This window comes from Paractinoplanes rhizophilus, assembly GCF_042664765.1.
Classification (GTDB): domain Bacteria; phylum Actinomycetota; class Actinomycetes; order Mycobacteriales; family Micromonosporaceae; genus Actinoplanes; species Actinoplanes rhizophilus.
Genome location: NZ_JBHTBJ010000001.1, coordinates 510,867 through 567,347, shown reverse-complemented (window position 1 = coordinate 567,347; position 56,481 = coordinate 510,867). Strand labels below are relative to the sequence as shown.

General features: G+C 71.7%; 48 protein-coding genes and 1 pseudogene (1 of these 49 cut by a window edge). 22 read left to right on the top strand and 27 right to left on the bottom strand.

Annotation, left to right across the window (positions count from 1 at the left end):
• On the top strand, positions 1–2,183 hold the 3' portion of the coding sequence (locus ACFQS1_RS02515; protein ID WP_378964265.1) for an ATP-binding protein. The gene continues 208 nt to the left of window position 1, outside the view; 2,183 of the gene's 2,391 nt are visible here — the last part of the coding sequence; its start codon lies off the left edge, out of view; it ends in the stop codon at positions 2,181–2,183.
• Here the strand turns inward: ACFQS1_RS02515 and ACFQS1_RS02510 are convergent.
• Genes ACFQS1_RS02510 through ACFQS1_RS02495 form a run of 4 tightly spaced genes read right to left on the bottom strand, consistent with a single transcriptional unit; the run spans position 2,180 to position 5,422 of the window.
• Positions 2,180–3,103 carry an ABC transporter substrate-binding protein gene (locus tag ACFQS1_RS02510; protein ID WP_378964264.1) on the bottom strand — a complete coding sequence of 308 codons (924 nt, stop codon included), beginning with the start codon at positions 3,101–3,103 and terminating at the stop codon, positions 2,180–2,182. The two genes, ACFQS1_RS02515 and ACFQS1_RS02510, sit on opposite strands and share 4 nt — an antisense overlap.
• Positions 3,100–3,765 carry an ABC transporter permease gene (locus tag ACFQS1_RS02505; protein ID WP_378964263.1) on the bottom strand — a complete coding sequence of 222 codons (666 nt, stop codon included), beginning with the start codon at positions 3,763–3,765 and terminating at the stop codon, positions 3,100–3,102. Before ACFQS1_RS02505 ends, ACFQS1_RS02510 begins: the two co-directional genes overlap by 4 nt.
• On the bottom strand, positions 3,762–4,412 hold the full coding sequence (locus tag ACFQS1_RS02500) for an ABC transporter permease (RefSeq protein WP_378964262.1): 651 nt from the start codon (positions 4,410–4,412) through the stop codon (positions 3,762–3,764). Before ACFQS1_RS02500 ends, ACFQS1_RS02505 begins: the two co-directional genes overlap by 4 nt.
• Positions 4,409–5,422 (bottom strand): ABC transporter ATP-binding protein, encoded by a 1,014-nt coding sequence (locus tag ACFQS1_RS02495; RefSeq protein ID WP_378964261.1) that lies wholly within the window; start codon positions 5,420–5,422, stop codon positions 4,409–4,411. The genes ACFQS1_RS02500 and ACFQS1_RS02495 overlap by 4 nt, the downstream gene beginning before the upstream one ends.
• 105 nt (positions 5,423–5,527) lie before the next feature.
• On the opposite strand from ACFQS1_RS02495, the gene ACFQS1_RS02490 reads away from it, so the two are divergent.
• The gene (locus tag ACFQS1_RS02490) at positions 5,528–6,970 is read left to right on the top strand and encodes an aromatic amino acid lyase (RefSeq protein ID WP_378964259.1); all 1,443 of its coding nucleotides are present in this window, start codon (positions 5,528–5,530) and stop codon (positions 6,968–6,970) included.
• Between the two features lie 52 nt (positions 6,971–7,022).
• Here ACFQS1_RS02490 and ACFQS1_RS02485 read toward each other — a convergent pair whose 3' ends face one another.
• The 4 genes from ACFQS1_RS02485 to ACFQS1_RS02470 all read right to left on the bottom strand — a co-directional run bounded on the left by ACFQS1_RS02485 (position 7,023) and on the right by ACFQS1_RS02470 (position 12,105).
• Complete coding sequence (locus ACFQS1_RS02485) at positions 7,023–9,758, bottom strand: cation-translocating P-type ATPase (RefSeq protein ID WP_378964258.1); 2,736 nt, start codon at positions 9,756–9,758, stop codon at positions 7,023–7,025.
• A gap of 29 nt (positions 9,759–9,787) precedes the next feature.
• Complete coding sequence (ppk2, locus tag ACFQS1_RS02480) at positions 9,788–10,603, bottom strand: polyphosphate kinase 2 (protein WP_378964257.1); 816 nt, start codon at positions 10,601–10,603, stop codon at positions 9,788–9,790.
• 120 nt (positions 10,604–10,723) lie between these two features.
• Entirely contained in the window at positions 10,724–11,224 is a 501-nt protein-coding gene (locus ACFQS1_RS02475; protein WP_378964256.1) for a cysteine dioxygenase, read from the bottom strand.
• Positions 11,221–12,105: an amidohydrolase family protein gene (locus tag ACFQS1_RS02470; RefSeq protein WP_378964255.1), complete on the bottom strand. Its 885-nt coding sequence runs from the start codon at positions 12,103–12,105 to the stop codon at positions 11,221–11,223. The genes ACFQS1_RS02475 and ACFQS1_RS02470 overlap by 4 nt, the downstream gene beginning before the upstream one ends.
• A 270-nt stretch (positions 12,106–12,375) precedes the next feature.
• On the opposite strand from ACFQS1_RS02470, the gene ACFQS1_RS02465 reads away from it, so the two are divergent.
• Positions 12,376–13,359, top strand: a complete 984-nt coding sequence (locus ACFQS1_RS02465; RefSeq protein ID WP_378964254.1) for a LacI family DNA-binding transcriptional regulator — start codon at positions 12,376–12,378, stop codon at positions 13,357–13,359.
• A 55-nt stretch (positions 13,360–13,414) separates the two neighbouring features.
• On the opposite strand, the gene ACFQS1_RS02460 is transcribed toward ACFQS1_RS02465, so the two are convergent.
• Both ACFQS1_RS02460 and ACFQS1_RS02455 read right to left on the bottom strand, forming a co-directional pair.
• A complete protein-coding gene (locus ACFQS1_RS02460) occupies positions 13,415–15,052 on the bottom strand; it encodes an aromatic amino acid lyase (RefSeq protein WP_378964253.1) in 1,638 nt (545 codons plus the stop codon).
• A complete protein-coding gene (locus ACFQS1_RS02455; RefSeq protein ID WP_378964251.1) occupies positions 15,049–16,071 on the bottom strand; it encodes an ornithine cyclodeaminase family protein in 1,023 nt (340 codons plus the stop codon). Before ACFQS1_RS02455 ends, ACFQS1_RS02460 begins: the two co-directional genes overlap by 4 nt.
• A gap of 205 nt (positions 16,072–16,276) precedes the next feature.
• Here ACFQS1_RS02455 and ACFQS1_RS02450 point away from each other — a divergent pair, with 205 nt between their 5' ends.
• Positions 16,277–17,635 (top strand): DUF1996 domain-containing protein, encoded by a 1,359-nt coding sequence (locus ACFQS1_RS02450; RefSeq protein ID WP_378964249.1) that lies wholly within the window; start codon positions 16,277–16,279, stop codon positions 17,633–17,635.
• 56 nt (positions 17,636–17,691) lie between these two features.
• On the opposite strand, the gene ACFQS1_RS02445 is transcribed toward ACFQS1_RS02450, so the two are convergent.
• Entirely contained in the window at positions 17,692–18,417 is a 726-nt protein-coding gene (locus ACFQS1_RS02445) for a serine/threonine-protein kinase (protein ID WP_378964248.1), read from the bottom strand.
• Positions 18,410–19,030 carry an RNA polymerase sigma factor gene (locus ACFQS1_RS02440; protein WP_378964247.1) on the bottom strand — a complete coding sequence of 207 codons (621 nt, stop codon included), beginning with the start codon at positions 19,028–19,030 and terminating at the stop codon, positions 18,410–18,412. The genes ACFQS1_RS02445 and ACFQS1_RS02440 overlap by 8 nt, the downstream gene beginning before the upstream one ends.
• Before the next feature lie 197 nt (positions 19,031–19,227).
• On the opposite strand from ACFQS1_RS02440, the gene ACFQS1_RS02435 reads away from it, so the two are divergent.
• The 5 genes from ACFQS1_RS02435 (at position 19,228) to ACFQS1_RS02415 (ending at position 28,421) form a co-directional block, all read left to right on the top strand.
• Positions 19,228–20,460: a YncE family protein gene (locus tag ACFQS1_RS02435; protein ID WP_378964245.1), complete on the top strand. Its 1,233-nt coding sequence runs from the start codon at positions 19,228–19,230 to the stop codon at positions 20,458–20,460.
• Positions 20,457–20,945 (top strand): hypothetical protein, encoded by a 489-nt coding sequence (locus tag ACFQS1_RS02430; RefSeq protein WP_378964244.1) that lies wholly within the window; start codon positions 20,457–20,459, stop codon positions 20,943–20,945. Before ACFQS1_RS02435 ends, ACFQS1_RS02430 begins: the two co-directional genes overlap by 4 nt.
• Before the next feature lie 61 nt (positions 20,946–21,006).
• Positions 21,007–26,469 (top strand): ATP-binding protein, encoded by a 5,463-nt coding sequence (locus tag ACFQS1_RS02425; protein WP_378964243.1) that lies wholly within the window; start codon positions 21,007–21,009, stop codon positions 26,467–26,469.
• Between the two features lie 300 nt (positions 26,470–26,769).
• A complete protein-coding gene (locus ACFQS1_RS02420) occupies positions 26,770–27,477 on the top strand; it encodes a FadR/GntR family transcriptional regulator (protein ID WP_378964242.1) in 708 nt (235 codons plus the stop codon).
• A gap of 116 nt (positions 27,478–27,593) precedes the next feature.
• Positions 27,594–28,421 (top strand): sterol desaturase family protein, encoded by an 828-nt coding sequence (locus ACFQS1_RS02415; RefSeq protein WP_378964240.1) that lies wholly within the window; start codon positions 27,594–27,596, stop codon positions 28,419–28,421.
• A gap of 211 nt (positions 28,422–28,632) precedes the next feature.
• Here ACFQS1_RS02415 and ACFQS1_RS02410 read toward each other — a convergent pair whose 3' ends face one another.
• The gene (locus tag ACFQS1_RS02410; RefSeq protein ID WP_378964239.1) at positions 28,633–30,399 is read right to left on the bottom strand and encodes a discoidin domain-containing protein; all 1,767 of its coding nucleotides are present in this window, start codon (positions 30,397–30,399) and stop codon (positions 28,633–28,635) included.
• Positions 30,400–30,792: 393 nt separating this feature from the next.
• Between ACFQS1_RS02410 and ACFQS1_RS02405 the strand changes: the two genes are divergently transcribed.
• Positions 30,793–31,872 (top strand): ATP-binding protein, encoded by a 1,080-nt coding sequence (locus ACFQS1_RS02405; protein WP_378964238.1) that lies wholly within the window; start codon positions 30,793–30,795, stop codon positions 31,870–31,872.
• Positions 31,873–31,986: 114 nt separating this feature from the next.
• Here the strand turns inward: ACFQS1_RS02405 and ACFQS1_RS02400 are convergent.
• Positions 31,987–32,988: pseudogene (locus ACFQS1_RS02400) on the bottom strand (MFS transporter); the annotation flags it as partial.
• A gap of 394 nt (positions 32,989–33,382) precedes the next feature.
• Between ACFQS1_RS02400 and ACFQS1_RS02395 the strand changes: the two are divergent.
• A complete protein-coding gene (locus tag ACFQS1_RS02395) occupies positions 33,383–34,909 on the top strand; it encodes a M4 family metallopeptidase (RefSeq protein ID WP_378964237.1) in 1,527 nt (508 codons plus the stop codon).
• A 100-nt stretch (positions 34,910–35,009) separates the two neighbouring features.
• On the opposite strand, the gene ACFQS1_RS02390 is transcribed toward ACFQS1_RS02395, so the two are convergent.
• From ACFQS1_RS02390 to ACFQS1_RS02380, 3 genes are all read right to left on the bottom strand, one after another.
• Positions 35,010–36,317: a radical SAM protein gene (locus ACFQS1_RS02390; RefSeq protein ID WP_378964235.1), complete on the bottom strand. Its 1,308-nt coding sequence runs from the start codon at positions 36,315–36,317 to the stop codon at positions 35,010–35,012.
• Between the two features lie 88 nt (positions 36,318–36,405).
• Positions 36,406–38,106 (bottom strand): MDR family MFS transporter, encoded by a 1,701-nt coding sequence (locus tag ACFQS1_RS02385; RefSeq protein ID WP_378964234.1) that lies wholly within the window; start codon positions 38,104–38,106, stop codon positions 36,406–36,408.
• Positions 38,103–38,534 carry a MarR family winged helix-turn-helix transcriptional regulator gene (locus ACFQS1_RS02380; RefSeq protein WP_378964232.1) on the bottom strand — a complete coding sequence of 144 codons (432 nt, stop codon included), beginning with the start codon at positions 38,532–38,534 and terminating at the stop codon, positions 38,103–38,105. Before ACFQS1_RS02380 ends, ACFQS1_RS02385 begins: the two co-directional genes overlap by 4 nt.
• A gap of 224 nt (positions 38,535–38,758) precedes the next feature.
• Between ACFQS1_RS02380 and ACFQS1_RS02375 the strand changes: the two genes are divergently transcribed.
• Positions 38,759–40,066, top strand: coding sequence for an MFS transporter (locus ACFQS1_RS02375; RefSeq protein WP_378964231.1), 1,308 nt, complete (start codon positions 38,759–38,761; stop codon positions 40,064–40,066).
• 156 nt (positions 40,067–40,222) lie between these two features.
• Positions 40,223–40,690: a universal stress protein gene (locus tag ACFQS1_RS02370; protein WP_378964230.1), complete on the top strand. Its 468-nt coding sequence runs from the start codon at positions 40,223–40,225 to the stop codon at positions 40,688–40,690.
• A 55-nt stretch (positions 40,691–40,745) separates the two neighbouring features.
• Here ACFQS1_RS02370 and ACFQS1_RS02365 read toward each other — a convergent pair whose 3' ends face one another.
• Together ACFQS1_RS02365 and ACFQS1_RS02360 are read right to left on the bottom strand one after the other, a co-directional pair.
• Positions 40,746–41,090 carry a hypothetical protein gene (locus tag ACFQS1_RS02365; RefSeq protein ID WP_378964229.1) on the bottom strand — a complete coding sequence of 115 codons (345 nt, stop codon included), beginning with the start codon at positions 41,088–41,090 and terminating at the stop codon, positions 40,746–40,748.
• Positions 41,077–41,721, bottom strand: coding sequence for a DsbA family oxidoreductase (locus ACFQS1_RS02360; RefSeq protein WP_378964228.1), 645 nt, complete (start codon positions 41,719–41,721; stop codon positions 41,077–41,079). The genes ACFQS1_RS02365 and ACFQS1_RS02360 overlap by 14 nt, the downstream gene beginning before the upstream one ends.
• Positions 41,722–41,837: 116 nt before the next feature.
• Between ACFQS1_RS02360 and ACFQS1_RS02355 the strand changes: the two genes are divergently transcribed.
• Entirely contained in the window at positions 41,838–42,422 is a 585-nt protein-coding gene (locus ACFQS1_RS02355; RefSeq protein ID WP_378964226.1) for a TetR/AcrR family transcriptional regulator, read from the top strand.
• Between the two features lie 347 nt (positions 42,423–42,769).
• On the opposite strand, the gene ACFQS1_RS02350 is transcribed toward ACFQS1_RS02355, so the two are convergent.
• The 7 genes from ACFQS1_RS02350 to ACFQS1_RS02320 all read right to left on the bottom strand — a co-directional run bounded on the left by ACFQS1_RS02350 (position 42,770) and on the right by ACFQS1_RS02320 (position 48,636).
• The gene (locus ACFQS1_RS02350) at positions 42,770–43,804 is read right to left on the bottom strand and encodes an MBL fold metallo-hydrolase (RefSeq protein ID WP_378964225.1); all 1,035 of its coding nucleotides are present in this window, start codon (positions 43,802–43,804) and stop codon (positions 42,770–42,772) included.
• Positions 43,801–44,469 (bottom strand): TetR/AcrR family transcriptional regulator, encoded by a 669-nt coding sequence (locus tag ACFQS1_RS02345; protein ID WP_378964223.1) that lies wholly within the window; start codon positions 44,467–44,469, stop codon positions 43,801–43,803. Before ACFQS1_RS02345 ends, ACFQS1_RS02350 begins: the two co-directional genes overlap by 4 nt.
• Positions 44,470–44,561: 92 nt before the next feature.
• Positions 44,562–45,194 carry a hypothetical protein gene (locus tag ACFQS1_RS02340; RefSeq protein WP_378964222.1) on the bottom strand — a complete coding sequence of 211 codons (633 nt, stop codon included), beginning with the start codon at positions 45,192–45,194 and terminating at the stop codon, positions 44,562–44,564.
• The gene (locus ACFQS1_RS02335) at positions 45,178–46,431 is read right to left on the bottom strand and encodes a hypothetical protein (RefSeq protein WP_378964221.1); all 1,254 of its coding nucleotides are present in this window, start codon (positions 46,429–46,431) and stop codon (positions 45,178–45,180) included. Before ACFQS1_RS02335 ends, ACFQS1_RS02340 begins: the two co-directional genes overlap by 17 nt.
• A gap of 15 nt (positions 46,432–46,446) precedes the next feature.
• Positions 46,447–47,169 carry a hypothetical protein gene (locus tag ACFQS1_RS02330; protein ID WP_378964220.1) on the bottom strand — a complete coding sequence of 241 codons (723 nt, stop codon included), beginning with the start codon at positions 47,167–47,169 and terminating at the stop codon, positions 46,447–46,449.
• 11 nt (positions 47,170–47,180) lie between these two features.
• Positions 47,181–47,501 carry a hypothetical protein gene (locus ACFQS1_RS02325; RefSeq protein ID WP_378964219.1) on the bottom strand — a complete coding sequence of 107 codons (321 nt, stop codon included), beginning with the start codon at positions 47,499–47,501 and terminating at the stop codon, positions 47,181–47,183.
• A 115-nt stretch (positions 47,502–47,616) separates the two neighbouring features.
• Entirely contained in the window at positions 47,617–48,636 is a 1,020-nt protein-coding gene (locus tag ACFQS1_RS02320) for an aminotransferase class I/II-fold pyridoxal phosphate-dependent enzyme (RefSeq protein ID WP_378964218.1), read from the bottom strand.
• A gap of 70 nt (positions 48,637–48,706) precedes the next feature.
• On the opposite strand from ACFQS1_RS02320, the gene ACFQS1_RS02315 reads away from it, so the two are divergent.
• The 7 genes from ACFQS1_RS02315 (at position 48,707) to ACFQS1_RS02285 (ending at position 53,784) form a co-directional block, all read left to right on the top strand.
• Entirely contained in the window at positions 48,707–49,717 is a 1,011-nt protein-coding gene (locus ACFQS1_RS02315; protein ID WP_378964216.1) for an SDR family oxidoreductase, read from the top strand.
• 50 nt (positions 49,718–49,767) lie between these two features.
• Positions 49,768–50,220, top strand: a complete 453-nt coding sequence (locus ACFQS1_RS02310; protein WP_378964215.1) for a hypothetical protein — start codon at positions 49,768–49,770, stop codon at positions 50,218–50,220.
• Positions 50,217–51,437: an NRAMP family divalent metal transporter gene (locus tag ACFQS1_RS02305; protein ID WP_378964213.1), complete on the top strand. Its 1,221-nt coding sequence runs from the start codon at positions 50,217–50,219 to the stop codon at positions 51,435–51,437. The genes ACFQS1_RS02310 and ACFQS1_RS02305 overlap by 4 nt, the downstream gene beginning before the upstream one ends.
• Positions 51,438–51,475: 38 nt before the next feature.
• Positions 51,476–51,844, top strand: a complete 369-nt coding sequence (locus ACFQS1_RS02300; protein WP_378964212.1) for a PRC-barrel domain-containing protein — start codon at positions 51,476–51,478, stop codon at positions 51,842–51,844.
• Positions 51,837–52,100 carry a hypothetical protein gene (locus tag ACFQS1_RS02295; protein ID WP_378964211.1) on the top strand — a complete coding sequence of 88 codons (264 nt, stop codon included), beginning with the start codon at positions 51,837–51,839 and terminating at the stop codon, positions 52,098–52,100. The genes ACFQS1_RS02300 and ACFQS1_RS02295 overlap by 8 nt, the downstream gene beginning before the upstream one ends.
• Positions 52,101–52,128: 28 nt before the next feature.
• Positions 52,129–52,734: a flavodoxin family protein gene (locus tag ACFQS1_RS02290; protein ID WP_378964210.1), complete on the top strand. Its 606-nt coding sequence runs from the start codon at positions 52,129–52,131 to the stop codon at positions 52,732–52,734.
• Between the two features lie 318 nt (positions 52,735–53,052).
• On the top strand, positions 53,053–53,784 hold the full coding sequence (locus ACFQS1_RS02285) for an ATP-binding protein (RefSeq protein ID WP_378964209.1): 732 nt from the start codon (positions 53,053–53,055) through the stop codon (positions 53,782–53,784).
• A gap of 8 nt (positions 53,785–53,792) precedes the next feature.
• Here ACFQS1_RS02285 and ACFQS1_RS02280 read toward each other — a convergent pair whose 3' ends face one another.
• Entirely contained in the window at positions 53,793–54,911 is a 1,119-nt protein-coding gene (locus ACFQS1_RS02280; RefSeq protein WP_378964208.1) for a sigma-70 family RNA polymerase sigma factor, read from the bottom strand.
• A gap of 193 nt (positions 54,912–55,104) precedes the next feature.
• On the opposite strand from ACFQS1_RS02280, the gene ACFQS1_RS02275 reads away from it, so the two are divergent.
• On the top strand, positions 55,105–56,322 hold the full coding sequence (locus ACFQS1_RS02275; RefSeq protein ID WP_378964206.1) for an MFS transporter: 1,218 nt from the start codon (positions 55,105–55,107) through the stop codon (positions 56,320–56,322).
• The last annotated feature ends 159 nt before the right edge of the window (positions 56,323–56,481 follow it).

The following is a 56,481-nucleotide window of genomic DNA, read 5'->3' as shown; positions in this document are numbered from 1 at the left end:
ACGGGCTCGACCGCACCGCCCGCGCCTACCGCGAGACCGGCAGCCCGACGTGGGTGCAGGCGCTGCGCAACGTCTCGTCCGTGGTCGCCGCCGACCTGGGCCGGGTCCGCGAGGACAGCCGCGGCGACCCGATTCACCAGGAGCTGCTCGACCGGCTCCAGCCGTTGATCCAGCAGCGCCTGGCGCAGTACCAGACGGCGATGGACCAGAAGAAGCCGGCGGCGGTGAACACCGACATGGCGACCGTGCAGACGCTGGTCAGCCAGATGCACGCGCACGAGGAGCAGCGCCTGGCCGAGCAGCTGCGGGCCACCGACGCCAGCGCCCGGCGCACCCGCAGCCTGATCGTCTGGGTGTCGCTGGGCACGGCGGCGCTGGTGGCGCTGTGCGCGCGGTGGATCACCCGGCACATCACCGCCCCGGCCCGGCGGGTCACCGCGGCGGCGCAGCGGGTGGCCCAGGGCGACCTGAGCCGGCGGGCCGAGGTGAGCGGGCCGCAGGAGCTCGCCCAGATGGCGCGGGCGGTGAACACCTCGATGAGCGCGATGGTCGCCGCGCGGGACGAGGCGGTGGCGGCCGCGGCGGCGAAGTCGGCGTTCCTGGCGACCATGAGCCACGAGATCCGGACGCCGATGAACGCGGTGATCGGGATGACCGGGCTGCTGCTCGGCACCGACCTCGACGCCCGGCAGCGGGAACTGGTCGGCACCGTGCACGCCAGCGGCGAGTCGCTGCTGGTGATCATCAACGACATCCTGGACTTCTCGAAGATCGAGGCGGGCGAGCTGACGCTGGCCGAGCGCCCGTTCCCGCTCGGCCCGTGCGTGCGGAGCGCGATCGACCTGGTGGCGCTGACCGCGGACGCGAAGGGCCTGCACCTGTCGGCGCACCTGGCCGGCGACTGCCCGCCGGCGGTGGTCGGCGACGAGAGCCGGATCCGGCAGATCCTGGTCAACCTGATCGGCAACGCGGTCAAGTTCACCGACCACGGCGCGGTGACCGTCACCGTGACCCGGTCCGGCGATCGGGTCCGGTTCGCGGTCCGCGACACCGGGATCGGGATCCCGCACGATCGGCTGGACCGGCTCTTCCTGCCGTTCTCCCAGGTCGACGCGTCGGTGGCGCGGGGCTACGGCGGCACCGGCCTCGGGCTGGTGATCAGTCAGCGGCTCGCCGAGGCGATGGCGGGCGGCATCACGGTGGACAGCGCGCCCGGCCAGGGGTCGACCTTCACCGTGACGGTCCGCCTGCCGGAGGCGGATCCCGACGAAACTTTGCCGGACGCGGCCTTGGGCGACGCCGCGCCGGCTTCGGGTGACGCGGCTTCGGGTGACGCGGTCTCGGGTGACGCGGCTTCGGGTGACGCGGTCTCGGGTGGCGGGGTTTCCGGTGGCGGCTTTTCCGGCGATGCGGCCTCGGGACGGCGGCCGGCCGTGCGCTCGCTGCATGTGCTGGTGGCCGAGGACAACCCGATCAACCAGCGGGTGGCGCAGCTGCTGCTGGAGGGCCGCGGCCACCGGGTGGAAGTGGCGGCGGACGGCCGCGAGGCGGTCGCGGCCGTTCATCGTACGAAATTCGATCTGGTCCTGATGGACGTGCAGATGCCGGTGCTGGACGGCCTGGCGGCGACCGAGCAGATCCGCGCCCGTCCGCCGGTGCACGGCGCGCCGCGGATCGTGGCCCTGACGGCGAACGCCATGGTGGACGACCGCACCGCCAGCGAGCGGGCCGGCATGGACGGTTTCCTGGCCAAGCCGATCCGCGACGCCGAGCTGGACGCGGTGCTGGCCGGCGCGGCCGCGCACGCCGACACGGCCGAGATCGGCGCGCGGTCCGAGGCGGAGAACATCCGCGACTGGGTGGACGGGATGGCCGCCTCGGCCGGCGGGGATCACCGGAAACTTGCTGAGATCCTGCACAACTTCGCCGACCGGCTGCCGTCGGTGCTGAGCCGGATGGACCAGGCGGCGGCCGACGGCGACGCCCGGCACCTGGCGCGGCTCGCGCATTCCTTGAAAGGCTCGTCCGCCACCCTCGGCGCCAACGAGCTCGCCGCGCTCTGTGCCGGCGTGGAGGAGCGGGCGCGCACCGCGCGCCCGCCCGACATCCAGGAGCTTCGTGCCCACGCCGGCGCGGTGACCAGCGTGCTGCGCGAGCTTTCCGCCGAACTTTCGGCGCGTTAGGCCAGGCCGTTGTCGGTCAGGAACGCCTTGGCGACCGCCGCGGTGTCCTGCTTGTCGACCTGCACCTTGGCCAGGTAGGTGGTGAGGTTCTCGGTGGTCAGCTTGGCCGAGACGGCGTTCAGCGCGCCGCTGACCGTCGGGTTGTTCGCCTCGCTGCGGATCAGCGGGAGGACGTTCTCGGCCAGGTAGAGGTTTCTCGGGTCGGCCAGCACGACCAGGTTGTTGGTCTTGATGGCCGAGTCGGTGGAGAAGATGTTGCCGACGTCGATCTGTCCCTTGAGCAGCGCGTTCACCGTCAGCGGGCCGCCCGCGTCGAGCGGCTTGAAGGTCTTGAACTTCACCCCGTACAGCTGGTCGAGGCCCTTGAGGCCCTGGTAGCGCTCCTGCCACTCGGGTCCGGCGCCGATCGTCAGCTTGCCGGCGATCGGCTTGAGGTCGTCGATGGTCTTCAGGTTGTACTTGGCGGCCGTCTGCTGGGTGACGGTCAGCGTGTCCTTGTCCTCGGCGGCCGACTGGTCGAGCACCTCGGTGCCGGCCGGCAGCACCTTTTTGAGCGCGGCCAGCACGTCCTCGGGGCTGCTGACGCCCTCGGGCGCGCCGCCCTTCGACAGGGCGGAGAGCAGCGCGCCGTTGTACTCGGGCAGCAGGTCGATCGAGCCGTCCTGCAGGGCCTTGAGGTACAGCTCCCGGGCGCCGATGTTGAACTGGCGCTTGACCTGCACCTGCTTGGCCTCCAGGGCCTGCGCGTAGATCTCGGCGAGCAGCTCGCTCTCGGCGAAGTTGGCCGAGCCGATCGTCACGGCCGAGGGCGCGTTGCTGCTGCCCGAGTCGGTGTCGTTGCTCAGCGGGTCGTTGTTGGCGCCGCAGGCGGCGAGGGTCACCAGCGCCGCCAGCGCGGCGAAGACGCGGATATGTTTCATCTCGAGGACCTTTCTCGGAGTCCGGGGGACACGATCCGGCGCTGCGCGAAAGCGAGCACCAGGTCGAGCACGACCGCCAGCACCGCGACGACGATGGCGCCGGCCAGCACACGGGAGTAGTCGTTGACGGCGAGGCCGTCGATCAACAGGCGGCCCAGGCCGTTGAGGCCCACCGCCGCGGCCACGGTCGCGGTCGCCACCACCTGCAGGGCGGCGCTGCGGAAACCGCTCATCATCACCGGCAGCGCCAGCGGCAGCTCAACTTTCGCGAGAACTTGCCGGGGGCGCATCCCGACACCTTTCGCGGCGTCGACGACCCGCTGGTCGATGGCGCGGACCCCCGCGTACGCCGAGGTGAGCACCGGCGGGATGACCAGTACGGTCAGCGCGATGAGTACCGGCAGCAGCCCGAGCCCGAGCAGCGTGACCATGAGCATCAGCAAGCCGAGCGTGGGCAGCGACCGCCCGGCGTTGCCCGCGTTGATCGCGATGAACGAGCCGCGCCCGGTGTGGCCGATCCACAACCCGATCGGCAGCGCGATGACCGTGCCGATCAGCAGGGCCAGCGCCGAGTAGTAGAGGTGCGACAGGATCAGCTGCGGGATGCTGCCGTCCGCGGTGACGCTCCAGTGCGCCGGGTCGAACAGGTAGGAGAGGTTCACGCGGATCCGCCCTGGAACCGGGTCCACGGCGTGACCAGCCGCTGGATCAGCACGATGACCAGGTCGGCCGCGCCGGCCAGCAGCACCGACAGGATGACGCCGACCAGGATCGGCTCCACGTAGAACAGTTGGAAGCCGCGCGTGAACAACTGGCCGAGCCCGCCGACGCCGATCAATGCCCCGATGCTGACCAGGCTGATGTTGGCCACCGTGGCGACCCGCAACCCGGCCAGGATCACCGGCAGCGCGACCGGCAACTCGACGTCGACCAGCCGGCGGGTCCGCCGGTAGCCCATCGCGGTGGCCGACTGCACCACGAGCGGATCGACAGAGCGAAGACCGTCGGCGACCGTACGGGCGAGGAGCGCGACCGTGTAGATGGTCAGCGCCACGACGATGTTGAGCGGGGAGAGGATCTTGGTGCCGAGGACGACCGGGAGGAACACGAAGAGGGCGAGCGAGGGGATCGAGTACAGCACCCCGCACGTGTTGACCAGCGGGTGGTACAGCCAGGGAAAGCGGACCCCGAGGTAGCCGATCGGCAGCGCCAGCACGAATCCGACGACCACCGGCAGCAGGGCGAGCCAGATGTGCTGCCGGAGGGCGGTCAGCACGGTTTCCCAGTTGTTGCTCAGATAGGTCGTCACTTCTTCTTCCGTCCGGCCAGGTGGTCCACCAGGTCGTGGTGGGACACGATGCCGTCGGCCGTCCCGCCCTCGGTCACCCGCACCGCGATCCCGGTCGGCGAGGTGATCGCCAGGTCGGTGACCAGCCGTAGCGAGTCAGCGCTGGTGAAGGTGGCGATCTTGTGGATGCCGTCGCCGGTGCGCCAGCCGATCGGCCGGCCCGCCTCGTCGAGCACCAGGCCGGGCGCCTCGGCGGGCGGGCGCACCGGCAGGTCGGCGGCGGTGTCGAAGGAGAGGCTGCGCAGCCCGCGGTCGCGCCCCACGAACTCGGCCACGAACTCGTCGGCCGGGCTCTCGAGGAGCTCGCGCGGGGTGCCGACCTGGGCGAGCACCCCGCCCTGCCGGAAGATCGCGACGACGTCGCCGAGCTTGATCGCCTCGTCGATGTCGTGGGTGACCATCGCGATGGTCTTGCCGAGGTCGCCCTGCAGGCGCAGGAACTCGCGGTGCAGGCCCGCGCGCACGATCGGGTCGACCGCGCTGAACGGCTCGTCCATCAGCATGATCGGCGGGTCGGCGGCGAGCGCCCGGGCGACGCCGACGCGCTGCTGCTGGCCGCCGGAGAGCTGCGCCGGGTAGCGGTCGGCGAACTCCGGCGCGAGCCCGACCCGCTCGAGCAGGCCGAGCGCGTCGGTGCGGGCCTGCCGGCGGGTCCGGCCGAGCAGCATCGGTACGGTCGCGACGTTGTCGAGCACGGTGCGGTGCGGGAAGAGTCCGGCGTGCTGGATCACGTACCCGATGCCGCGCCGCAGCAGCGCCTCGTCGCGCCCGGCGATGTCCTCGCCGTCGATCAGCACGCGTCCCGACGTCGGGCTGATCATCCGGTTGATCATCCGCAGCGACGTGGTCTTGCCGCATCCGGACGGTCCCACGAAGACCGTGGTCCGGCCGGTCGGGAGCTCGAGCGAGAGATGGTCGACGGCCGTGCTACCGCCGGGATAGACCTTCACGACATCGTCGAATGTGATCATGGGGCTCCCGCTCGGTGAATGAGGCTATTCATACTTGCGGGGTAGTGAATAACATGTCAACGCTGGGCGGGAGCCTTTACGCTCCTGAAACTAGGTGGTGCCGATATGCCCGCAGTTGTCCGGCTCGACGGCCGGTCGTTAACGATCGAGGACCTGATCGCGCTCGCGTCCGGCCGGTCGTCGCTCGTCGTCGACCCGGCCGCCCTCGCGCTGGTCGGCTCCCGGCACGAGGCGCTGCTCGAGGCCCAGGCGCGCGGCGCCGTCTACGGCGCCAACACCGGGGTGGGCGCCAACCGGCACGAGCGCACCGTGCCGGCTTCCTCCGCCGACGGCGGCGGCTCGCACGCCCTGCGCCTGCTGCGCAGCCACTGCGCCGGCGTCGGCCCGATCGAGGACGACCGCACCGCCCGGGCGACCATGGTCACCCGCCTCAACCAGATCCTGGCCGGCGGCTCCGGCATCTCCCCGCGGATCGCCGAGGCCCTGGCGGACGCCCTGCGCGACGGCGCGGTGCCCACCATGCACTCGTGGGGCGCGATCGGCACCGCCGACCTGGCCGCCCTGGCCGAGCTCGGCCTGACCCTGGCCGGCGAGCGCCCGTGGCGTTCCGGCCGCGCCCCGGTCACCTCGATCGACGCCACCGACGCCCTGCCGATGATCTCGTCGAGCGCGCTGACGGTGGCCACCGCCGCGCTCGCGCTCGACCGGATGCGCAGCCAGCTGCGGGCGTCGGTGGTGGTCGGCGCGCTGACCTTTCTCGCGCTGCGGGGCAACCCGGAGGCGTACGACGAGGCGGTCCACACCGCCCGCGCGCACCCCGGCCAGGCGGAAGTCGCGGCCGAGCTGCGCTCGCTCGTCGCCGGTTGCGCCACCCCGGTACGGATCCAGGACCCCTTCGGCCTGCGGGTGCTGCCGCAGGTGACCGCCCCGGCCCTGGACGCGGCCCGGGGGTTGCACGAGGCGGTCCTCGGCGAGCTCAACGCCGCCGTCGAGAACCCGCTGGTCACCGCGGACGGCGTCCGGCACCACGGCCAGTTCCACACGGCGACGCTGGCGTCCCGTCTGGACGCCGTGCGCGGTGCTTTCCTGCCGGTCCTGTCCCTGTCGGCGGCCCGGCTGGGCCTGCTGATGCGCCCGGACATGACCGGGCTGCGGGCGTTCCTCGCCGACGGCCCGCCCGGCAGCTCCGGCCTGATGATCACCGAGTACGTGGTCCAGGACCTGCTCACCGAGATCCGGGTGGGGATGCAGCCCACCGCCGCCGGCACGCTGACCATCTCGCTCGGGCTGGAGGAGCACGCCAGTTTCGCCACCCAGGGCGCCCGCTCGCTGCGCGCGATGACCCGCCTGGCGCCCACGCTGCTCGCCGCCGAGCTGGTGGCGGCGGTGCGGGCGCTGCGGATGGCGCCGGGCCGGCTCGCCGGCGGGACCGCGCGCGAGGCCTTCGACCTGGCCGCCAAGGTTCTCGACGCGTCGATGGCGGATCGCCCCCTGGGCGACGACCTGACCCGCGCGGCCGATCTGCTGCCGGTCCTCGGCGGTCTTTGACCTTCGGGTCAGGCCGGTCTGCTGCCTGTCTTCGGCGGTCTTTGACCTTCGATCAGGCCGGTTCCAGGACGGCTCGCGGCTGCCGCCGGATCTGGAGGAACTTGTCCGCGGCGACGACCGCGGGGGCGATGAGGGACAGGCCGATCACGACCACCCATTGGCCGCCGCTGAGCGAGGTGGTGTCGAGCAGCCGCTGGAGCATGCCGAGCTCCACGGCGGCCCAGGTCATCACCCAGCCCCCGATGATCCAGCCGAGGTACGGGAAGACCGGGGAGGACCACGGCGCCTGGCGTTCGCGGCGCATCACCAGGCCGATGTTGACCGCGGACAGCGAGACGATGGCGAAGGCCATGGTCATGTTGACCGAGGCATCCGTGGTGCTCGGCTTGCCGGGTCCCCAATGAAGAACCGACAGGGCGGTGGCGGCGACCACGAAGCCGAAGATGAACCAGCGGGCGATCCACGGCCGGGTGACGATCTTCGTGCCGGGCCGGCGTGGCGGCCGCTGCATCACGCCGGGGTCGGGGACGTCGACGATGAACCCGATCACGACGGTGATGACCACGAAGAACTTGCAGAACAGCAACTGCAGCGGGAACAGGGCGACGCCACCGTTGATGTCGAGGATGGTGGCGTAGAGCATCAGCTGCAGCACCGAGGACAGGACGGTCAGCTGCATCCGGATGTAGGTGGAGATCCGCCGGTAGATGTCGCGGCCCAGCTCGACCGCGCGCACCAGGGTCGCGAAGTTGTCGTCGGTCAGCACGATCTTCGCCGCCTGCTTGGAGACCTCGGATCCGCTGCCCATGGCGACGCCGACGTCGGCCTGCTTCAGCGCGGCCGCGTCGTTGACCGCGTCACCGGTCATCGCGACCACCTGGCCGTCCTGCTGCATGAGCTGGGCCAGCCGCAGCTTGTCCTCGGGCGCAACCCGGCCGAACACGTGCAGCCGGGGCAGTTGGCGCAGCACCTCGTCATCGGGGAGATGCTGCAGCTCGGTGCCGGTGATCACGCCCGGGCCGAGGCCGAGCTCGTCGGCGATCGCGCGGGCGGTGACGGTGTGGTCGCCGGTGATCATCCGTACGTCGATCCCGGCCCGCAGGGCGACCCGTACCGCGTCCTTGGCCTCGCTGCGCAGCGGGTCCATGATCCCGACCAGCGCGACCAGGACGAGGTCGTCGACCGCGGCCATCGGGTCGGCCATCGCCGCGGTCATCGCGGCGTCGTCGAGGTCGCGGGCGGCGAACGCGAGAACACGCAACCCGCGCTCGGACAGCCGGCGGTTCGCGGCCAGGATCTCGTCCCGGACGGTGGCGATCGGGACCACCTCGCCGTGCCACAACGCCGAGGCGCAGCGCTCCAGAACGACATCGGGGCCGCCCTTGACGCTGGCGAAATGCGAGTGGGTGATGATCCCGCCGGTCATCTCGCGGGGGCGATCGTGGAAGGTCGCCATGAACTTGTACGCGGAGTCGAACGGCACCTCGGCCCGGCGGGGCAGGGCCTGGCGGGTCTGCTCGGCGTCGGCGCCGAGCTTCGCGGCCAGCACCACGAACGCCGCCTCGGTCGGGTCGCCGATGACCGAGCCGTCGTCGCCCACGGTCGCGTCGGTGCACAGGATCAGGCCCAGCGCGAGCCGGTGGAAGTCGGGCGTCGTCGCGCCGGCGACGCCCAGGACGGCGCCGGTCTTCTGGTACCCGGGTCCCTCGATCTTGTACCAGTCGCCGCCGGCCAGCATCGTGGTCGCGGTCATCGCGTTCATCGTCAGCGTGCCGGTCTTGTCGGAGTTGATGACCGTCGTCCCGCCCAGGGTCTCCACGTCCGACAGCGACTTGACCACCGCCTTGGCCTCGGCCAGCCGGCGCGCTCCCGACGACAGCATGGCCTGGACGAAGGTGGGCAGCCCGGTCGGGATGGACGCGATCGCGGTCGAGATGCACAGCAGCACCAGCGTGGTGGTGTCCATGCCGCGTACCAGGCCGAAGACGGCGATGATGGCCACCGCCGTGAAGGCGAGCGCGCCGAACACCTTGGTCATGCCGTCCAGCTCGCGCTGCAGCGGGGACGGCGCGCGACGGGTGGCGTTGACCATGCCGGCGATCCGGCCCATCTGCGTCGCGGCGCCGGTGTCGGTGACCACGAACGCCGTCGTGCCCCGGGTGACCTGGGTGTTCTGGAACACCAGGTTGGTGCGGTCGCCGAGCGCCACGTCCCCGTCGGGCAGCGTGCCCGGGTCCTTCGGCACCGGCGCGCTTTCCCCGGTCAGCGCGGCCTCCTGTACCTCCAGCGTCGCCGCGGAGATGACCCGCCCGTCGGCCGGGACCACGTCGCCGGCCTCCAGCAGGACGATGTCGCCCGGCACCAGGCCGGTCGACTCGATCTGCTCGACCTGGCCGCCGCGGCGCACCCGCGCCTGCGGCACCTGGAGCTTGGCCAGCGCGTCCACGCTGGCCCGGGCCTTCATCTCCTGGTTCGTTCCCATCACCACGTTGAACAGCACCAGGCCCAGCACCACGAGCGCGGTGGCGATCTGCACGATCGCAAAGCTGGCCACGACCACGAGCAGCAGCATGATGTTCATCGGGTTGGCGAGCTGGCCCCGGGCCACCGCCCACATGCTCGGCGGCGGTTCCTGGGGCAGCTCGTTGGGCCCGTGCTCGGCCAGTCGCCGGTCGACCTCGGCGGCGGTCAGCCCCTGTTCCGGGTCGACACCCATCCGGGCCGACACATCCGAGGCCGACAACGCATACGGGGCGGGGCTTCCGGCGGGATGTTCCTTGATGGTCATCCGAACTCTCCCCAGGTCGAGGCGGCTGCTCAGAACGGTGTGGGGATGTAGCGCAACGGGCGATCGGGCTCGACGTAGCCGTCGGCCCGCTGGCGCTTGGGCAACGAGATGTCCCGATGGGCGAGCGGCTTGTAGGGGACCTCACCGAGCAGGTGGCTGATGATGTTGAGCCGGCCGCGCTTCTTGTCGTCGGTCCGGGCGACGTACCACGGCGCCCACGCGGTGTCGGTGGCGGCGAACATGGCGTCGCGGGCGCGCGAGTAGTCGTACCACCGGCTGTACGACTTCAGGTCCATGCCGGAAAGTTTCCAGATCTTGCGCGGATCCTCGATGCGGCTCTCCAGCCGCCGCGTCTGCTCCTCCGGGCTGACCTCGAGCCAATACTTCAGCAGCAGCATCCCGGAATCGACCATGGCCTTCTCGAACGACGGGGTCAGCTCGAGGAACCGCTCGGTCTCCTCCGGCGTGCAGAAGCCCATCACCCGCTCGACTCCGGCGCGGTTGTACCAGCTGCGGTCGAAGATGACGACCTCGCCGGCGGCCGGGAAGTGCGCGGCGTAGCGCTGGATGTACATCTGCGACCTCTCGCGCTCGGTCGGAGCGGGCAGCGCGACCACCCGGAACACCCGCGGGCTCACCCGCTCGGTGATCCGCTTGATCGTGCCGCCCTTGCCGGCGGTGTCCCGGCCCTCGAACACGACGCAGATCTTGGCGCCGGTCGCCTTGACCCACTCCTGCATGGCCACGAGCTCGCCGTGCAGGCGTCGCATCTGCTCCTCGTACGCCTTGCGCTTCAGCTTCGGCGCTGGTTCGGAGCGGTGCTTCTTGTCGTTTCCCTTGGCCATGGCAACCCCTCCGGCCGCGCCCACCACCTAGGCGTGCGGTTACCAGCATGGGAACGGCGGCATCGGGCGGCATCCTCCGAGGAGGGTGAATTGTGGGTCGCGGGGCAGCGGCTTTCGGACTCAGTCGAGCGGGCGCAATTCGTCGGCATAGCTGACGGCGTGCCGGCGCAGCACGCCCGCCGCGCTGATCGAGTATTGGCCCATCCGCCACAACGGCGGCGAATACGCGTGAATGGACACCGATCCGTCGATCGCGCCGGCCATGCGGTGGATGCGGTCGGGACCGAACGCGAACACCCGTCCCACGCCGATCACCCGGGTCTTCGGCTTTCCGCCCAGGCGCGGCGTGGCCTCGGAGACCGCGCCCCGGGTCACCGCGACCGCGCCCGCGGAAATGTCGTGGTCGTGCCAGCCGGTGTCGTCGGAAAGATTCCAGCAGAGCACCCAGACGTCGATGTCGCCGTCGCGGTGGAGCTGCGCGTAGTGCCGGCTGCCGGTGTCGTGCCGGACGAGTGGCTGCCACAGGCCCGGACGAGCGGCGACGCCGGCCACCCAGGCCTTGAGCTCGCGCGGGGCGAGAATCCGGCCGGGCAGGGCGGGCAGGGTGTCGACCATCGTCATCGCGGCTCTCCGATCAGGACGCGCGGGTTGGCGGTGCGCATGGCGTGCGCGAACGCGGCGCCCAGCCCGGGATCGGCCGATTCCGCGTAGGGGCGGTCGGAGCCGTGCACGATCGGGTCGACCCCGACGACGCGAACCATCGCGTCGATCGCGCGGGTGCCGTAGGAGGAAGTTTCGTAGAAAACCTTCGCGTCGACCGGGCCGAGGTTGCCGCCGCGGGCGGTGAGCCGCTCGTGGTGCAGCGGCGCGAGGCCGGCCAGCGCGACGAAGGCGATGCGCAGGCCCGGGTGCCGCGACCGGCCGGCGACGTGCCAGGCCAGCCAGGACAAATGCAACTGCGACACGTACGGGCCCAGGGCCGGCCACCATGCGGGCAGGCCGGGGGCGCACGCCGGCGCCGGGCCGGGATGCACGAGCACCGGTTTGCCGGCGCGCTCGGCCTCGTCGAGCAGCGGCGCCAGCCGGGCCACCGCGGCCGGGTCGCCGAGCGCGGTCGCCGGCAGTTGCAGGCCGGCGACCCGGCGCTCGCGCAGCACCTTGGCCAGGCCGTCCGGGTCGGGCTCGGCGACTGGGGCGGCGGCCCACACCCGGAACGGGTCGGGCAGCTCGAGCGCGCTCTCGTGCCAGATGTCGATCAGCTCGGCGCCGTCCGGGCCATTGAGGTGCTCGATGCCGAGCGGGCTGGAAAGTGAAACAAGGACTTGCTCGGCAGTTTCCTGCTCCCGGCGGGCCGCGATGTCGTGGGCGGCGGGGTCCACCTGGTAGGGCGGCTCGCCGGGGAGATGCAGGGTCCAGCCGCGCAGGTACGGGAACTCGCTGCGGCGGCGGAGGGCGTCGAGCAGGCGTGGCGGCCAGAGGTGCTGGTGGCAATCGATCACCATGGCTCCTGCCTCGTTCCTCGGGTGTCGTTCCTCGGGCGTTGTTTCGCGGGCGGCGTTCGCTTGCTCGGGCGCGTTCCGTTTTCTCCGACGTCGTTTGTGTTTCCCGGGCCGTTGTTCTGGTTTCTGGCTGTTGTTTCTCGGGTGGGGGGAAGCGCTTCACTCCATGCATCGAGTGAAGCGCTTCCGCCCCCTTGTGCGCAAGGGCTTCCCGGCCGCCGCGCCCGGTGATCATCGGCAATGTGCCTGTTCGGGCGGTGTTACTCTCGGCCGGTGTCTGGACAGCGACGCACGCTGCAAGATCTGGCGGACGCGGCGGGCCTGTCGCTGGCGGCCACGTCGTATGCGCTGCGCGGCGTCCGCGGGTCACCGGCCACCATCACCCGGGTGCGGGAGCTGGCCGAGGAGCTCGGCTACACCGTGGACCCGATCGCGCGGGCGCTGGCCAGCGGGCGTACCGGATCGGTCGGAGTGAGTGGCTCGCTGCGCGACCTCTGGCAGCAAGATCTCTCCGTGCTCCTCACCCGTGCCCTGCGCAGCCAGGGCAGTTACGCCACGATCGCGGACGCCGACGCCGACCCCGAGCAGGAACGCCTGATCGTCGAGCAGTTCGCGGCCCAGCGCGTCGACGGCGCCCTGGTGTCGCCGGTGGACCCGACCGCGAAATACTGGCGCCTGCTCGGCCCGGAGGTCGCCGTGGTCGCGATCGGCGACGCCCTGACCGCGCGGCCGGGCACCGGCAGCGTGCTGTTCGACAACCGGTACGGCGTGCGGGCGGCCCTGGCGCACCTGGCCGGGCTGGGCCATCGCCGGATCGGCCTGCTGGCGCCCGCGCTGCCCTCCACTCCCGGCCGCCCGGCGCAGGTGCTGGCGGCCGAGGTGGCTTCGCGGCTCGGCGTCGACCTGGTGGAGATCGCGGCGCCCGCGGCCACGGTCGATGCGGTCGAGGTGGCCGCGGAGCTGCTGGCGGCGCCGCAGCGTCCGACCGGGGTGTTCTGCTTGAGCGATTCGCTGGCATTCGCGGTGTACCGGGCCGCGCGGGAGATGGGGTTGCGCTTGCCGGACGACCTGTCGGTGGTGGGCTACGACGACCATCAGCTGGCCGCCCTGGTGGATCCCGGCCTGACCACGATGGCCTGGGACGAGGACGCCATCGTGGCGGCGGCGGTGGAGCAGCTGGCGGGCCCGGCCGAACCGGCGCCGCTGTTCCGCCCGGAGCTCGTGGTGCGCGGCTCGACCGCCCGGCCGGCCACCTGATCCGTCGGCGTCCGGCCGCTCGCACCTTGCGGCCTTGTTTCGGCGCGGGCCGCGTTTATCTTTCGGCTAGCCCTTTCTCCAGCAACCCGGCCGTCGGCCGGCCTTTCTCCAGCAAGTCGGCGACGCGGTCGAGGTCACGGCCGAACGGCCGGTCGGCCGAACCTGGCGGGAGCACGGCGGCGATCTCGTCGAGCGCGGCCCGTCCGCGCCCGGTCAGCCCCTCGGGCGGGCCGCCGAGCAGCCGGGCCTGATGGACGGCGAGCAATTCGCAGGACAGCACGTCGCGCAGGCCGGAGATCACTTCGCCGAGACATTCCGCGGCCTCGAAGCCGAAGCTTTGCACATCCTCCTGGCCCAGCGACGTCTCCATCGCTCCGACCAGCGACGGCGTGGCGAAGCGGCGTAACCGATGCACGACACCGACCGCCCGTTTGTGGACGGTCACCATGCCCGCGTGCAGCCCGGGCGCGTCGGAGAGCTGCCGGGACAGGCCGGTGATGTCCGCGTCGAGCATCCGGTGCAGGCGGGCAGCGCCCAGCTCGGCGAGATGCAGGAGCGCGGCGGTGAGCGCGCCGGCCTGCGCGGCGAGGTCGGTGCCGGCAAAGCCGAACGTCCCGGCGAACCGCCCGTCGAGGTGCGCGGGGGAGTCGGTGACGGCCGCGAGCGCCCGGTCCGCCGCCGCCTCCAGCCCGGCAACCGCCCGCAGCGCGACGGCGATCGCGGGCGCCGTGACCCGGAACGAAACGGGCGCCTGCAACCGCCGGTCCGGTCCGCCGCCGGACGTCTCGCCCGGGACGTCGCCGCCCAGCAGGCCGCGCATCGCGGCGAGGACGGTGCTCAACTCCTCGCTGTCGGCCAGGGCGGGATGCAGCGGGTCGTGGCTGGCCCGGACGACCGCGTGCGACGCCGCCGAGGCGATCACGATCTGGGCGAGGAGCGCCCGGGTGTCCTCGGCCGCGAGGGTTGCCAGGGCGGTCAGGCCGGGGACGCCTTCGAGAAAGGCGACGCCTTCCTTCGCCTCGAACGGACGCGGAGTCAGCCCGGCGGCGAGCAGAGCCGGAGCCGCGTCGACAACCGCGCCGGGCCGGTCCCCGTCGGGCTGGCCCGCGCCGGTTTGGTCTGCGTCGGGTTGGCCCGCGCCGGCTTCGGCGGCCAGCCGGCCGGTGGGCGGGGCGAGCACCTGGCCGGTGCCGATGAGGACCGCGCCGGCGTGGGCGAGGGGGATGATTTCGCCGGCCGCGCCGCCGCGCAGCGGGATGGCCGGGACGATGTCGGCGTCCAAGAGGGCCACCAGGAACTCGCACAGCGACGGCGAGGCTCCGGCGGCCGGGTGCAGCAGGGTGCGGAGGCGGGCGGCCAGCACGGCGCGGCCCTGGTCGCGGCGCAGCCACGGCGCCGAACCGACCGCGCGGCCGATCATCAAGGTGTTCTGCTGGCGGGTCTGGGCGTCGGCGTCGAGACGGACGCCGGCCATGGCGCCCATGCCGGTGTTGACGCCGTAGACGGGGCGGTCGCCGTCGAGGTCGTCGAGGGTGGCGCGGCGGCTCGCGGCCAGGTCGTCGAGCAGGCCGGGAGCGAGGACGATCCGGCAGCGCGACCGGGCCAGCGAAGCAATCACCGCCCGGGAGAGGTCCTCGGGCCGCCGGATCTCGTGCACCGGGCCGGGCGCATCGGGGGCGTCCGGCGTGGTCATCGGTAGCGGAGCATGGTGCCGGCGTCCACGGCCTCGGCCCGGGTCAGGATCAGGTGCGCCAGGGCCACGTCCAGGATGGACAGGCCGCGGTGCCAGAAGAGGATGCGCTCGCCGGGAGTCTCGCGGCCGGGCTTGCCGCCGCTGACGATCTCGCCGATCTGGGCGTACAGGTTCTGTTCGGTCAGGCGGCCGCTGTCGACGTGCGACCGCAGCGCGCCGAAGCGGCCCGAGCGGGACTCGCGCCAATCGTCGACCACAACCTTGTCCATCACGTCGAGGAGGTCCGGTTCCACCGCGCTGACAGTGCCGTACGGAACCACGAACGCGCCGCGCTTGACCGCCGCCGTACGCAAAAGGGGTGTTGGTTTTTCCAGGCGCGAAGCCTCGACGAGGATGTCGGCCTGATCGAAAGTTTCCGCGGCGGTCGCGACGGCGCGCACCGGAGTTTCGGTGACCTCGCGCAGGCGGGCGGCGAAGGCTTCGCGCGACTCGGGCCGGCGACTGGTGACCCGGATCTCCTCGAGCGGGAACAGGCTGTCGAGCATGGTGACGTTGGAGAACGCGGTGCCGCGCGCGCCCACATGGCCGAGGACGCGCGAATCCTTGCGGGCCAGAAACTTCGCGCCGACGGCGGTCATCGCGCCGGTCCGGACCTCGGTGATCAGCGTCGCGTCCATGATCGCCAGGGGGACGCCGGTGGTGGGGTCGAAGACCGTCATCAGCGCGAGCTCGCTGGGCAGGCCCTTCTGGTAGTTCGGCACGAAGTCGCCGACGACCTTGACGCCGCTGAGGCCGTGGTCGCCGAGGGTGGCGACGTGGCCGCGCAGGATGTTGAAGTGGCCGGCGCCGCCATTTCCGGGAACGAGATGCGTGCGCGGCTCGAAAACCGTCTCACCGCGGCCGTGCGCGCCGACCACCTCCTCGACGGCCGCGATGACCTCGTGGTTCGCGATGCCGAGGCGGTCGATGTCGGGGCCGGAGAGAAACCGTAGCCAGATCGCCGGGCTTCCGTGAATCATGTAATGCAGCCTATAGCCGAGCGTTTCAAGCTATTCAGAACGGCCGGGAAGGCCCGTCCGCAGCTCAGCCGCGGGGAAGCGCTTCCCGGGCTTCGACGCATGTTTCGGCACATGGTGGGGATCATCGCGCACCGATGTTGAGAGAGCGCTTCCCCGCCTTGGATACTCCTGGGCACTCACGTCCCCTCTCCCCGAAGGGAGCGTCATGCATTCATCCCCACGAATGCGCATCCTGTCCGCTGCGCTGCTCGCCGCCGCGACCACTCTCGTGGTGGCGCCCGCGGCCGCCGAGGCCGCGACCGTCACGGTTCAGGCCGAGTCCTACGCCGCGCAATCCGGCGTGCAACTCGAGGCGACCGCCGACTCCGGCGGCGGACAGAACGCCGCCTATCTCGCCGACGGCGACTGGATGCGTTACGACGGCATCGATCTCGGCGCCGCCGGCACGCTGACGGTGCGGGCCCGGGTGGCCTCCGCGGTCGGCGCCGGGCGGGTCGAGCTGCGCACCGGCTCGCTCACCGGCCCGCTGCTCACCCAATTCGCGATCGCCGCGACCGGCGGCTGGCAGGTGTGGACCACGCTGACCGCGACCACGGCGACCCACCCGACCGGCGCGCAGACAGTTTTCGCGGTCCTGCGAAACTCGACCGGCGGAGATTTCGTCAACATCAACTGGTTCTCGTTCGGCGACGGCGCGCCGGCCGACAGCGGGCCGGGCTGGATCCCGATCGACCAGGCCGCCTGGAACGCGCAGCTCGCCGAGTTCAACTCGATCACGCCGCGACCGGTGCCGGCCACCGCCGTGCGAGTGGCGGAGTTCAACGCGACCTGTGCCTACAGTCACTCCCACCCCGACGACCCGATCGTCTTCCCGGGCATGCCGGGCGCGTCGCACATGCACAGTTTCCTCGGCAACACGAAAACCGACGCGTACACGACGACCGGGACGCTGCTCGGCAACGCCGGCACCAGTTGCCGCCCGCTGCCGGACCTCTCCGCCTACTGGATCCCGACGCTCTACCAGGGCAACATCGCGATCGAGCCCAAGGACGTAGTCGTCTACTACGGCTCCCGGCTCACCGACCCGTCGGTCACCAAGCCCTTCCCCCAGGGCTTCCGCATGATCGCCGGCGATGCCAAGCTCCAGGCGCCCACCCCGGCCGGCTCGGTCAACGCGTTCTACTGTGCCGGCCCCGGCGGCGAGATCGGCCGTAGCGCCGACGGAAACTGGCCGGTCTGCGCCGCCACCGCCGTCCTCATGTTCCACCTGGTCTTCCAGGACTGCTGGGACGGCAAGCACCTGGACAGCCCGACCCACAAGCAGCACGTCAGCTACAGCTACGACGGCACCTGCCGGGGGGACTACCCGGTCGCCATCCCGAACCTTTCGTTCCTCATCTCGTACCCGGCCTCCGGCTCGTCGGCGGGCTTCCGCCTGGCGTCCGGCATGGCGTCGTCGATGCACGGCGACGCGTTCTTCGCCTGGGAGAACCGCGCCCAGTCCGAGCGCGTGAAGAACTGCCTCGTCCAGAAGGCGAAGTGCAACACCAACGGCGATTTCTAGAACCTTTCCGCGTACGCGTCGCCGCGGCCCCCACCGCGGCGGCGCGTACGCCGAGGTCATTTGACGGACAGCGCGGCGGTGACGGCCTCCTCCTTCGTGGCCAGGCCCTCGAGCCGGTAGGTCACCGTGCCGCCCTGCCAGATCAGCGTCGGGCCGGCCAGCCGGGCCGTGGCGGTGCGCTCGATGCCGGCGCGGTCCACGTAGGTGACCGGGTGCGGCCCGGGCACCCAGATGCCGGTGTAGGCGGCGATCTCGACCCACTGGGCGTTCGGGGACTGCTTCAGGAAGGCGATCGACAGCGTGCCGTCGAACTGGTCGAAGCGAACCTTTCCGGCGCGGTACGAAACTGTCACCACCCGGGGAGCGCCCGTGCCGTCCTGATCGGCCATGGTCACCTGTTCGGGCGTGCCCAGCGCGGCCGGCAGCCGCACGGGGAACTTGGCCAGGCGGCGGGCCTCGTCCAGGGCCGCCACGCGCTGCGACGGCAGGGGACTGGGGCCGGCGGGCACCGCGGTGGGCTTCGCGGTGGTGCGCACCTCGATGCCGGCGACGCGTAGCAGCTCGAGCACGGCGGCCCGGGCGGGCGCGATCGCACCGGTCGCGCCCACGGCGGCGACCAGCGCCGAGATCAGCCAGAGCCGCCAGCGGTGACGCCGGGACGGAGGTCGCGCCGAGGCCAGGCGGGCGCGGACGGCGGCGCGCTGGTCGGCGGGTTCGGGCACGTCGAGGTGGTCGCCGAGCGCGCGCAGCTCGGCGATCAGGTCGTCGGGGCGATCAGGCATCGGTTCCCTCCTCTCCCGGTCCCCGCGCCGGTTCGGGCGCGCCCATCTGGTCCCGCAGCCGAGCCAGCGCTCGTGACGTCCGCGACTTGACCGTTCCCTTGCGCACGCCGAGCGCCACGGCGGTCTCGGCCTCCGACAGGTCCAGCAAGTAGCGGCACACCAGCACCTCGCGGTCCCGGTCATCCAGCAACCGCAACCGCTGCACCAGGCGTTGGCGCCGCTCGTGGGCCAGCGCCGACTCGGCCGGGTCCGGTGCGAGCGCGAAAGCCTCGTGCGAGGCGGCCCGCAACACCAGCCCCTCGCGCCGTTGCCGCGACCGGTGCAGGTTTCGCGTCTCGTTCGCGACGATCGCGAGCAACCAGGCCTTGAACCCCGCCTCACCGCGGTAGGACGAAAGTTGCCGGTACGCCTTGACCATCGCCTCCTGCACCACGTCGTCGGCCTCGGCCCCGGCGCCGAGCAGCACGGCGGCCCGGTGCGCGGGCACGGTGTAGTGCGCGACCAGGAACTCGTACGCGTCCAGGTCGCCGGCCCGCGCCCGCGCCACCGCGGTCGCGTCGTCCAGCTCGGTGGCCTTCTCCAGCTCGACACCTCCATGCGGATTGTGCGCCACGGCGGAGACCGCGTGGCCTACGTCGCCCCCTGCCGCGCTCGACGAAGGCCGGCAACAACCCTCGACGAACACATCATCGACACCGCCGGCCGAGAAAAGGTTCCCGGGCACCTTCGGCGACACCGGGCACCTTCGACGACACCGGGAGGCGAGAAAGTTCGCGGGAACCTTTCCGGCGGTCGCGGTGTCGACAGGGCATGACGACGCGACGGGGATTTCTGGCACTGGGCGGCGGCGCCGCGGCCGCCCTGCTCGGCGCCTGTTCAGTACGCGAGCCGAGCGAAACACGCGAGATGAGCAAAAGAGGCGGGCCGAAGGAAACCGGCGCGAAAGTTCCCGACGTCGTGCTGGCCGACAGCGAGCACGGCCTCGTGGTCCTGGGCGGGGCCCGGCCCGGCACGCCCGGCGCGCGCGCCGCGGCCAGCGCCGACGGCAGAGTCGTCTTCGCGGTGACCGGCGACGACCTCGTGCGGTTCGACCCCGCGGACGGGATAACCACCCGGAGCACCACGCTCGGGGGCGGGTGGCTACCCCGGACCGTCTCGCGGACCGCATGCGCCCTGAGCCGCGTGCCCGCAAGCGTGCTGCCGGCGGCTCGCAAGACGACGCCGCTGCTGGTCACCGTCGATGGCAAGAAACGACAGTTCGACCTGCCCGGCGTCGTCGAGCCGGACGCGTTCACCACCGACAACACCGGACTTTTCGTGCTGGAGTGGCTGCCCGCGACCGCGCCCGACCACTACCGGGTACGGCTGCTCGACCTCACCACGGGGGAGGTCGGGCCGCTGCTCACCCGGGACAAGACGGCCGTGCCGCCGGGCGCCGAGGAGGAGATGCGCGGCGAGGGCCGGCAGGCGGTCCTCGCCCCGGACGGCCAGGTGCTCTACACGCTCTACACACACCAGCCCGGCCACCGGCACACTCGCGACCTGCTTTCCGGCCGCCCGGGCAACGCGCACGCCTTCGTGCACGTCCTGCATCTCACCGAGCGCTGGGCCTACTGCCTCGACCTGCCGCACCCGTTCGGCGAGGGGCCGCCGGCCGCGCACGCGATCGCGGCGAGCGCCGACGGGCGGGAGCTCGCGGTCTTCGACGCGAGTTCCGGCAATATCGCGTACGCCGGGACGGCCGAGCTCACGATAACCGGGGTCGTGCAGGCGCCCAAGGGCGCGAAAGCCGGCCTGGCCTACACGCCGGACGGGGCGCACGCGCTGGCCGGCGCCGGCCGGACGATCAGCACCCTGGACCACACCGGCGCCGTGACGGCAAGCTGGTCGATGCGGGCCGACGTGCGCGGCCTGGCCACCAGCCGGGATGGCGCGCGGATCTACTGCGGCGGCGACAACGAAGTGCTCTGGCTCGATCCCGGGGGAGCGGTCCGGGGCCGGGCCGAGGTCGAGGGGCTCACCACACTGAGGAGCGTGCGATGACGATCACCCGCGCGGCGGCGGCCGTGCTCATCTCCGTACTCCTCATGGCTGGTTGCACCGCCAAGCCGACGGCGCGGGAAGCGCCGACCGAAGCACCGAAAGAAACGCCGAAATGCGGCGAAACTATCGTCACCGACGCGCTGCCCGAATGGGCGCGCACCGGCTTCAGCGGCGACGGTTCCGGCAATCCGCATGTCTTCGGAAAGTCCGGCGACATCCTCGCGGTAATTTTCGGCGCGCCGCTCAAGGCGCCGCCCGCGGCCGACCGCAGCAACAAGATTCTCTGGGTGTCCCGGCCACCGTCGACCGAGGCCGGCGACCTGAAGATTTCCGCGAAACTCGACGGAACCGGCGAAACCGCGGAACGCACGGTGACCGGCGGCCCGGGCCCGTCGATCGTCGATCTGCCCAAGGCCGGCTGCTGGCGGCTGACGCTGCAGTGGTGGGGCCACACCGATACGATGGATCTCACCTACTCTTCATGATCGCGAGCGGGCCTGTAGCCTCCCCTGAGAGTTACCTAGAGGTGAGGCAGGGCTGGGTCTGGTGTTCAAGCGAATCGCCATCGTCAACCGCGGCGAGGCCGCCATGCGGCTCATCCACGCCGTTCGCGATCTGTCGGCCGAGACCGGCGCCCGGATCGAGACCGTCGCCCTCTGCACCGACGTCGACCGTGCCGCGATGTTCGTGCGCGAGGCCGACCTGGCGTACGACCTGGGTGCCGCCGCGAGCAGGCCGTATCTCGACCTGAAGACGCTCGAGCGCGCCCTGCTCGACACCGGCGCGGACGCGGCCTGGGTGGGCTGGGGCTTCGTCGCCGAGGACCCGGCTTTCGCGGAGTTGTGCGAAAGAATCGGCGTCACCTTCATCGGGCCGAGCCCGGAGGCGATGCGGAAACTTGGCGACAAGATCGGCGCGAAACTCATCGCCGAGGAGGTCGGCGTCCCGGTTGCGCCGTGGAGCCGCGGCCCGGTCGAGACGCTCGACGCCGCGATCGCCGAGGCGGCCCGGATCGGCTATCCGCTGATGCTCAAGGCCACGGCCGGCGGCGGCGGGCGCGGCATCCGGGTGGTCCGCGACGACGCGCAGCTGATCGACGCCTACGAGCGCACCAGCCAGGAGGCGGCGCGCGCCTTCGGCAGCGGCGTCGTCTTCCTGGAGCGCCTGGTCACCGGCGCCCGGCACGTCGAGGTGCAGGTCATCGCGGACGGTCAGGGCACGGCGTGGGCGCTGGGCGTGCGCGACTGCTCGGTGCAGCGCCGCAACCAGAAAGTTATCGAGGAATCCGCGTCGCCGGTGCTGCGGCCCGAGCGGGCGGCCGAGCTCAAGGCGTCGGCCGAGCGCCTCGCGGTGGCGGTGGGCTACCGCGGCGCGGCGACCGTCGAGTTCCTCTACCACCCGGGCGACGACCTGCTCGCGTTCCTCGAGGTCAACACCCGCCTGCAGGTCGAGCATCCGATCACCGAGTCGACCACCGGGTTCGACCTGGTGCGCGCCCAGCTGCACGTGGCGTCGGGCGGCAAGCTCGAGGGCACGCCGCCGGCCGAGCGCGGTCACGCCATCGAGGCGCGGCTCAACGCGGAGGACCCCGATCGCGATTTCGCGCCCTCCCCGGGCCGCATCGCCCGTCTCGTCTTCCCGGCCGGCCCCGGCATCCGGGTCGACACGGGGGTGGGCGAGGGCGACAGCATTCCGGGCGACTTCGACTCGATGATTGCCAAGATCATCGCGTACGGGAAGGACCGCGACGAAGCCCTGGGCCGGCTCCGCCGGGCGATGGCCGAGACCACGGTCATCATCGAGGGCGGCGCGACCAACAAAAGTTTCGTGCTCGATCTGCTGGCTCAGCCCGAGGTCATCGACGCCTCGGCCGACACCGGCTGGATCGACCGGGTCCGCGGCGAGGGCCGGCTGGTCTCCCAGCGTCTCTCGGGTGTCGCGCTCGCGGCGGCGGCGATCGAGGCGTACGAGGAGGACGAGCGGGTCGAGGAGGAGCGGCTGCTGGCCACCGCTTTCGGCGGACGCCCGCAAGTTCGCCACGAAAGTGGCCGCCCGCTCGACCTCAAGTTGCGCGGCGCGAGCTACCGGCTGCGGGTGGCCCGGGTCGGCGCCCACCGCTTCCGGGTCAGCATCGAGGCAGGCGGCGACCTGCGCGCCGCGTACGTCGAGATCCATCGCTTCGACCGGCACACCGGCTGGATCGCGGTCAACGGCGAGCGGCACCGCCTGCTCACCGGCGCGCACGGCGCCATCCACCTGGTCGAGGTCGACGGGGTCGCGCACCGGATCACCCGGGACGAGGGCGGCGTGCTTCGCTCGCCGATGCCGGCCCTGGTCGTGGCCACCCCGCTGGAGGTGGGCGCCGAGGTCGAGACGGGCGCGCCCGTGCTCGTGCTCGAGGCCATGAAGATGGAGGCGGTGCTGCGCGCGCCGTTCCGGGCCCGGGTCAAAGAGCGCCTGGTCGTGGTCGGCAACAAGGTCGACGCCGGCGCGGCGCTGCTGCGGCTCGAGCCGCTCGGCGGCGACGAGGACGCGGCGGTCGAGGAGTCGGGACACGTCGAGATCGACCTGCCCGCCGAGCCGGCCGAGGTGCCGGCCGAGCTGCGCGCCGCGTGGGGCCAGGAGGACCTGCGCAGCCTGTTGCTCGGCTTCGACGTCGACCCGCACGACGAGCGCCGGGTGCTCAACGACTACCTGGCCGCCCGCCGCGCCGCCGCCGAGGCCGGCCGGCGGACCCTGGCCGGCGAGATCCAGCTGCTCGAGGTCTTCGCCGACCTGGCCGAGCTGAGCCGCAACCGGCCGGCCGGCGAGGACGGCGCCGGCGACACCCACGTGCACAGCCCGCGCGAATATTTCCACGCCTACCTGCAAAGTCTCGATGTCGAGCGGGCCGGGTTGACGGAAAGATTCCAGGCCCGGCTCAGCAAGGCGCTCAGCCACTACGGCGTCACCGAGCTCGAGCGCACGCCCGAGCTCGAGGCGGCGGTGTTCCGCATCTTCCTGGCCCAGCAACGGGCCGCGGCCGACGCCACCGCGATCACCACGTTGTTGCGGGCCTGGCTGGGTGAGCCGCCGCCGGACGACACGCTGCACGAGTCGGCGGGCCTCGCGCTGGAGCGGCTGATCGCGGCCACCCAGGTGCGGTTCCCGGCCGTCGCCGACCTGTCCCGCGGGGTGGTCTTCGCCTGGTTCGGGCAGCCGCTGCTGCGCCGAAACCGGGCGCGCGTTTACGTGGGCGTACGGAAAAATTTGCGCTATCTCGACGCCCAGCCGGACGCCCCGGACCGCGCGGAGCGCATCGCGGAGATGGTGCGAAGCACCGAGCCGCTGGTGCGCGTGCTCGGCCAGCGCCTGGTTCGCGACAACCTCGACAACTCGGTCATGCTCGAGGTCCTGACCCGCCGCTACTACGGCAACAAGGGCCTGTCCGAGGTGCGCACGGTCGACGCCGCTGGCTGCTCCTTCGTGGTCGCCGAACGGACCGGATCCCGCCTGGTCACCGCCGCGGTCAAGTACGCCCAGCTGGGCGGGGCCCTGGACGGGCTGGCCGCGCTCTCGGCCGGCGACGTGGCGATCGACGCCGACGTCTACCTCTCCTGGGAGGGGCAGCCGGCCGACTCCGACGACATGTCCACCGCGCTGCACGAGGTGATCAGCGCCCACCCGCTGCCGCCGCAGGTCCACCGGCTCACCGTCGCGGTCGCCGGGCGCAGCGGCGCGGTCATGCACCATCACTTCACCTTCCGCCGCTCCAGCACCGGGATGACCGAGGAACGACTGATTCGCGGCCTGCACCCGCAAGTTTCCGAGCGGATGCAGCTGGAAAGGTTGCGAAAGTTCGACCTCACCCGGGTGCCCTCCTCCGACGAGGAGATCTATCTCTTCCGGTGCGTGGCCCGCGAAAACCCGGCCGACGACCGGCTGGTCGCTTTCGCGCAAGTTCGCGACCTCGCCGAGCTGCGTGAGCACGACGGCCGGCTGGTCGCGCTGCCCACCACCGAGGACACGATCGCCACCTGCCTGGACTCGATCCGCCGGCAGCAGTCGAGCCGGCCGTCGGACAAACGGTTCAACACCAACCGGATCGTCATCTACGTGTGGCCGCCGGTCTCGCTGACCCGCGACGAGATGGAGATGATCGCCCGCCGGGTCGCGCCGACGGTCGAGGGGGCGGGGCTCGAGGAGATCCTGTTCATCGCCCGGCGCCGCGACAGCGACGGCCGCCTGGTCAAGGTGGCGGTGCGGATCGTCTTCGACGTCGACGGCGGCGCTCGGCTGGTCATCGAGGAGCCGTCCGACGTGCCGGTCGAGCCGCTGGACGGCTACCGGCAGAAAGTTTTGCGGGCCTCGAGCCGCAACACCGTTTATCCGTACGAGATCACCTCGATGCTCGGCGAGTTCGTCGAGCACGACCTGTCGGCCGACGGGGTCCTGGAGCCGGTCGACCGGCCCAAGGGGCGCAACACGGCGGCGATCGTGGCCGGCGTGGTCATCACCCGCACCGATGTCTATCCGGAGGGCATCAAGCGGGTCGTGCTGCTCGGCGACCCCACCAAGGCCCTGGGCTCGCTCGCCGAGCCGGAGTGCCGGCGTGTGATCGCCGGCCTGGACCTCGCCGAGCAACTCGGTGTCCCGCTGGAGTGGTACACGCTCTCCTCGGGCGCGAAAATTGCCATGGATTCCGGCACCGAGAACATGGACTGGGTCGCCGCCGCCCTGAAGCGGATCGTCGAGTTCACCCAGGACGGCGGCGAGATCAACATCGTCGTCGCCGGCATCAACGTCGGCGCCCAGCCGTACTGGAACGCCGAGGCCACGATGCTCATGCACACCAAGGGCATCCTGGTCATGACGCCCGACTCGGCGATGGTGCTCACCGGCAAGCAGGCGCTCGACTTTTCCGGCGGGGTGTCGGCCGAGGACAACTTCGGCATCGGCGGCTACGACCGGGTGATGGGGCCGAACGGGCAGGCGCAGTATTGGGCGCCCTCGCTGCCGGCCGCCACCGAGGTGCTGATGGCGCACTACGAGCACACGTACATCGCGCCCGGCGAGTCCGTACCGCGACGGGCCGCGACGGTCGACCCGGTCGACCGCGATATTTCCGATTTCCCGCACAATGTTGCCGGCAGCGACTTCACCACGGTCGGCGAAATTTTCTCGGCGGCGGCCAACCCCGACCGCAAGAAGCCCTTCGACATCCGTACGGTGATGCGCGCGCTGGCCGACCAGGACCACCCGGTGCTGGAACGATGGGCCGGCATGGCCGACGCCGAGACGGCGGTGGTGCAGGACGTGCACCTCGGCGGCATCCCCGTCTGCCTGCTCGGCATCGAATCGCGGTCGGTGACCCGGCGCGGTTTCCCGCCCACCGACGGCCCCGACGCGTACACGGCCGGCACGTTCTTCCCCCGCTCCTCGAAGAAGGCGGCGCGGGCGATCAACGCGGCCAGCGGCAACCGCCCGCTCGTCGTGCTGGCGAACCTTTCCGGTTTCGACGGCTCCCCGGAGTCGATGCGGAAACTGCAGCTCGAGTACGGCGCGGAGATCGGTCGCGCGATCGTCAACTTCCGCGGACCGATCGTGTTCTGCGTGATTTCGCGCTACCACGGCGGCGCTTTCGTGGTGTTCTCGAAACGGCTCAACCCGAACATGACGGTGCTCGCGCTGGAGGGCTCGTTCGCCTCGGTGCTCGGCGGCGCGCCGGCCGCGGCGGTGGTCTTCACCGGCGACGTCAACCGGCGCACGGCCGCCGACCCGCGGGTGATCGCGCTGCAGGAGCGGGTGGCGGCGGCGAGCGGCACCGAGCGCGGCGCGCTGGCGGCCGAGCTGGACGAGCTGCGGGCGTCGGTGCGGACCGAGAAGCTCAACGAGGTGGCGGCCGAATTCGACCGCAAGCACAGCATCCAGCGTGCGGTCGAGGTCGGCTCGGTGGACGCGGTCATCAAGGCGTCCGAGATGCGGCCGCGCATCATCGAGGCGATCGACTTCGGCGCCGCTCGGCAGTAGCACACGCTGAGCTCGCGGCGGGGCGCCCATCCCTGGCGGCCCGCCGCGGCTGTGCCGTCCGCTGCTGGGCGCGGCGTGTTGTGCCGGTCCGGCTCGCGGGGTGCGGCGTGCTTGTGCCTGCGGGTGGTCAGGCTCGGAGCTGCCGGGGCAGCCGCCACGGACGCGGGGTGGGGGCGGCCTTCGGGCGGCGGCGCGGGTCGGTGGCGGCGTACCACTGCCTGCCCGCGCCCGCCGCGCGGGGATGATCGGACTGGTCCAACCAGTTGACGGGTTGATGTGGGATGCGGCACACTGCCCGGCATGACCTTCGAGCCGTTGTCCCGGCAATCGGTCTCCGACCAGGTGTTCGGGCGGCTGCGGGACGCCATCGTCAGCGGGCGTTATCCGGCCGGCGACGCGTTGCCCAGCGAGCGCGATCTGGCGGCGGCGTTCGACGTCAACCGGCACGCCATCCGCGAGGCGTTGCGGCGGCTCCAGCAGCTCGGGCTGGTCCGGGTCAGCCAGGGCGGCGCGACCCGGGTGCTCGACTGGCGCGCCACCGCCGGGCTCGACCTCGCGATGGCGCTGAGCACGTCCGGCGACGTGCTGCCGGTCGAGACCCTGATCCGCGATGTGCTCGAGATGCGCGCCTGTATCGGTGCCGACGCGGCAAGGCTGTGCGCGACCCGGGCCGACGATGCGGCACGGCGGGCGGTGGTCGATGCCGTGGAGGCGTACGCGGCGGCGTCGCCCGACCTGGAGCGGATGCACGCGGCCGACCTCGCGTTGTGGCGGCGCATCGTCGAGGGGTCCGGAAACATCGCGTATCTCCTTTCCTTCAACAGCCTCACCGCGGGGACGCTCGCGGTCGGGCACGTGCCGCCCCAGCGGCGTACGGCGGAACTGCTCGACGTCACCGCCCACCGCAACCTCGCCGCCCTGATTTCCGCCGGCGACGCCGCCGGCGCCGAGCGCGAAGCGCGCGCCCTCCTCGCCGTCCCGACGCAGATCGACGCTCCTCGCGCCTGATCCCCGCCATCGTCCGGAAAGTTCGGCGCTCGCTGTGCCACATGTCCGCATCGCCGAACAGTCGACGTCCGCCGCGCCTGATGTCCGCCGTCCCCGCGTAGATCGGAGCCCCGCGCATGATTCCCGCCGTCTTGTACGCCGTGCCCGCGTTCCTGGTTCTCATCGTCATGGAGGCGCTGTCGTTCCGGTTCCTGCCGGACGACGAGGAGCGCGGCTACGAGGCCCGTGACACCGCGACCAGCCTCTCCATGGGAATCGGCAGTCAGGTCATCGGCGTGCCGTGGAAACTTTTCACCGCGGTTGCGTTCGCCGGGCTGTACGTGCTGAGCCCGATCAAGCTCGATCCGCACGACTGGTGGGTGTGGGTGCTGCTCTTCTTCGCCGACGACCTCGCGTACTACTGGTTCCACCGGCTGCATCATGAGGTGCGCGTGCTGTGGGCGGGGCACGTCGTGCACCATTCGAGCCAGTTCTTCAACCTGTCGACCGCGTTGCGGCAGAGCTGGACGCCGATGACCGCGCTGCCGTTCTGGCTGCCGCTGGCGCTGCTCGGCATGCCGCCGTGGATGATCTTCCTGCAGCAGTCGATCAGCCTGGCGTACCAGTTCTTCCTGCACACCGAGCGGGTCGACCGGCTGTGGCGGCCGATCGAGTGGTTCTTCAACACGCCTTCGCACCACCGCGTGCACCACGGCTCGAACGATCCCTACCTGGACCGCAACTACGGCGGCATCCTGATCGTCTGGGACCGGTTGTTCCGCAGCTTCGAGCCCGAGGGCGAGGCCGTGAAGTACGGCCTGACCACGAACATCCAGACGTTCAACCCGCTCAAGGTGGCGACCCACGAGTACGCGGCGATCTGGCGCGACGTGCGGAGCGCGCCCACGTGGCGGCACCGCGCAGGATACCTGTTCGGCCGGCCAGGCTGGCAGCCGGCCGCGTAAAGGCTGCCCCGTGCCGGGTCGTGGCCGGGTAAGACTGCCTCGTGGCGATCGTCGTGCTCGCGCTTTGTTTGCACCCGCGGGCAACCCACTCGCGGCGCAGTACCTGATCGCCACGGCCCGGCCCCTGATCGCCCCGGCCTGAAACCTGATCGCCATGGGCTGGGCTCGGCGCCGCCCCGTCCCAGCGAGGGGCGAGGCGGCGCCGGTGTGCTCACCATCCGACGGCGACCAGCAGGTATTGCGGGCTTCCGTGGGACACGAACGAGCTCTGTCCGGCCACGTCGTCATACGGGAAGCCGTAGGCGAGCCGCCCGAGCGCGTGGTCGTGCCAGAATTTCGCGTAATAGTTCGCCGGCGCGGCCCGGTAGTAGTTCGACACCGTCTCCCACTGCGACTGCGGCAGGTCGATCGTGTGCCGGTTGAGCGCCGCGCACTGCTGCGGCTGCCCGGCGAGAACGCCCGCGCATCCGAAGATGTCGGACGTCGCCGCCGTGATCCCGTTCTGCGCCGCGTAGCTCGACATGTAGGTCTGGTACTGCCCGCCGGAACGGAACGCCGCGTCGCTGCCGGGCGCCAGGATCCGGTACGGCGCGGTGGCCGTGGCCAGATGCTTGAACTCGGCGGGCACCTCGTCGGAAAACTTCTGGAAAGTGACCGCCCGGTCCTCGGTGAACGTCTGGTAGTCCTCGCCGACCTGCACGTCGTACCCGTCCTTCGCGTGCAGCCGCATCGCGATCTTCAGGCCGAAGGCGTCGACCCGCGTGGTGTTTCCGTTGAAGACGTTCGCGCCGACCGTGAACTCGATGAAGTCGAAATACTGGCTGTTCGGCGACCCGAGGTAGAAGTACATGCGGCCGGCCGAGTTCGCCGGCATGTCCAGGTACTGCTGCTCGGCGATCGAGTGCGTCTGGCCGTTGAAGCTCCAGTACACCTGGCTGTCGGGAAACTTTCCGTTCGTACGGTTGAGAATTTTCACCTCGACGACGTTGCGCGCGGCCGGAATGCCGCTGGTGTCGCCCCAGAACGAGTCGGGCATCGTGCTCCCGCCCGGAGGCGTGCTGGTGGGCGGCGTCGTCACCGTGCCGGTGATGTGCACGACGAACGACCACAAGGAGTAGCCGTAGGCGGTGGCCCGGGCCGTGCCGTACATCCGGACATATCGACCGGTCCCGGTGATGTTGAGGTTCTGCGTGCCGCCGGTTCCGGCCGTCGTGCTGTAGACGGTGGTCCAGGAGCTGCCGTTGGCGGAGACCTGGATCTGGTACGCGGTGGCGTATGCGGCCTCCCAGCTGAGGGCGACGCCGCACACGGTCTGCGTCGATCCGAGGTCGACCTGCAGCCACTGCGGGTCGGCGAACGCGCTCGACCAGCGGGTCGCGGCGTTGCCGTCCACCGCGGCGCTCGCCGACGTGCTCGCGTTCTCGCTGCTGGAGGCGGTGGCCGGGCGGCCCTGGGCGGCATCGGCGGCGTTGCAAGCGGCCGCGCCGGTCGACCCGTACACCTGGAACTCCCACAGCGAGTAGCCGTAAGCGGTCGCCCGCGCGGTGGCGTAGAGCCGCACGTACCGGCCGCTGCCGCTCACGCCGAGCGTCTGGTTGCCGCCGGTTCCGGCGGTCGTGCTGTAGACGGTGGTCCAGGCGGTGCCGTTGGCCGAGGTCTGGATCTGGAAACTTTTCGCGTACGCCGCCTCCCAGTTCAACGCCACGGACGCGATGGTTGCGCTCGCGCCGAGGTCGACCTGCAGCCACTGCGGATCGCTGAACGCGCTCGACCACCGGGTGCCGGTGTTGCCGTCGACGGCGGCGCTCGCCGGGGTGGCGGCGTTCTCGGTGCTGGACGCGGTGGCGGTCTTGCCTTGCGAGAGCAGCGTGTCGGCCGCGTGCGCGGTGCCGATCGGGACGGTGAGACAGGCGGCGACCAGGATGGCCAGGACAGCGCCGATTGGCCAGATCCATCGTCTGGGGATGGCTTGGGACATGGGAACTCCCGAGGGTGGGGACGGTGCGCAGGGTGCCGCCCGGCCCACGGCCGCGGCGACACGACCGTCGTGCCATCGCTGCGCCTGCGTGGGCCTGGGGAGGGGTGGCAGAGAGCGCTCTCACCCGCAGTCTCATCGATGCCCGTCACCGTGAGCAAGAGATTCGCGTTCCGGAACCAGCGTGGGCGCCGGCTCGCCGAGGTCGATGCAAACGATCGTTGGCGAGGGCACCCCTCGCTCTCCCGGAAAGCCGGGAACGATCCGGCCGGGGCGACGCGGAAATATGGTGGGGAAATAGAAAGAAGCGGACCCTTTCGCCTGCTCGGGACCGGGCCGCGCGCCGCGGCTCGGCAGGCCACGGCGCTCTTCGCGCTGGCGGGATTCCTCGCCCTGGTGAGCATCGCCAACCAGCCCGGCAGCTCGCACCGCTTCCTGCTGGTCGCCGCGGCTGACCTGCTCACCGCCCTGGTCGCCCTGCTGATCCCGTGGGAGCGGCTGCACGCGTACGCCCCGGCCGCGCTGGGCGTGCCCGGCTTCGCGGTCCTCGGCCTCGCTACGTGGTCGTTCGGCGGCATCGCCGCCGGCACCGGCCCCTTCCTCGTGCTGCTCTACGCCTGGGCCGCTCTGCATTTCCCGCGCTGGATCCTGCTCGCTTATTTCGCCCCGGCCACGCTCGCCTACCTTCTTCCGCTGGTGCTCACCCGCCAGCCGCCGATCATCCTGGGCAGCGCGGTGATCCTCATGCCCGCCGCCCTGACGGTGGCGCTGCTGATCGAGGCCCAGGACCGCCACCTGCGGGAGGACCGCGAGCGCCTGGCCCGCATCGAGCAGTGGCGCGCCGCCATGGTCAGCACCCTCGCCCACGACGTGCGGTCGCCGCTCGCCACCGTCCGTTTCACCCTCGAGGAACTGCGGGACGGCGCGAGCGGCCCGACCGTCCGCATGCTCGACGCGGCCCTGCGCCAGACCGCCCGCATCTCCCGTCTCGCCGAGGGTCTGCTCGACCTCGACCGGATCTCCAGTTCCGGCCACCTCCAGCTGGACCGCCGGCGCGTCGACGCCCGCGCGCTGGTCGACGACGCCCTGCACTACGTGCGCGCCGATGCCGACGTGACTGTCGCGATCGACGAGAAACTTTCCATCGACGTGGACCGCCAGCGTTTCGAGCAGATCGTCGTCAACCTGGTCGGCAACGCGCTGCGCTACGGCCGCCCGCCGGTCGTCGTCTCCCTCACCCGCGACGGCCCCACCGGCCGCCTCGAGGTCCGCGACCACGGAGGCGGCATTCCCGAGAGCCTCCGCCCAAACCTGTTCGGCCAGTTCGCCGTGGGCGGCCCCGACGGCGTGGGGTTAGGCCTCTGGATCGTCCGCCAGCTCGCCGAGGCCCACGGTGGCCGGGCGTTCGCCGAGGCCCGGGACCCCGGCGTCGCGATGGTGGTCACCTTTCCGGCCGTCGGCGAAAGCGAGCAGTAGCGTCGACCCACCCGCGAAGAGCGCCGCACCCACAACGATCAACCCCGTTCTGTCGTACGCGATGAGCGCGCCGAACGCCGCCCCCGCCGCCACCGGGACGAAAGTTTCCGCGATTGCGCCGATCCCGGTCAGGGCGCCCTGGACGCGGCCCTGCTCGTCGTCCCCGGCGCAGCGCGAGATCCACGCCTGCGCCGCGGCGCCACCGGCCGAGCCGAGCACTCCGACCGCCAGGAGCACGTAGAGCATCCACGGCGCCGAGACGAGGGCGGTCCCGGCGAAGACGGCGGCGCCGACCAGGCTGCCGAGCACGGCGGCCCGCCGATCGCCGAGCCACCGGACGACCGGCCCGACGGCCCAGGACTGGAAGATCGCGCCGGCGAGCGCGCCGGCCGCGATGACGAAGCCGACGTGCGCGGTGCCCCAGGCGAACTGGTGGGTGAGGAAGAACGCCCAGGTCGACTGCTGGGTCATCCGGGCGATGTCGGCGCAGAAGCGGGCGAGGGCGAGCCGGCCGAGCACCGGCCGGCGCAGCACGGCCAGGACCGCCCCGACCGGGTCGGCCGTGCGCAGGGTCAGCGGCGTCCTGCGGTCGCCGGCGCGCGACTCGGGGAGCACCAGCCAGCCGTAGGCGACATTCGCGAAAGAGAGCGCGGCCGCGGTGTAGAACGGCAGCCGCACGTCGACCGCGCCGAGCAGGCCGCCGATCGTGGGGCCGGCGACGAAACCCAACCCGAAGGCCGCGCCCGCCAGACCGTAGGCGCGGGCCCGCCCGGACGGCGGGGTGACATCGGCGATGTAGGCGTTGACCACGGTGTTTGTGCCCGCGAAGGCCCCGGCAATGGCGTGGAAAGCGAGCAGCGTCCACGGGCCGGACGCGAGCGCGTGTGCCAGCCAGTCGACGCCCAGGCAGGACAGCGAGACGAGCAGCACCGGCCGGCGGCCGTAGCGGTCGGCGATCCGGCCCAGCAGCGGCGAGCCGGCGAACTGCAGCACGCCGAAGACCGAACCGAGCACGCCGGACCACAGCACGGCCGCGGCCGGTCCGCCGGTGACGTCGCCGAGGAGGGCGGGCACGATCGGCACGATCAGGCCGAGGCCGAGCATGTCGACGAACACGGTGACCAGGAGAAACGAGAGACGCACAACGGCTCCGTAGGTCGAGAGGGACAGGGCCCCTCCCGCCTCACGGACTGCCGCAAGTACGGAGGATCAGATTATCGGTGCGGTCAAATGGTTTTCCGGCCGAGCCGCTCCCGCCCAGCCGCGGACGCGCCAGGAGAGCGGGTGCGGGCGCGCCGGGAGAGCGGGTGCGGGCGCGCGGGGAGAGCGGGGCGGCCCTTCGCACCTACCGCAAAGCGGACACGGCGGGATGCGGACGTGCAAGGGTTTCCCCTATTTCGGAGATTGATGACGATAACTAGCGTCTTCCTTCGTAACGCCGGTTTGCGGTTACCCGGCCGCGCCGGAGTCGATCCCGCCCGTCACCCCTCGGGCGGAGAAGGAGCACGCCATGTTCCGTATCCCCCTCGTCGTCGCCGTGGGGACCGCGACCGCGGTCGCCGCGGCGCTGACCGCCGGGCCGGCCCTCGCCCAGCCCTCCGCGCCCGCCGCCGTCTCGCCGGCCGCGGCCGCCGACGCCCTGGTCGCCGCCAACCCCGGCTACCTGCACGCCAGCGCCTCGGACACGTTCCAGCGCCAGGCGCCCATCACGGCCGGCGGGTTCAGATACATCCCCTACACCCGCTCGTACAAGGGCCTGCCCGTGGAGGGCGGCGACTTCGTCGTCATGACCGACGCGCGGGGCGCCGCGCTCTACACTTCGGTCGCGCAGACGAGCGCGATCGGCGAGCTGTCGATCACGCCGAAGGTTTCCGGCACGGCCGCGCTCGCGACCGCGAAGAAGCAGCTCAAGTCGGTGCGCAGCGTCGAGGGCACGAAACTTGTCGTGGTCGCCGACGAGGGCCGGGCCGCGCGGCTCGCCTGGCAGTCCACCATCAACGGCACCAGCGCCGAGGGCGTCAGCCGGCTCACCGTGAACGTGGACGCCCTCACCGGCAAGGTACTCGGCACCGAGGAGCACGTCACCGAGGTTGCCGGCTCGGGCAACGGGTGGATCTACGGCTCGGTCTCGATCGACACCACCAAGTCCGGCTCGACGTATCTGATGCAGGACCCGTCGCACACCACGATCCGGGCCCAGAACGCCTCGGGTAACGCCACCTTCAGCGGCTCGGACAACGTCTGGGGCAACGGCAGCGGCACGAACCGGGAGACCGGCGGCGTCGACGCGTTCTACGTCGCGCAGAAGCAGTTCGCCATGCTGTCGTCCTGGCTCGGCCGCAACGGCCAGAACGGCTCCGGCGGCGCCTGGCCGATCCGGATCGGCCTGAACGACCAGAACGCGTACTACGACGGCACCCAGGTGCAGATCGGCAAGAACCGGGCCGGTCAGTGGATCTCGGCGGCCGACGTGGTGGGCCACGAGCTCGGCCACGGCATCGACGACCGAACCCCGGGCGGCATCTCCCGCCGGGGCACCCAGGAGTTCGTCGCGGACACGTTCGGCGCGGCGACCGAGTGGTACATCAACAACCCGAACGACCCGCCGGACTACCTGGTCGGCGAGGAGGTCAACCTGGTCGGCAGCGGCCCGATCCGCAACATGTACAACCCGTCGGCGCTCGGCCACTCGAACTGCTACTCGAGCAAGACGCCGAACCAGGAAGTGCACGCCGCGGCCGGCCCCGGCAACCACTGGTTCTACCTGCTCGCGCAGGGCTCGAGCGGCAACGGCCAGCCGTCCAGCCCGACCTGCAACGGCAGCTCGGTGACCGGCGTCGGCATCCAGAACGCCATCAAGATCATGTACAACGCGATGCTGCTGAAGACGTCCGCCTCCTCCTACCCCAATTACCGGAAGTGGACGCTGCAGGCCGCGAAGAGCCTGTTCCCGGGCAGCTGCACCCAGTTCAACTCGGTGAAGGCGGCGTGGAACGCGGTGAGCGTGCCGGCCCAGTCCGGCGAGGCCACCTGCTGACCCGTCCGGAAAGAGAGTCACGGCCTTAAAGAGCCACGAGTACGCGAAGGGGCCGGCGCACCAGAGCGCCGGCCCCGACTCGTACGCGGAAAGGTCGGTCTTAATCGTTGGCGGGGAGGCTGTCCATGAACGAGCTCACCGAGAAGACCGCGCGCCCGGCGCCGGCCGGGCCGTACCCGGGCGGGCTGGACAGGCCGTTGGCCTCCATCGTCGCCCGGTAGGCCTCCAGCAGCCGGATGTGGTACTCCAGCGGCGCACCCTGCGGGTTGGTGCGGCCCAGGGGAGTGGTCGGTTCGGGGCACCAGGTGGTGAAGCGGGGCAGGATGCCGCGGGACATGAAGTACTGCAGGCCCTCGGTGGTCGACTCGATCGCCTCGTCGACCGTGCGGAAACCGAACGGCTCGGCCATCTCCACGCCGGCCACGAAATTCGGGATGACATTTCGCGGGCCGAACACCTCGGCCGACTCCAGGATCCGGCGATGCCACTCGGCGCGGCCCACGTAGCGCTCCTTGCCCGGGCAGTAGAGCTCGAACAGCCGCTTGTCCCACACTTCGAAGTTGGGGTGGTAGATACTGATCCCGTAGTCCTTGAAGCGCTGGACGTCGGCCCGGGGCAGCGCCTGCGCGACCACCTTGCCGATCCACCGCCCCGGAAATCTTTCCTCGATGGCCTGCGCATACCGGCCGTAGAAATCGGCCTCGGCGAGCCCGTCGACTTTCCGCGTGACGCTGCCGCCGGTCAGCGTGTATGCCTGCGACGCCTTGGCCGCGTCGTACTTGTCGATGATCTCGAGCGCCTCGAGCACCTCCTCGACCGGCTTGACCCCGGTGTACGGCCGGCCGGCCGCCTTGTGCTGGCGAAAGTTGTGGTTGATGTCGCAGTACTGGCACTCCTCGGTGGCGCCGAAATACTGACACAGCCGGTACACCGTCAGGTAGACGAGGTAGCCCCACTGGATCGTCGGGGCCACCTCCATCACCTGCTTGCCGTTGGCGAGCGTGTGCCGGTAGTAGTCGGGCATCGGCGGCAGGCCCACCTCGGCGATCGGCCGGCCATCGAGGAAGAGCCGGAGCTGCCCGTCCTCGCCGGCCTTGACCCGGTAGGGCGAGTCCGGGTTGGTGCGGACCGAGACAACCGTCCGGCGCAGGTCATAGGGACCGCCCAGCAGGACGATCTCCTCGGGCGGGCGGCGCAGGGCCGCCTCGCCCAGCTCCGGCAATGTTCGGTGGTCGAACGAAAAGATGAAGTACGACTTCGGCTTGACGTCCCCGTCCTCGTTGTCGGTCAGCGCCGACTCGTCGAAGGCCAGCCCGCCACGCAGCAGGTCTTCCTTGATCACCGCTTCGCGCGGCACGTGCGGGAAGCGGCCCATGAGGTCTTCGACAAGATCCGTACGCGACTGCATGGGCCTCTCCGATGCTGACTGTTCCACCGACGTATCCCATGTCATCACATCGACACGTCGACTTCGCCCTGGGGAATGGAGACTTTCCTTACCCCCGCACCTGGTCGACCGGCCCGCGAGCCTGGTCGGCGGGCCCCCGCGCCTGGTCCACCGGCCCGCGGTGCCGGCCCGCCGGCTCCGCCACCTGATCGATGGCGGGCGCCCCGTCCACCGCGTCGGCCGCGACCGCGGCCGCCTTCAGCTCGGCAGGCAGGTCAAGGCTGTCACGCAGCGTGACCGGCCGCAGCGCCAGCGCCGCGAGCACGCCGACGATCGCGATAATTGCCGAAAGCAAGAAGATGTGACCCGTCGCGTCGCCGTAGGCGGCCCGGATGATGTGCACGATCGGCTCGGGCAGCGCGGTCAGGTTGAGCGAGCTGCTCCCGCCGCTGCCGCTCGCCGGGATGCCGGCCGCGGTCAGGCCCTCGGTGACCTGGTCGGCCACCCGCCGGGCGAGCACCGCGCCGAGCACCGAGACGCCGATCGTGCCGCCGAGCGAGCGGAAGAACGCGACCGTGGAGCTGGCCGCGCCGATGTCCTTGAGGGCGACGGAGTTCTGCACGGCGAGCACCAGGTTCTGCATCGACATGCCGACGCCCGCGCCGACCAGGAACATGCCCACGCCGACGTACCAGAGCGGGGTGTCGTGGTCGATGACGCTGAGTGCGGCGAAGCCGGCGACCAGCACGAGCGTGCCGGCGATGATGTACGGCTTGATCTTTCCGCTCGCGGTGATCAGGCGCCCGGAGACGATCGAGGTGAGCAGCACGCCGGCCATCAGCGGGATGGTGAGCAGGCCGGCTTCGGTCGGGCTGTAACCGCGGCCGATCTGGAAATATTGCCCGAGGAAGACCGCGCCCCCGAACATCGCCATGCCGACGGCAAGACTTGCGAAAATAGCGAGCGCGGTGTTTCGCTCGCGCACGATCTGCAGGGGCACGATCGGCTCGGCCGCGCGCGATTCCACCCACACGGCGAGGCCCAGCAAGATCAAAGACCCCAGGACCATCGCGTACGTCTGCCACGACAGCCACCCGAAGGAGCTGTCGACGAACGAGATCCAGACCAGCAGCAGGCTCACCCCGGCGGCGATCAGCGACGCGCCCAGGTAGTCGATCTTGACGTTGTCCCGGCGCAGGGTCGGCAAGTGCAGCGTCGCCTGCAGCAGCACCAGCGCGACGACGGCGACCGGCACGCCGATGTAGAAGCACCAGCGCCAGCCGAGCCACGAGGTGTCGACGATCAGGCCGCCCAGCAGCGGACCGCCGACGGTGGCCAGGGCCATGACGCCGCCGAGGTAGCCGTTGTACCGCCCGCGCTCGCGGGGCGGGATCATCGCGGCGATCGCGACCTGCACCAGGGCCTGGAGGCCGCCGACGCCGATGCCCTGGAAGGCGCGGGCGGCGATCAGCTGTCCGGCGGTCTGCGAGAGGCCGGCGACCAGCGAGCCGAGCACGTAGATCACGATCGAGATCTGGATCAGCAGCTTCTTGTTGAACAGGTCGGCGAGCTTGCCCCAGATCGGCGTGGTCGCCGTCGCGGCCAGCAGGGTGGCGGTGACCACCCAGGTGTACTGGGTCTGCGACCCGTTCAGCGCACCGATGATCTTCGGCAGCGCGGTCGAGACGACGGTGCTCGACAACATCGCGACGAAGAGCACGAGCAGCAGGCCGCTGAGCGCCTCGAGCGTCCGCCGATGGCTCATCGGCTCCGAGCCCGCGGTCTGCGCGGTGGTGGTGGGTGCGCTCATCGCGCGACCTCCAGGTTTCCGGTCGTGGTGAATGAAGTTGTGGTCAACGCGTCCTGCATGGCCTCGGTGAACCGGCCGAGTTGCCGGTCGAAGGCCGCGATCTCGTCCGGCGTCCAGTCGGCGAGGGCCCGGTCGACCAGCCGCTGATACCAGTCGAGGGCGTCGGCGAGGGCGGCCCGGCCGGCCGGGGTGACGGCGAGCGTGGTCGCCCGTCCGTCGTGCGGATCCGGCTGCCGGGCGACCAGCCCGTCCGCGACGAGCGCCGCCACCGCCCGGCTGACCGTGGAGGGGTCGAGCGCGGCCTGGGCAGCGAGCTCACGGGCGTGCGCGCCGTCGCCGAGCCGGTCGATGATGCGGAGCATCCCGAGCGCGCCACCGGGGACCGCGGTCCGCTCCTCCGAGCGGCGCTGCTTGGTCAGGCGGATCACCCGCAGAAGGTCGTGAAGTCGTGCGCCGATGCCGTTCACCGCGATGCCTTCCCCGAGCGATCGATGGTTGCCGAACCCAAGTATCCTCCGATCTTTCTCACTGAGCAAGTTTGCTCTATGAGAAAGCACTGCGGTGTGATCCATCCCTCCGCGCGCACCCCAGCCTATAGCTGCATCATGCAGTTAGTATGGGCTCGCTCATTCTTTCGCGTGGAGGTGACCCGGTGGCTTCAGCGGCCGGAAATACGATCTTCAAACAGCCCAAGGCCGTGTACGCCGTCGCGTTCGCCTGCGTCGTCAGCTTCATGGGCATCGGGCTGGTCGACCCGATCCTGCCCGCCCTGTCGAAGCAGCTGGACGCGACCCCGAGCCAGGTCAGCCTGCTGTTCACCAGCTACCTGCTGGTCACCGCGGTCGCCATGCTGTTCACCGGCTGGGTCTCCAGCCGCATCGGCGCCAAGCGGACGCTGATCACCGGCCTCGCGCTGATCGTCGTGTTCGCGGCGCTGGCCGGCCTGTCCGGCTCGATCAACGGCATCGTCGGCTTCCGGGCCGGCTGGGGCCTGGGCAACGCGCTGTTCATCGCCACGTCCCTGGCGGTCATCGTGGCGTCGGCGTCCGGCGGATTCGCCGGCGCGATCGTCATGTACGAGGCCGCGCTCGGCCTCGGCATCGCGGCCGGCCCGCTGCTCGGCGGCCTGCTCGGCAACATCAGCTGGCGCGGCCCGTTCTTCGGCGTCGCGGTGCTGATGGCGATCGCGCTGCTCGCCACCGCCGTGCTGCTCGACAAGACCCCGCGCCCCGCGCAGAAAACGCCGCTGCTGGCACCGATCAGGGCGCTGCGGCACCGGAGCCTGCTCACCATGGGAATCACGGCGCTGCTGTACAACTGGGGCTTCTTCACGATGCTCGGCTACGCGCCGTACCCGATGGAGCTCAGCGCCGTCCAGCTCGGCTTCGTGTTCTTCGCCTGGGGCCTGCTACTGGCCTTCTTCTCGATCACCGGCGCGCCCTGGCTGCAGCGCAAGTTCGGCACCGCGCCCTCGCTGTACGGCGCGCTGTCGCTGTTCGCCGTGCTCATCCTGCTGATCGGCGTCTTCACCGACAACCGCTGGGCGGTGATCGTCTGCGTGATCGCCTCCGGCGCCGTGGCCGGCATCAACAACACGCTGACCACCCAGGCGGTCATGCTGGTCTCGCCGGTCGAGCGGCCGGTCGCCTCCGCCGCGTACGGTTTCGTGCGGTTCATCGGCGGCGGCCTCGCGCCCTACGCCGCCGGCAAGATGGTCGACCACTGGAACATCCACGTTCCGTTCGTGGTCGGCGCCGTCGCGGTCCTGTTCGGCGTGCTGGTCCTCGCCACCGGCCACCGCCCGCTGGCCGCGGCGGACGCCGCGATGGCGGCCGGCCCGCACGGCGAGGGCTCGACCGCGCGAGCGGCTTCGGCGGACGATGTGGCCGGCGAGATCGCGGACGAGTTCGGCGGCGCTCCCGACGCGATCGACTACGAGCGCGAGGTCCAGCACCGATAGGTTGCGGAAAGGGCCGGCCCGGCCCTTCCCGCCGGCCCATTCCGCCGCGCCGGTGGTTGACGCGCCGGCTTCGTCTGCGATGCTTTCGGCGATCGATGCATCGATGCGATGCGGGCAGAGCGGGCGGCCCCGAGCCGCCATAAAGTGGACGGTGCCATGACCGACGACGACCTCAAGCCGCGCGGCCGGCCCGACCGTCACACCGACGGCCCCGGCACCATCGTCGTGGGCATCGACGGTTCCGACTCCTCGTTGCACGCCGCCGCCTATGCGGCCGGTCTCGCCCGCCGGCAGGGCGCCCGGCTCGTCGCCGTCTACGTCCGCACGCTGTCGGCGCCGGTGGTGCCGCTGGCCGGCGCTGCCAGCGCGGTGATCGAGGCACAGGACGCGGTCGAGCGGGAGCTCCGCTCGGCCATCGAGCAACGGGTCTCCCCGCTCGCCGTCGACATCGAGCTGGTCGTGCGCACCGGCGAGCCGTACGCGGAGCTGATCGACGTCGCCGAACAGGTCCACGCCGACGCCGTGATCGTGGGCCGCTCCACGAAGATGCTGCACCGGATCGCGGGCTCGCTCGCGGTCAAGCTGGTCCGCGCCGGCCGCTGGCCGGTGACGGTCGTCCCCTGACCCGCTCCCGGCACCCGGGGGCCTGGTCTGGACACGATCCGGGGGCCGCGCTTCCTCAGGCTGGCGCCGGCCGGGTGTCGTCCCACGCCGGCGCGTCCGGCTCGGCCATTCGTGTTGTCGCGTCGCCGGCGTCGCTGATGCCGCTGACGCTGATGCCGTTGGCGTCGCTGATCCCGCCGGCACCGCTGGCGTCGCCGGCGCTGCGGGTGCCGCTGGCGCTGCGGGTGCCGCTGGCGCTGCGGGTGCCGCTGGCGCTGCTGAGGTCGCCGGCCGGTGCTGTGACGTCGTCGGCCGCTGCTGCGGCATCGCCGGCCGGGCCGCACAGGCCGGTCACCGGGTCGCAGTAGCCGCCGCCGTCGACCAGGATGAGCGGGCGCTGCGGAACGTCATCCCTCGGCATTGACCTGGGCCCACGCCTGCTTGATGGCGGCCGCGTACTGCTTGGTGGCGACCGCGCCGGGAATGCCGAGCCGCCCACCGAGCACCGTGAACGGCACACCCCGCGCGCCCAGGCTGATCGCCTCGTTGTGGTCGGCGCGCACGGCGTCCGCGTACCGGTCGGTGGCCAGCACGTCGCGAATTTCGTCGCCGGGAAGGCCCACTTGCTCGCCAAGTTTCGTGAGCGTGCTGTGCTCGTACGCGTCGAAGTTGCCGCCGAAGACCTCGGCCTGCATCGCCCGCAGGTAGTCCCAGCCGACGCCGTGCTCGTTGCCGAGCTGCACCAGGCGCAGCATGTCGAAGGTGCTCGCGGCCGGGCGGTCCAGCTCGTAGGCCAGCCCGTCCTCGGCGGCCATCCGGGCCATGCCCTCCTCCATCGAGCGGGCCTGCGCCGGCGACATCCCCATCTTTCGCGAAAGGTAGTCGAGCAGCGGCGTGACCGTCGTCGAGGAGCCGGGGTCGAGCTCGAAGGTGTGGATCCTCAGCTCGATCTCGCCGGCGTGCGGCGACTGCGCGACGGCCTTGCTCAGACGCTCCTCGCCGAGGTAGCACCACGGGCAGAGCACGTCCGCCCAGACGTCGATGGTGAGCATGCGGCCGCCTTCCAGTAAAGTTGAGTACCGCTCAAGAAAGTTAGCACTATCTTGAGCAGGCATTCAAAATCAGGGTGGAGCGGCACGACGGCCACGAGATCTCAGGCGGGAGCGGCATGACGGCCACCAGAGCGCCCCGGCGCGACGCGCGCGACAACGCCGCCAAGCTGCGCAAGGCCGCCCTCGAGCAGTTCCTGGCGAACGGCCTCGACGCGTCGCTCTACGAGATCGCGCGCGCGGCCGGGGTGAGCATCGGCACGCTGTACAACCATTTCGGCGGGCGCGAAGGCCTGATCGACGCCGTCGTTCCCGACGTCCTCGGCGCCCGGCTGCGCGAGTTGGCCGCACGGGTGGACGCGCTGGCCACGCCGAAACAACGCCTGGAAACTTTCGTCCGCGGCATGATCGAGCTGCAGAGCGGCGACCCGGCGCTCAACGACGCCCTGCTGCGACGGTTCCCCGACGCCGTGGCGCTGCTCGACATCTGCGCCGTCTCGACCGACCTGGGCCGCGCCCTGGTCCGCGACGCGCACCGCGACGGCTCGCTCTCGCCCGGCTTCACCGAGGACGATCTGCTCAGCCTCCTCTGGCTGGCCGGCACCGCCAGCCGCGACCCCGCCGTCCCGGCCGGCTGGCGCCGGGTGATCGACCGCGCCCTCGACTCCGCCTGGACCGCCGAGCCCCGAACCGCCGAGCCCTGAACCGCCGAGCGCTGAACCGCCGAGCGCTGAACCGCCGAGCGCTGAACCGCCGAGCGCTGAACCGCCGAGCGCTGAACCGCCGAGCCCTGAACCGCCGAGCCCTGAAACCGCCGAGCCCTGAAACCGCCGAGCCCTGAGATCGTGCCGCCCTGGCCCAACCCCACCTGATCGACATGGCGCCGGCGATCGGCCCCGGCACGGTGTTCGTGCCGCTGCTCAACCGTCGTGCGGCCGAGCCTGGAGCCCGTGGTGCTGACGGGCGCCCCGCTGGTCGAGCTGATCGTCGCGGCCGCCCGCACCGCGGACGCTCACGGCCGCAACCGTGGACAGGCCGTACGACCTTACGTCTAGCGGACCCGCCACCGGGCCGGCTCCCCGTCGGCCGGGCGGACGGCGCCGATCGCGGCCAGGTGCTGCAAGTGCGCGAGCGTCTCGGCCAGGGCCATCCGCCGCAGCATCCCGTGCAGCGCCGCCCAGCCGCGCGACCAGCTCAGCTCCGCCGCGATCTGCCACGCGGTGGGTGCGCCGTGCCGCGCGATCACGCCGAGGATCTCCGCTCCCCGCTCGTCGTGGTGGCGGATCAGGGCGGCGGCGCGGTCGTCGATCTGGCGGAACCGGTATTCGTGGGCGGGCAGCGCCTCGTCGTCGGCGAACTTGGTCACGTGCTCCAGCGAGTCCAGGTAGGCGCCGAGCGGGTCGCCCTCGTCGCCGCCGTGCACGCCGATGTTGGGGCTGATCCGGGGCAGCAGGTGGTCGCCGGTGAGCAGCATGCCGGCGGACTCGTCGTGCAGGCAGAGGTGGCCGGGGGTGTGCCCGGGCGTCCACACCGCGCGCACCTCGTGCCGGGTGAGCGGCAGCAGGTCGCCGTCCTCGATGGCGCGGTCCGGTTCGGCCATGCCGACGAAGGCGGCAATTTTCGCGGGATCCATCGCGATCTCGGCCGCGAAACTTTCCGGTACGCCGTGCCGCAGCAGCCAGGCGCGGTCGCCGGCCGGATCCCGGTCGCGCCACCGACGTGCCGGAAGGGTCTGCGCCTCGACGGGGTGCATGCCGATCCAGGCGCCGCTCCGCTCGCGCACCCAGCCGCTGAGCCCGTGATGGTCGGGGTGCACGTGCGTGGCGACGACGCCGGTGACGTCGGCAATCGCCGCGCCCGCGACGCCGAGGCCGGCAGCCAGCGCTTCCCGGCCCGCAGGGGAGTCCCAACCCGGGTCGATCAGCAGCACGCCGCCGTCGTCGAGGAACGCATAGCTCAGCGTGTACCGCAGCGGGCTGCGCGGGATCGGGACCGGGATCGACCAGACGCCGGGGCGTACCTGCTCGACCGGCGGCAGGACGCGCCGCTGCCAGGCGTCGTGCTGTTCCGTACCTGTGATGATCATGCGCGCACCGGGTGCAGCAGGAAGTCGACCAGGCGCCGGGCATAGGAGGCGGGGTCGAGCTCCGCCCGCTGGCGCGCCGGGGTGGTGATCGCGTGCATCATCGCGCCGCCCACCAGCGTGTCCAGCAGCAGGGTGACCGAGGTGGCGGCGGGGATCTCACCCCGGTCGATGCCGCGGCGCACGATCGCGCGGGCGGCCCGGACCTGCGCCGTACGCATGGCCTCGTAATGTTCGGCGACGCCGGGGATGCTCGCCGCTTCCAGGCTCAGGCGCATCGCGGCCCGGCTGGTGGGGCCGAGGTAGAGGTCGAGCATCTGGGTCGCCAGCTCGATCAGGTCGCCGTGCAGGGTGCCGGTGTCGACGTCGGCGACCTCGGGCAGGCCCAGCGCCAGCGCGTCGGTGAGCAGCGCCTCCTTGTTGTTCCACCGCAGGTAGAGCGACGCCTTGCCGACGCCGGCGCGCCTCGCGACCGCTTCCATCGCGAAACCCGCCCAGCCGGCGTCGCCGAAGACGTCCAGCGCGGCCCGGCCGATCCGCCGGTCGACACCCGGATCCCGGGGCCGGCCGGGCGCCGACGGGGCGTGGGCGCCAGAGGCAGAAGAGGGGCCGGTGGCCGGGGCGGGAGAGGCAGAAGAGAGGCCGGGCGCCGACGGCGTGGCATTCATCGTGGTCGTCCCTCGGCTCGCCTATTGCTGAACGGGAACCGTCAGGATACACGGGGCCCAGCTGAACGCGAAACGTTCAGTATCCGTGAACCTCACCCGAGCAGGGCGGCCAGCGGGTCGGCTGACGCGGGCGGCTCGAACGCCACCGCGTTCGCCATCTCCACCACCATCGTCCGGTACTGCGGCCCGTGCTCCGTGAACGGCGTGGACAGCTCGATCGTCACCAGCCGGTCCCCGCCCGGCGCCGGCACGAACGCCTCCAGCTGCCACACCGGCACCTCGGCCCCGGGCGTGGCCGGATTGGGCAGCGACAGCGTGTGCTCGAAGAACGCGGCCGGCCCGCGCGACAGGTCGACGATGTCCGCCTGCCCTTCCTCCTCCGCCCGCGCCTTGCCGAGCAGCACGTCGCGCAGCACCAGCCGCGGGTTCCGCTCGCCGGGAAAGTCCATCACGGTGACGACCAGCGACGACGTGATCAGCCGGCCGTCGAGCGCCGAGGTGTGCCGCCCGATCCCGCAGTACACCGCGTTCCGCTCGGCCAGCGCCGACAGGAAGAAGTACAGCGAGCTGAACACGAACTCGCCCGCCTCGCGCTGTTCCTCGGTCCCGAGCTCGTCCACCAGCCGCCGGGTCAGGTCCACGGTGGACGCGATGTCCTCGAGCGGCAGCTCCGCGTACCCCTCGGGGATCGACAGCCAGACCGGGATCTCAGTCGTCTCCGCCACCGGTCACTCCGTCCCAGGTCGTGGTGATGGTCTTCTTGGCCGAGCCGACCGTCTTGTTGACGAAGTTGAGCATGTCGGCCGTCGCGCCCGGGATCGACGCGGCGCCCGGCTCCAGCAGCCGCATGCCCTCCAGCGCGTCGCCGATCTTCGGGATCTTGGCGACCTGCTTCATCACGATGCCGGGGTCGTGCGCCACGCTGCTGGCGATGTCGACGATCGTGGGCATGCCGCGCGCGCCCTCGGCGAACAGCTCGCCGCCCGCCTTGATCGACTTGGTGGCCACGCCGACGCCGGGCACCAGCCCGATCACGTCGCCGCCCAGCTGCAGCATCGAGCCCCAGTTGCCGGAGAAGTTTCCGTGCAAGATCTCACCGAGGTCGCCGCGAACTTTCGGGTCGGCCAGCGTGGTGGCCAGCGCCCCGGCCCCGGCGACCAGCGAGACGCCGAGCGCGATCGCGTCGATCGGCGGGGGCGTGCACAGCGCGATCAGCCCCGAGATCGCCGAGACGGTGCTGAGCACCGCGTGGATGTCGTCGAGGTGGTCGGAGACCCAGTCGCCGACCGCGTCGACGGCGTGCGCGATGCCCTTGCCGATCCGGCTCAGCAGGCCGGGCTTGTGCGGCGCGAACTCGGCGGCGTGCTTGAGCTCGCCGGCCGCCCGGTTCGACGCGTCGTCCCACTCGTCGTTGAGGTCGCGCGCCTTTCGTCGTACGGCCGCAAGTTTGTCCTCGGCCGCATCGAGATCGGCGGTCGCGTTCCGCAAGGCGAGCGCGGCGCTGTCGAGCCGTCGTTGCGCGCTCTGCAGCTCGGCGTCGGTGCTGAAGAACTGCCCGGCCAGCCCGAGGTCGGGATTGCCGGCCGCCTGCTGATGCCGCGACTTAGCCGCCTCTACCTCGCGGTTGGCCTGCGCGGCCTCCTGCTCGAGGGCCGCCGCGCGCTGCCGGAACCCGCCGAGCGAGACGCCCCACCCGTGCAGCGTGGTGACCGCCTGGTTCAGCGACTGGTTGGCCTTGCCCAGGTCCTCGATCAGCGTCGAGTTGAGGTGCTGCCGGAAGGCGTCGCCGGCCTGGCCGCGCCACACCGCGGAGTCGTCCGAGCGCAGCCGGCTCATCAGCTCGTTCGCCTGGCGCATCGACGCGGCGGCGGTTGAGATGCGCTGCTGCAGCGACGAAACGCTGTCGACCGAGCCGGGGCAAGGATCAAAACCGATATTCGGGTACGTCGTGACGGCCCCCATGAAATCCGACCCCTCCTAGCGGGATTTTCCGAACTGCGGCGGCCCGCCCGGACGATAGAGCCGCGCCTCGGCCGCCCACGGCGCCTTGCCGGCCGGCTTGTCGCGCGACTCGGTGAACCACACCCGGTACTTGTCGAGCAGATCCCAGTCGACGAACTGGTACGGCGGCGGCAATCGGTCGGCCGCGCCCTCGCGCAGCGCCTTGATGCCGTCCCGCAGCACCTCGTGGTTGAGGTAGGGGTTCCAGGTGAGCCGGATGGCGCCGGCAGCGCCGCCAGGCGGCCGGTAGACCCCGATCGTGGCCGGGTCCCCGGCGAACTCGAGAGTCCCGCCGGGCGGCCCGAGCACCTCGGGCGCCGCGTACGGCCCGCCGTTGAGCCGCCGCAGCTCCGCCTGGGTGTAGAGCTCGCCCAGCCGCTGCCCGCCGTGCGGGTCGAGCACCTGGAACCGCTCCTCGTTGCGCTGCCACCGGTACGACTCCCAGGCGTCGAACGTGAGTAGCGCCTTCCAGGTGTTCGCCTCGGACGCCCAGTGCCCGATCCGGTAGGTCATCCGCTGCCACGGCAGGGCCGCGAGCAGGGAATACGTGTCGACGGCGTTGGCCAGCGCGCGCTTGGCGTCCCGGCCGCCGGACGCGGCGGCGGCCTGCAGCGGCGGGATCGCGGCGGCCAGCGTGGCGGCCAGGCCGGGATCGGCGGCGAGCGCGGAGCCGGGCCGGACGGTGTCAGCGGGTGCCATCGGGCCAGCTCCTAGAGGGCCTGGTTGATCATGCCGAGCGGCTGCTTGAGCGAAGACACCGCGTCGGCGATCGCCTTGTCCGTGCCGGTGTACGCCTGCTGCACGTCGCGCACCGCGCCGGTCGTCTCGGCGACCAGCTCGCCCAGCTGCTTCGCGCCGTACTCCCAGCAGTGCTGGAAGTCCCCGGCGGCGTCGTTGAGCTTGCCGTTGCCCAGCTGGGTGTCGTTGCCGGACAACAGCTTCGGCAGGTCGGCAAGTTGCTGCTGGGCCTGCTGCAACGTCGTGGCGTATTGAGCGAGCGTGTCCAGCTCGACCTGGAAGAACTCGGCCATAGCGGAGGACAGTATCAAAAGTCCGCGATGTGTCTGACCCCTCGACCGGGCCGCACGGCCGCCGGCCGCCGCCGTAGTCCACAAGAGAGCCCGGTCAAGGGCCCGGCACCGGACGTCAGACCGATGCCGGCTCTTTCGCGGCGGATCGGGCGAGCGACCGGAAGGCCTCGGCGACCGGGTCGCCCTGGGCGGCATTTTCCGCGTACGGCAGGGCGAGGACCACCCGGTGAGCGTCCGCGAGGCGTACCGGGACGCGCTCGCGCAGCCGGCTCCGGGCCTCGCCGCCGGTGACCCCCAGCCCGGCCACGTCCACGACGACCGTCAGCGGATCCCACTCCGCCACGCCGTGGTGCCCGAGAACGCTCCCGTCCAGCACGTCCGGCCCGGCCATGCCCGCCAGCCGCAGGCGCAGCAGCTCGGCCCGGTCCAGCGCCGCGTCCAGCAGGCGGTCGCCCTGGCGCGTCATCAGGTCGCGGAACCCGTCGATCGACCGCAGGACCGGCTCGGGCGTGCCGCCCGGCGTGACCTGTTCCAGATCCGCTCGCAGCCGGGCCGGATCGACGAGGTCGCCGCCGGTCAGCACGACGCAGGCCCGCCCGCCGCCGGAGCGTTCCACGCTCTGCGTCACGACCTCGGCGCCGGCCTGGATCGCCGCGGTCGGCAGGCACGGGTGGAAGGCGATGTGAGTGCCCCAGGCCTCGTCGACCAGCAGGGGCACGCCGCGGCGATGGCAGGCCGCGGCGATGGCCTCCACGTTCGCGCCGGAGCCGTAGGCGGTCGGCGTCACGATGGCGACCGCGTCCAGATCCGGATCGCGCTCCATCGCGGCGTCGACGTCCGCGGCCCGCGCCGTGTGCGCGAGGTGCCACTCGGGGTTGTCGCACGGCGGCATCCAGACCGGCCGCGCCCCGGCGTCCCGCAGCGCCCGCACGACGCACCGGTGCAGGTTGCGGTCGATCAGCACCTTGCCGCCCCGGCCGGCGAGCGCGGAGACCACCGCCCGCATCGCCGGACCACAGCTCGTGAAGATCGCTTCACGAGCGCCCACGGCATCGGCGTACCGTCGTTCGGCCTCGTCGACGGCGCTCCCCGGCGCGATCACGTCCACGCCGGCCCGGATACCACGTTTCGGCAAGGTGAAACGCCCTGGTTCCGGCGGGCCGAACGCGGGTACGTCCCGGACATCGAGCGATGAAGGAGGAAACATGTCCGATCCGCGAGTGGTGGTGGTCACCGGCGCGAGCGGCGGGGTCGGCCGGGCGGTGGCGCGGCGGTTCGGCGCGCGCGGCGACCGGGTGGCGTTGCTGGCACGGGGCGAGAAGGGCCTGGACGCGGCGGCCGACGAGATCACCCGCGCGGGTGGCCGGGCGATGCCGCTGCCGGTGGACGTGGCCGATTTCGACGCGGTCGACGCCGCCGCCGCGAAGGCGGAGAGCGAGCTCGGTCCGATCGACATCTGGGTCAACACCGCGTTCTCCTCGGTCTTCGCGGCGTTCGGCGACATCCGGCCGGAGGAGTTCCGGCGGGTCACCGAGGTCTCGTACCTGGGTTACGTGTACGGCACCCGGGCCGCCCTGAGCCGCATGAAGCCCCGCGACCGCGGCACCATCGTGCAGGTCGGGTCCGCGCTCGCGTACCGCGGCATCCCGCTGCAAACCGCCTATTGCGGCGCCAAGCACGCGATCCAGGGCTTCAACGAGGCGCTGCGCTGCGAGCTGCTGCACTCCGGCAGCGGCGTGCGGACCACGATGGTGCAGCTGCCGGCGGTCAACACCCCGCAGTTCACCTGGCTGCGGTCCCGGCTGCGCCGGCACGCGCAGCCGGTCCCGCCCATCTACCAGCCCGAGGTGGCGGCGCAGGCGATCGTGTACGCGGCCGACCACCCGCGCCGCCGCGAGTATTGGGTCGGCGCCTCGACGGCCGGCACGCTGCTCGCGAACGCCGTCGCGCCGGGCATCCTGGACCGCTACCTGGCGCGCACCGGCGTCGACTCGCAGCAGACCGACCAGCCGCACGACCCCGACGCGCCCGGCAACCTGTGGCAGCCGGCCGACGGCGAGCGCGGCCACGACTACGGCGCGCACGGCGAGTTCGACGACCGCGCCAAGCCGCGCAGCCTGCAGGTGTGGGCGTCGCAGCACCACGGACTGCTGGGGGCGGCGGGCGCGGCGGTCCTGGCCCTGGGCGCCCTCGGGATAGGCGCCGCGCGCCGGTGACCAGAAATCCGAAACGCGCCTTGCCGAAAGGCACGAAGCAGGGGCGGGTCATGGCGACGCGTGGCCGGGTGCTGATCGCCGGGGCGGCCGTCGTGCTGCTGTGGGCCGGCTTCGCGTACGACCTGTCCCGGCCGGCCGATGCGAAGCAGTACCGGCGGACCATGGTCCAGGTGGCCGAGGCCGCGCACGACGCCACCCGGACCGGCGGCCTGGTCGGCGCGCAGGAGCTGGCCGGCAACGTCACCGCCGCGTACGCCACCACCGCCTTCGACGACGCGACGAAGGCCCTCGCCGGCGCGCAGCACAAGTTCGCCGGCGAGGGCCCGCCCGACGACTCCTCGGCGGCCCTGCGCGACCGGTTGAGCCCGCTGCTGTCCGACGCGGTGATCGCTCTCGGCGACACGGCGCAGGCGCCCGACGACCAGGCGTTGCGCGATGGCACCCACCGGTTGGACATGATCGCTGGAAAGTTGCGCGCGTTCGTCGTGGCGTACGCGTCATGAAGCGTTTCCTGGCGGTCGCCCTCGGGATCCTGACGGCGATCGGGGGCTTCGTCGACATCGGCGACATCGTGGCGAACGGCGAGGCGGGCGCCCGGTTCGGGATCGCCCACGTCTGGGTGCTGGTGCTCGGCGTGATCGGCATCTGCGCCTTCGCCGAGATGAGCGGCCGGGTCACCGCGGTGAGCGGCCGTCCGGTGTTCGACCTGGTGCGGGAGCGGCTCGGGCCGCGCGTCGCCCTCGCCAACCTGGGCGGGTCGCTGCTGGTCACCGTGCTCACCCTGGGCGCCGAGATCGGCGGCGTGGGCCTGGCCCTGCAGCTGGCGACCAGCGTGAGCTACCTGCTGTGGGTGCCGGTGGTCGCCTTCGTGCTGTGGGTGGCGCTGTGGCGTGCGAAGTTCAGCGTGCTGGAGAACGTCTTCGGGCTCACCGGCCTGGCCCTGATCGTCTTCGTCATCGCCTATTTCCGGCTCGGCGTCAGCCCCGGCGAGCTGTGGCACCCCGGCCCGCCCGAGGGGGAGGACTGGGGCACGTACTGGTTCTTCGCGGTCGCCCTGTTCGCGTCGGCGCTCACCCCGTACGAGGTCTTCTTCTTCTCCTCGGGCGCGGTCGAGGAGCGCTGGACGCGCAAGGATCTGCTCACCTCCCGGGTGAACGTCTTCGTGGGCTTTCCGCTCGGCGGGCTGCTCGCTTTCGCGCTGATGCTCACCTCGGCCGCCGTCTTCCACCCGCTGCACACCTCGGTGGACACGCTTTCGCAGGTGGCGATGCCGGCCGCGGTGACCCTCGGCAAGCTCGGCCTGGCGGTCGCGATCCTCGGCTTCTTCGCGGCAACTTTCGGCGCCGCGATGGAAACCGGACTGTCCACCGGCTACACGGTCGCGCAATATCTCGGCTGGAACTGGGGAAAGTTGCGCAAGCCGCGCGAGGCCGCCCGGTTCCACACCGTGGTGATCGCCGGCATCCTGGTCGGCGTCGCGGTGCTGTTCACCACGATCGACCCGATCCAGCTCACCGAGTACACCCTGCTGTTCAGCGCGGTCGCGCTGCCGCTGACGTACCTGCCGATCCTGGTCGTCGCGAACGACCGCGGCTACCTCGGCGACCGGGTGAACGGCCGGCTCGCCAACTTTCTCGGCGTCATCTACCTCGTCATCGTGCTCGCCGCCGCGGTCGCGGCGATCCCGCTCATGGTCATCACCCGGATGGGAGCAGGCTGACATGCGCAACGTCATCATCCGGAGAGGAGGCGGCTGACATGCTCATCGGCTTCGACCTGCTGGACCGGCAGATCGTCGACCGGGACGGCGAGCCCGTCGGCAAGGTCGACGACGTCGAGCTCACCTACGACGAGCAGGGCGTCCCGCGGATCACCGGGCTGTTGCTCGGCCAGCAGGCGCTCGGCGAGCGGATCGGCGGCGGCCTCGGCCGGTGGATCGCGGCGGTCGCCCGGCGGATGTCCGAGCCGCCCGGCCGGCCGCCCCTGCGGATCGCCTTCGACCTGGTGGCGAGCGTCGACAGCGCCGTGCACCTCGCGGTCGCGCGCGAGCTGTTGCCCGACCCGCCGCTGGAACTCTGGCTGCGCGACCATCTGATCGGCCGGATCCCCGGGGCCCGCCATGAGTGACGGCTCCGCCGAGACCAGGGGACGCGCCGGCGACCTCCTGGGCCGCCGGATCGGCGCCGGCCGCATCGCCGACCTGATCACCGACGACGACGGCCGGGTCGTCGCCGCGATCGTGGTGAAGGGACGCTGGGGGCGGCTGCTCGGGTACGAGCGCGCCGAGACCACCGGCCCGTGGCTGCTGGAACAGTTCGCCCGCCGGGTCTGGCGCCGCAACGCCGTCGAAGTCGCCTGGGCCGATCTGGACCTGCGCGTGTAGCCGCGCCGGCCCGGGGCATACCCGGGAAATGCGTGCCGTCATCATCAACTGCACCCTCAAGCCCTCGCCCGCGCCGTCCAACACCGAGGCTCTCGCCCGGGTGGTCGCCGAGGCCCTCGAGCAGGACGGCGTGACCGTCGACTGGGTCCGGGCCGTGGACCACGACATCAAGCCGGGCGTCGAGAGCGACATGGGCGACGGCGACGCCTGGCCGGACATCCGCCGGCGGATCCTCGCCGCCGAGATCCTCATCATCGCGACGCCGACCTGGGTGGGCCGGCCGTCCTCGGTGGCCCAGCGGGTGATCGAGCGGATGGACGCGATGCTCTCCGAGACCGACGAGCAGGGGCGCCCGGTCGCCTACAACCGGGTCGCCGGCGTGGTCAACACCGGCAACGAGGACGGCGCCCACCACGTGATCAGCGAGATCTCCGGCTCGCTCGCCGACATCGGGTTCACCATCCCCGGACAGGCCTGGACCTACTGGCACCTCGGGCCGGGCGCCGGCCCGGACTACCTCGACGACCAGCGCGGCCACGACTGGGCCGCGAAGACCGGCCGCGCCATGGCGCGCAACCTGGTCACGGTGGCCCGCGCGCTGGTCGCCACGCCGATACAACCGCCCCCGGAATGATCTGGGTGGTGGCCCACCGGGGGACAGCCGTGTGCTCCCGGAGCGCCGGCGCTGGAGTACGGTGCCTTCCCGAGCGCTCGGGAAGGCAGGGAAATGGACGCGAGCTGCCGGCTGCGCCTCCCGGGCGCAGGCGTGCACGCCGGCCATGCCGCGGTGCGAACTCCTCGGGCCGGAGTCGTTCGGGGGAGCCGGTGACAGTTCAGGCCGCTCCGCCCCGCTGGTCGATGCCGGCGAGCGCGGCGCCCGCATCGTCATGAAGTCGTGGAGTTTGTCGCCGGGCGCGGTGGGCATGCATCAGACAAAACGGAGGGGGAGGCGATGGCGGGGCCGCTGGCCTGGACGGTCGACCTCGACGACGGGCTCGCCGTGGTCGTCGTCCGCGGCACGCTCGTGCTCGGCAAAGCCGAACAGCTCCGCGTCGCGTTGCTGAAATGCCTCGCCGAGCAGCCGGACGCCCTCCTGGTCGACCTGGCCGCCCTCGAGGTCGCCGACGACACGGCGCTCTCGCTGTTCACGGCGGTGTCCCAGCAGGCCGAGAACTGGCCCGGCACCCCGCTGCTGCTGTGCGCCCCGTCGCCCCCGGTGGCCGAGCTGCTCGAGCGGGGACGCCACGGCAACGTGCCGGTGTACGCCGGCGTGGCGCAGGCCCGGCGCGCGGTGGCGGAGGGCCGCGCCGCCGTCCCGTCGGTCACCGACGAGCTGCTGCCGATCGCCGGCGCCGTGCGGCACGCCCGCAACCTGGTCACCGAGGCCTGCCTCGCCTGGGACCTGCCCGAGCTGGTGGGCTCGGCGAGCCTGGTGGTCAGCGAGCTCGTCTCCAATGCGGTCGAGCACGCCGGCACGATGATGACGGTCCGGGTCACCCGGCGAGGCCGCTACGTGCACATCGCGGTGCGCGACGGGTCGCCGCGGGAGCCGGTCGCCGGCACGCCCGGCAGCCTCAGCGACCGGGGACGCGGGCTGGTGCTGGTGAACACCGTCGCCGAGCACTGGGGCTCGCTGCCCACGCGGGACGGCAAGGTGGTCTGGGCGACGCTCGCCGCGCCTTGACGCTCGCGCTACGAGCGGATGAGGTCCTGCAAACCCGAGGCCGCGACGATCTTGGCCACGTACGGCTGGAGCCCGGTCACCCGGACCTCGACGTTCCGGACGCGGGCCGCCTCGTACAGGCCGACCAGCACGCCTATCCCGGCCGCGTCGAGCAGCGGCACGCCGGTCAGGTCGAGCCGCATCCGCCGCATCCGGCCGCCGTCGCGCAGCGCCATCAGCAGCTCCTCGCGCAGGTGGCCGGCGTTGTCGCGGTCGAGCTCGCCGGTGACGTGCGACTCGATGACGTCGCCGCGATAGATGGTGGCCACCGCCAGCCGGTGGTCGGTCTCGTCCGCGCCGGTCCACGGCGGCGCGACGTCGCTCAGCATCGCCCGCCGCAGCCAGGCCAGCGCCCGGGCCAGCAGCCGGGACACGTGCATCTGTGAGACGCCCAGCTCGCGGGCGATGTCGGCCTGGCTCAGGTTGCCGTAGAACCGCAGCCCGAGGATCCGCCGCTCGCGCTCGGGCAGCCGGCAGATCAGCCGGTCCACCGTCGCCCGGTCGTCGACCAGGTCGAGACCGGGGTCGGGGGCGCCCATCATGTCGCCCATCTCCATGCCGTCGTACCCGTCGGCCTGCGCGTTCAGCGAGCCCGGCGCGTAGGCGGCCCCGGACACCTGCGCCTCGCGCACCTCGGCCACGTCGATGCCGAGCCGGGCGGCGATCTCGTCGTCGCTGGGCCGCCGCGACAGGCCGGCGGTCAGCGCCGCGCGGGCCTGACCCACCTCCAGGCTCAGGTCCTGCATCCGCCGGGGGACGTGGACACCCCAGCCGTGGTTGCGGAAGTGCCGTTTGATCTCTCCGGTGATGGTGACTATCGCGTACGCCGTGAACGAGCCGCGCTCCGGGTCGTACCGGTTCACCGACTTCACCAGGCCCAGCCGGGCCACCTGCTCGAGGTCGTCGGCGGGCTCGCCCCGGCCGCGGTAGCGCCGGGCCAGCCGCCGGGCGAAGGGGAGGGCCAGTCCGACGAAGTCCGACCGCAGGCGCTCCCGGGTGGGGTCGTCGGCCCCGTCGCAGGCCCGCGTGTACTCGTCCGCGGCGAGGTCGAGATCCTCCAGCGGTTCGTACCCGTCGGTGTTCGCCATACGACCCCCTGTGGCTATTTGCCGAGTGTCAACCACCGAGCCTTGCCCCGCACGTATGAATCCAAACAATCCCACGATGCGCTGAGTTGCGTTTCGGTTGTGCGGTTTCTCCCGGCCGAAGCCGCCCCGGCGCGCTTCCCGAACAGGACAGGGCGCCGAGATACGGCGTCTTCGGCTTGTTGGGGGTTCACGCGTGCTGCTCGCGCCGCTTCGGGAGCGCAACTACCGGCTGTGGGCCGGCGCCGACCTGGTGTCGACCGCCGGCACCTGGATGCAGGTGCTCGGCCTGAACTGGGTCATCCTCGCCACCACCGGCTCGGCCGCGATGATGGGCGCGGTCGTGATGGCACAGTCGCTGCCGGTGCTGCTGCTCGGCAGCTGGGGCGGCGCGCTCGCCGACCGGCTCCCGGCCCGCCCGGCGCTGATCCTCTGCCAGGCGCTGCGCGCGGTCCTCGCGTTCGCGCTGCTCAGCGGCGACAGCCACGTCCTGATCTTCGCGGTCGCGCTGGCCTCCGGCGTGATCAGCGCGTTCGAGGGCCCGATGCTCGGCCGCTTCGGCTCGGCGCTGGTGCCCCGCGAGACCCTCGGCTCGGCCCTGGCGCTCGGCTCGGTGCTCAGCTCGGCCGGCCGGATCGGCGGCATGGCGCTCGGCGGCGTGCTGGTCGGCCTCACCGGCCCCGCCGTCCTCTTCGTCATCAACGGCGTCTCCTACCTCGCCGTGATCGGTGCGCTGGCCGCGATGCGCTCCGGCCAGATGCGCACTCTGCCGCGCGCCGCCGCCGGCGAGGGCGGCATGGTGGCCGGCCTGCGTTATGTCATGAGCCGTCCGGTCGTGCTGATCGTGCTGGGCTTGTCGTTCGTGCTCGGCTCGCTGGGCCGCAACTACCAGGTCAGCATGGCCGCGATGGCGGCCGGCCCGCTGCACGGCGGCTCCGGCGCCTACGGCCTGCTCTCCACCGTCTTCGCGGTCGGCGCCGTGGCCGGCGGCCTCCTGCTCGCCGGCAGCGGCCGCTCCACCCTGAAGGTCCTGGTCGGCACCGGCGTGGCGATCAGCCTCCTGCAGCTCGTCTCCGGCCTCGCCCCCAGCGTCCTCGGCTTCGCCGCCGTGCTGCTGCCCATCGCCGCCGGCGCCGTCGTCTTTGACACCGTCGTGTCCACCCGCGTCCAGCTCGACACCCGCGAGGACATGCGCGGCCGCGTCCTGGCCACGATGGGCATCGTGTCGTCGCTGTCGGGCATCGTCGGCGCCCCCGCGGTCGGCTGGCTGGCCGACACCCTGGGCGCTCGCGGCGGCCTGATCCTGTGCGGTCTCGTGACCACCGTCGTCGCGCTGGCCGGCGCGGCCGCGCTGGCCCGCCTGCACGGCGTGGCGCTGCCGGTCCTGCGCCGCCCGGCCGAGCAGCCCGCCTGACCCGGGCCGCCGTGCCCGGCGCGCCCGGCTCCTGCCCGCCGTGCCCGGCTCGCTGCCTGCCGCGCCCGGCTCGTGGCCGGTAACGGTACGTGCGGCCGGTTCCGCGAGGTGGCTGGTCACGGTGGGTTGCCATGGCGCGGGTCGTGGCTGGGCGCGCTG

Coding starts and splice junctions, on each gene's coding strand:
- ACFQS1_RS02305 (WP_378964213.1), top strand. CDS start 50,217: ATGAAGCGTTTCCTGGCGGTCGCCCTCGGGATCCTGACGGCGATCGGG.
- ACFQS1_RS02455 (WP_378964251.1), bottom strand. CDS start 16,071: ATGATTCACGGAAGCCCGGCGATCTGGCTACGGTTTCTCTCCGGCCCC.
- ACFQS1_RS02315 (WP_378964216.1), top strand. CDS start 48,707: ATGTCCGATCCGCGAGTGGTGGTGGTCACCGGCGCGAGCGGCGGGGTC.
- ACFQS1_RS02335 (WP_378964221.1), bottom strand. CDS start 46,431: ATGGGGGCCGTCACGACGTACCCGAATATCGGTTTTGATCCTTGCCCC.
- ACFQS1_RS02370 (WP_378964230.1), top strand. CDS start 40,223: ATGACCGACGACGACCTCAAGCCGCGCGGCCGGCCCGACCGTCACACC.
- ACFQS1_RS02290 (WP_378964210.1), top strand. CDS start 52,129: ATGCGTGCCGTCATCATCAACTGCACCCTCAAGCCCTCGCCCGCGCCG.
- ACFQS1_RS02330 (WP_378964220.1), bottom strand. CDS start 47,169: ATGGCACCCGCTGACACCGTCCGGCCCGGCTCCGCGCTCGCCGCCGAT.
- ACFQS1_RS02350 (WP_378964225.1), bottom strand. CDS start 43,804: ATGATCATCACAGGTACGGAACAGCACGACGCCTGGCAGCGGCGCGTC.
- ACFQS1_RS02495 (WP_378964261.1), bottom strand. CDS start 5,422: ATGATCACATTCGACGATGTCGTGAAGGTCTATCCCGGCGGTAGCACG.
- ACFQS1_RS02475 (WP_378964256.1), bottom strand. CDS start 11,224: ATGACGATGGTCGACACCCTGCCCGCCCTGCCCGGCCGGATTCTCGCC.
- ACFQS1_RS02395 (WP_378964237.1), top strand. CDS start 33,383: ATGTTCCGTATCCCCCTCGTCGTCGCCGTGGGGACCGCGACCGCGGTC.
- ACFQS1_RS02450 (WP_378964249.1), top strand. CDS start 16,277: ATGCATTCATCCCCACGAATGCGCATCCTGTCCGCTGCGCTGCTCGCC.
- ACFQS1_RS02435 (WP_378964245.1), top strand. CDS start 19,228: ATGACGACGCGACGGGGATTTCTGGCACTGGGCGGCGGCGCCGCGGCC.
- ACFQS1_RS02325 (WP_378964219.1), bottom strand. CDS start 47,501: ATGGCCGAGTTCTTCCAGGTCGAGCTGGACACGCTCGCTCAATACGCC.
- ACFQS1_RS02470 (WP_378964255.1), bottom strand. CDS start 12,105: ATGGTGATCGATTGCCACCAGCACCTCTGGCCGCCACGCCTGCTCGAC.
- ACFQS1_RS02485 (WP_378964258.1), bottom strand. CDS start 9,758: ATGACCATCAAGGAACATCCCGCCGGAAGCCCCGCCCCGTATGCGTTG.
- ACFQS1_RS02420 (WP_378964242.1), top strand. CDS start 26,770: ATGACCTTCGAGCCGTTGTCCCGGCAATCGGTCTCCGACCAGGTGTTC.
- ACFQS1_RS02280 (WP_378964208.1), bottom strand. CDS start 54,911: ATGGCGAACACCGACGGGTACGAACCGCTGGAGGATCTCGACCTCGCC.
- ACFQS1_RS02430 (WP_378964244.1), top strand. CDS start 20,457: ATGACGATCACCCGCGCGGCGGCGGCCGTGCTCATCTCCGTACTCCTC.
- ACFQS1_RS02345 (WP_378964223.1), bottom strand. CDS start 44,469: ATGAATGCCACGCCGTCGGCGCCCGGCCTCTCTTCTGCCTCTCCCGCC.
- ACFQS1_RS02460 (WP_378964253.1), bottom strand. CDS start 15,052: ATGACCACGCCGGACGCCCCCGATGCGCCCGGCCCGGTGCACGAGATC.
- ACFQS1_RS02490 (WP_378964259.1), top strand. CDS start 5,528: ATGCCCGCAGTTGTCCGGCTCGACGGCCGGTCGTTAACGATCGAGGAC.
- ACFQS1_RS02285 (WP_378964209.1), top strand. CDS start 53,053: ATGGCGGGGCCGCTGGCCTGGACGGTCGACCTCGACGACGGGCTCGCC.
- ACFQS1_RS02295 (WP_378964211.1), top strand. CDS start 51,837: ATGAGTGACGGCTCCGCCGAGACCAGGGGACGCGCCGGCGACCTCCTG.
- ACFQS1_RS02390 (WP_378964235.1), bottom strand. CDS start 36,317: ATGCAGTCGCGTACGGATCTTGTCGAAGACCTCATGGGCCGCTTCCCG.
- ACFQS1_RS02300 (WP_378964212.1), top strand. CDS start 51,476: ATGCTCATCGGCTTCGACCTGCTGGACCGGCAGATCGTCGACCGGGAC.
- ACFQS1_RS02385 (WP_378964234.1), bottom strand. CDS start 38,106: ATGAGCGCACCCACCACCACCGCGCAGACCGCGGGCTCGGAGCCGATG.
- ACFQS1_RS02365 (WP_378964229.1), bottom strand. CDS start 41,090: ATGCCGAGGGATGACGTTCCGCAGCGCCCGCTCATCCTGGTCGACGGC.
- ACFQS1_RS02415 (WP_378964240.1), top strand. CDS start 27,594: ATGATTCCCGCCGTCTTGTACGCCGTGCCCGCGTTCCTGGTTCTCATC.
- ACFQS1_RS02310 (WP_378964215.1), top strand. CDS start 49,768: ATGGCGACGCGTGGCCGGGTGCTGATCGCCGGGGCGGCCGTCGTGCTG.
- ACFQS1_RS02355 (WP_378964226.1), top strand. CDS start 41,838: ATGACGGCCACCAGAGCGCCCCGGCGCGACGCGCGCGACAACGCCGCC.
- ACFQS1_RS02410 (WP_378964239.1), bottom strand. CDS start 30,399: ATGTCCCAAGCCATCCCCAGACGATGGATCTGGCCAATCGGCGCTGTC.
- ACFQS1_RS02445 (WP_378964248.1), bottom strand. CDS start 18,417: ATGCCTGATCGCCCCGACGACCTGATCGCCGAGCTGCGCGCGCTCGGC.
- ACFQS1_RS02360 (WP_378964228.1), bottom strand. CDS start 41,721: ATGCTCACCATCGACGTCTGGGCGGACGTGCTCTGCCCGTGGTGCTAC.
- ppk2 (WP_378964257.1), bottom strand. CDS start 10,603: ATGGCCAAGGGAAACGACAAGAAGCACCGCTCCGAACCAGCGCCGAAG.
- ACFQS1_RS02510 (WP_378964264.1), bottom strand. CDS start 3,103: ATGAAACATATCCGCGTCTTCGCCGCGCTGGCGGCGCTGGTGACCCTC.